Here is a 42,148-nt window from a genome sequence, read left to right on the forward strand (position 1 = left end):
GCCTGGTTGTGGCTCGCTCTGGCCCGACTTGGGACGGGGACCCGCCCGGACCGCACCACCCACGCAACGCCACTCCGCCCAACGCAACAGGCGTGCCATCAACCCACGCACGGCGGAGGACCCCCAGATCAGATTGGCAGGGGGTCTGGGGGACGGAGTCCCCCAGAGGAAGCACCCAACGCAACACGCTCAACGCAACCGGGGAACCCTACGCAACTGGCGACTGCTCCACAGACGGCAACACAACCCGAAAAACCGCCCCACCACCAGACGGCGGCTCACAACTCAATTCCCCACCATGAGCCCGAACAACCGCCCGAGCAATAGCCAACCCCAACCCAGACCCCCCAGACCGCCGATCCCGAGCGTCATCCAACCGAACCAACCGGTCGAAAATCCTCTCCCGCTCCCCCTCCGGAACCCCAGGCCCATCGTCCGACACCGTGAACCCAGTGCCATCCACAAGAATCCGCACCGCCCCACCCACCCCAGTGGCCTGCCGAGCGTTGTCCACCAAATTAGCCAAAACCTGCGCCAACCTCTGCCCGTCCCCAACCACAGTCACCGGCACCCCTTCAACAGAAATGTCGAAGTCAGGCGCCACAAACCGAGTCCGCGCAACCTCAGCCTCAGCCAACCCCAGCAAATCCACAGACTCCCGCTGCATCTCATACCCAGCATCCAACTGAGCCAACGCCAGCAGATCGTCCACCAACCGCCCAGCCCGCCGAGCCTCCCGCACCAGCAAAAACGACATCTGATCCCGATCAGGCGAATCAACCGGCGCCTGCACCAACGCCTCAGCCACCGCTTGAACCCCAGTAATAGGCGTCCTCAACTCATGAGCAGCATCCGCGACAAACCGCCGAGTCCGCTGCTCAGACCCCTCCAACGAGTCCAACATCCCGTCAAAAGCCGCAGCCGTACGCCCCAACTCGGTATCCGTCCGGGAAGGGTTCAACCTCCCACCCCGATGCCCAGCCGCAATCGCCTGCGCCAACGAAGTCATCGCGTCCAACGGCGCCAACGCCCGCCGAACCACCCAGATCATCAACACCCCGGTGATCACGATGGCCCCGAGCCCCAACATGATCAACAGCTTCCGCAACCGAACCTGAGCCTGCGAAATCGCCTCGGTGTCGGCATAAAAAGTGAACTTCGCCCCGCGAATCACCTGGTTCTTGCGCTGGAACGGCCCCTCCTCAGGCGCATCCCCGAACCGGTTCCCGTTGGCCAGCTCCACCGTCACGTGGACGTTCCGCTTGCTGAGCTGACGAACCACGTCCCGCGGCGGCACACCGCGAATCATCAACCCGGTCGCCCGCGTCTCGGCGTCGCGCAGCACCACGTCGACGTCCTTGTTGGACTGTCCCTCGAACGTCCGATCGACGGAGATCACCAACGCCACCAGCACCAGGAACAGCACCAGCAGCACCGAAACAGCAACCCGGCGCCGCAACGACACCGTGCGCAGGTTCATTCGTCAGCCCGCAACACGTACCCAAGACCACGCACGGTGTGTACCAACCGTGTGCCGTGTTCCTCGAGCTTCCGGCGCACAGCGGAAATGTGGACCTCGACCAGGTTCGGGTCGTAGTCCTCGTATCCCCACACGGCCGTCAGTATCTGCGTCTTCGACACCACCCGCCCGCGCTGAGCGGCCAGGTACACCAGCAGCCGCAGCTCGGTCGCGGTCAGTTCGATCGCCTGGTCAGCGCGCATGACGACACCGGCATCAGCGTCCACCACCAGGTCACCGACCTGCACCGTCGACGGCGTGCGGCCAAGACGGCGCAACACGGCAGAAACCCGCGCCACCAGCTCAGCCAGCACGAACGGTTTGCCCACGTAGTCGTCGGCCCCGCCGGACAGCCCGCGCAACCGGTCCGGCACGCCGTCGCGCGCGGTCAGCATGACCACGCCGGCACCAGAGGCCCGCCGAATCACCTCGAGCAGCTGAAATCCGTCGCGGCCGGGCAGCATCACGTCGAGCACGACCAGGTCGGGCCGGAAGCGCCCCAGGTCGGCCTCCAACTGGCGGCCGTCCAGCCGGTGCTGCACCTCGTACCCGGACTCGCGCAACGCGGACGACACCGCGGCGCCGATCGCCTCGGCGTCCTCGATCACCAACACCCTGGCGGACACCTCACCATTCTGCTGATCATCGGGACTTAGGGCGACTCGCCTTCAGCTCACGCTCAGATTGCACGCGCACTCTGGGCGCCATGTCGAAGAAATCAGCGTGGGCCGGCGCCATCGTCGCGGCCGTCGGGCTCACCGTCGGCGGCATCGCGGTGGCGACAGCGGCCGACAACCCCGACGGCCCGCCGAACATGGTGTTCGCGGAGCGCCACCCCGGCGGTCCTGGCAAGCCGGGACGTCCGGACAAGGCGAACCTGAAGGACAGCACGCTCGTGGTCGGCCGGGTGAAGTCGGTCGAGTCGGGCAAGCTCACGATCACCAAGGACGACGGCAGCGAGGTGTCGTTGACCACCGACGGCGCCACGAAGCTGCGTGGCGGCGACCTCGCTGGGCTCAAGGCCGACCAGCGCGTGACCGTGCGCGTGAAGGACGGCAAGGCGCTGAACGTGGCGCTGGCCAAGGCCAACGAGCGCGGCACGATCAAGGACGTCAACGGCAACAACGCCACGTTGGTGCAGGTGGACGGCCTGCAGACGCCGCTCGACCTGTCCGCGGTGACCGAGAAGCCCAAGAACGGTGACCTCGTCGCCGTGACCGGCACGGTGTCCGACGGCAAGACCGTCAAGGTCGAGAAGCTGCGTCAGCTGCCGAAGTAAACCTGGGCTCCACGCGGGCCGCCGCGTCTGCGAACATCGCAGTGTGGCGGTTCCGCGAAGCCCGGACAGATGGGTGTTCATCCTGCTGGTCGTCGGACTGGTCGGGATCGGGGTCGCGGTCGCCCTCTTGGCGCCGGCCAGGGTGCTCGGCGCCGAGGAACCTCCCAGACCCGTGGCCGCGACCGTCGTCGAGTCCGGCGCGTGCGGCCAGGGCATGGACACCGTCGAGTGGGAAGCGGGCGGCGAGAAGAAGCAGGCCAAGCTCGACGGCTGCGGTCACACCAAGGGCGAGACCGTCGAGATCGTGATGACCGGCAAGGACATGGTCTCGTCCGCCGCCTCTGTCCCCACCGGACCACCGATCACGCGCCGCCTCACCGCGCTGCTGTTGTGTCTCGCAGCGCTGGCGGGCGGCTTCTACGCGTTCCTCTTCCGCTACGCACCTCTGCACGCACCGGCCGTGCTGCCCGCACCTCGCCGTTGATTCCACGACGCCGAGAAAATCGAGCAACTGTTTCTCCATTTCGTGTTCAACTGTTCTTGGCGCCGTTCGGCCGATTTCACTCCTTATAATTCTGCAATACCGTGGTCAAGTTCGATCGATTCTGCCGTTACGCTTTTCGTCCAATTGGGGGATGTCTTGAAGCGTGCAAAGATTCGGATCTTGATCGCATTTCTCGGAGCAGCACTCACCTTGGTCGGCGCCGTCCAGCCGGCCGGTGCCGAACCGGTGGCCGCTTTGTCGGAGAACGTCGATCTGATGCAGGTGGGCGCGATGGGACCCACCAACCGTTGGCTGCAGAACCACAACAGCTGGAAATGCCTGCTGGTCCAAGGCGGGGCCGACCACAACCCCGCCGTCCAGTCCCAGTGCCTGGACTACGCCGACCAGAAGTGGGACTTCGTCGAGAAGGGCTACGGGCGTTACCAGCTGGTCAACCGGAACAGCGGCAAGTGCCTGCTCATCCGCGGTTCTGACAACGAGGCACCCGCCGTCCAGTTCCAGTGCCTGGACTACGTCGACCAGTTCTGGACCTTCCACTACTACGGAGGCGTCGAGGGCGAGTGGTTGTGGGTGAGGAACGTCAACAGCGGTAAGTGCTTGGTCGTTCGCGGAGGCAGCGACGGCACCCAGCTGGTGCAGTTCCCCTGCACGGAATACCTCGACCAGGCGTGGCGCCTGTGGCCGCAATAACCGGCTGATCTGGCCAGCCTCCCGGTACCCGCCTCAGCGAAGGCGGGTACCGGCGCGTCGCCTACTCACCGCCGGGCGGAGTCACCTTCTTGACGTAGAGCAGCCGGTCGCCCGGCTCGATCGCGTCCGCCTCTGGTGCGTCCACCCGGTAGAGCGTCTTGCCCCGCACCACGCCCAACACGATGTCGGGCAGGTGCCGCGGCGATCCGCCGATCTCGCTCTTCTCGACGTCCCGCTCGGCGATCGCGAGTCCTGCGTCGGGCGTCAGCAGGTCCTCCACCATCGCCACCACCGACGGCGTCGCCGTGGCCATGCCGAGCAGGCGACCAGCCGTTTCCGAGGACACGACCACCGAGTCGGCGCCGGACTGCTTCAGCAGGTGCTCGTTCTCCCGTTCCCGCACCGACGCGACGATCTGCGCCTTGGGCGCGAGTTCGCGGGCGGTCAACGTCACCAGCACCGCCGTGTCGTCCCGGTTCGGGGCAACGACGATCGCGCGCGCACGGGCCGCACCGGCGACCCTCAGCACGTCGTTGCGCGTACCGGAGCCATGCACGGTCACGAGCCCGATGGCGGAAGCAGCGTCGAGCGACTCCTGCACGGTGTCCACGACGACGATCGAGCCGGGCTCGACACCGTCGCCGAGCAGCGCCTGGACCGCTGACCGTCCTTTCGTGCCGTAACCGACGACCACGACGTGGTCACGCACGATCCGCCTCCACTTTTGAATGCGCAACGCCTGCCGGGAGCGCTCGGTGAGAACTTCGAGTGTTGTACCGACCAGCACGATCAGGAACAGGACCCGCAACGGCGTGATGACCAGAACGTTGATCAGCCGCGCCGACGACGACGCGGGCGTGATGTCGCCGTAGCCGGTCGTCGAGAGAGACACCGTCGCGTAGTAGAACGAGTCGAGCAGCGAAACGCCGTCCTCGTTGACGTCGCGGTAGCCGTCGCGGTCCAGGTAGACGATCAGCACCGCGAGCAGCAGCGCGGCCATCGCACCGACCACGCGTTTCATGATCGCCCGGACCGGGCTCTGCACCTGGTCCGGCATCCTGATCACGCCGACGAGCGAGTGCGACGCTTCGTCAGACAGGGTCATCGGGCCAACCTCTCGGGAAGCATCCGCCACAGGTGAGCAGCCGCCTCCGCACCCTTGAGGAGCAACGGCACCACTACGCGCTCGTTCGGCGCGTGCACGCGATCATCCGGCAAGGTCGCGCCGAGGTAGACGAGGGGCACCCCGAGGAACGCCTGCAACACCGCCGCGGGCCCCGATCCGCCGGCCCGAGCGAACCTGACGGGCTGGTCGAACGCGAGCTCCATCGCCTCCTTGACCGTGGCGTTGGCCGGGTCGTCCGGGCTGATCGCGTACGGCGGCACACCCTCACCGCGGAAGCTGACGGTCGCGGTGATGCCGCCTGGAGTGTGCTTGGCGACGAACTGTTCGAGCTGGTCCTTCACCTTCTCCGGCAGCTGGTCCGGCACCAGCCGGAAGCTGATCTTCGCCGTCGCGCTGGCGGGGATGATCGTCTTCAGGCCGGGACCGGTGTAGCCGCCGCTGATCCCGTTGATCTCGGCGGTCGGCCGGACCCAGATCCGTTCAAGCGTGGTGTAGCCGGGCTCTCCCGCCACGGCCTGCGCGCCACCTCCGTTGCGCGCCAGCCACTTCTGCTCGTCGAACGGCAGCTCGGCGTAGTCCCGACGCTCCTTTGTGGACGGTTCTAGTACCTCGTCGTAGAAGCCTTCTAGCTGAATGCGGCCGTCGTCGTCGTGCAGCGCGGCGATCAGTTTCGCAAGCGCCGTCGCCGGGTTCGGAATCGCACCGCCCGCGCGCCCGGAATGAACGTCATCGGTGCCGCCGAAGAACGTGATCTCGCCGCCGAGAACACCCCGTTGCCCGGTGTTGACGGTAGGTGCCTCGCGTTCGTGCAACGCCGTGTCGGTAAACACGACAAGATCGCAAGCGAGATCCTTTTTGTGCGCTTCGAGCAGCTTTCGCAGGTGTGGCGAACCCGATTCCTCCTCACCTTCGACGAAGAGTTTCAGCGTGACGCCCGGCGCATTCTGTCCGGTGGCCGCCAGATGTGCCTTCACCGCGAGCAGGTGCATCGCGACCTGCCCCTTGTCATCGCTGGCGCCGCGCCCCCGGATCTCATCGCCGCTGATCACAGGCTCGAACGGCGGATGCTGCCAGCGCTCGATCGGATCGACCGGCTGCACGTCGTGATGACCGTAAACAAGCACCGTCGGCGCATCCGGATCCTCGGCCGGCCAGCACGCGAAGACAGCGGGAAGCGCGGGCCCGTGATCCCAGATCCGAACCTCCGGCCACCCGTCTCTGCGGAGCTCCCCCGCCAGCCACTCGGCAGATCTCCGCACGTCAACGCGATGCGCCGGGTCGACGCCGATCGACGGAATCCTGATCCACTCGCAGAGCCCCGCCACGAAGGATTCGGTCAACGCGGCCACCGCGGCGCGTTCGGGATGAGGAGAATCACCTGCCACGCTCGTGGAGAATAGGCCAGCCCCATCTCGCCTACGCGGCGTAGGCATGCAAGGGTGACGGCATGGAACCGAACCGTTCCCGAGCGCGATCGGCGCTGGCGCTCGCCGCACTGCTGGGCCTGGCAGGAGCAACCCACTTCACCAGGCCGAAGTTCTACGACGCGATCGTCCCCCGCGCCCTGCCCGGCACCCCGAGGCAATGGACGTACGCGTCAGGCGCAGCCGAACTGGCCGTGGCCACCGCGGTAGCCGTACCCAAAACGCGCCGCTTGGGCGCCCTGGCCGCCACCGCGCTGTTCATCGCCGTCTTCCCGGCAAACGTGAAAATGGCTCTGGATTTCCGCGACAAGTCGCCGAAAGCCCGAGCCCTGGCGTATGGTCGCCTGCCACTGCAGATCCCGCTCGTAGCATGGGCCTGGAAAGTGGCCAAAGCATCCCCATGACCACCCTGGGTAATCCTTAACCAAGTATCCCGCAAACGCTGTCATTTTCTGCGCGAGGAACCCTAGGATGCGCCCTGTGCACACGCTTCTTCAGCGCGCCGCAACCGCGCTCGGCTGGGACGGAGTCGTCGTTCCCGACGTCGCCGTCCTGGGCCAGCAGGTGTCCGCGGTGGTGCGCCTGCTGCCCGAAGTGCACGAGTGGAGAACCCAGAACGGCTGGCCACCCCGCGCCGACCCCTCGTGGTTCCGCTCCTGGTTCGAACCAGAAGCCCACGACCGCCTCCCCGTAGCCGCCGTGGAGCTGATAGGCGTCCTGGTCAGCGAATCCACAACGGACCGCGCCCTGCAATCCTGCGGCACCCTGCTGACCCTGGCCCCGTGCGCGGTGATGCTCCCCCGCACCGGCGAGTCCCAGGCCTGGTCGTACATCGAACTCGACTACTACGGCATCGGCGTCGTGGTGGCCGACGACTCCACCGCCGACCTGATGGTCCCGCCGGAGGACCGCTCCCCGGAGTTCGGCCCGTCCCTGTTCGGACGATGGCTGCTCGAGGTCCTCTACGAACGGGTCCTCAAGGCCTCACACGCGCCGGCCGAAGCCTGAGCCCGCTCGCCTCGCACCTGCCCGCCGACGGCTGAGCCGCTGGCCCTCGCACCTACCCGCCGACGGCTGAGCCGCTCGCCCTCGCACCTGCCCGCGGAAGCCTGAGCCGCTGGACTGCCGCAGCCCGAGCCGGCCGTCCTGCACCTCACCGATCGCCTCGGCGCCTCCGGGCAACTCACCCTTGAGAGCCCCGGCCCCTCCACCTCTCTGAAGGTTCCGGTCGCCGTTCGAGCCTGGGCCCGCTGCTGCCCCCGCGCGCTTCCTTGTCACGCAACGAGTGAAACGCGCTTTGGGTTCCCGGCTATCCACAGGTTACCCGGCCGAAGATAACCGCAGGTCAGAGAACCGCAACCTGTGGACAACTCGAGATCTTGAACCCGCAGTGATCGGCAGCGGCGCCGCGGTGATCGACAACGCAGCCTGACCACGTCCCGCCACATCCCGCCGCGCCACGCCCGCCCCGCCGCGCCACGCCCGCCCCGCCGCGCCCGCCCCGCGCCACGCCCGCCTCGCTGCGCCCCGGCCTGTCGACTTGTGCCCGCCGACTCGTGCCCGCCGACCGCGTGCCCCTCAACGCCGCGCCACCGCGACCCAGCGCAGCCATCACTCCACGCAGCCATCACGACTCCACGGACCGGATCAGGTCCTTCAGCCCCTGCTCATCCAGCAGGTCCGCCGGCCTCTCCGTGTGGTCATGCCGCACATAGTGGAACGCAGCCCGAACCCGCTCCAACGGCTCCCCCACCAACGCCGCCCAAGCCAGCCGATAGGCCGCCAACTGCACCGACAACGCGGGCAAAGCCTCGGCGTCCGGCACGGCCCCGGTCTTCCAGTCGACCACGGTCCAGCCATCGGCATCCCGGTACACCGCGTCCATCCGCCCCCGCACCGAGATCCCGTCAAATTCCGCCTCGAACGGCACCTCGACGTCATGCGGCGTCCGGTCCGCCCACGCGCTGCCCAAGAACGACTCCTTCAACCGCTCCAGGTCAGCATCCGGCGCGGCATCGGCGTCCCCAGCGCCCGGCAGTTCGTCGATGTCCAGCAGCCGGGTCGCGCCGAACCGGTTCTCCAGCCACGTGTGGAACGCGGTGCCACGGCGAGCCAGAGGGTTCGGTGGGAACGGCAGCGGGCGGCGCAGGCGGCGGGCCAGGGCGTCCGGGTCCTTGGCCAGCTCCACCAGTTGTGAGACCGACAGGTGGTCGGGCAGGACCACCTGTTCGCGGCGGTTCTGGGCGGCGGCGCGTTCGGCCAGCAGCACGTCCACGTCGCGGGCCCAGCCGTCCGGGTCGGCGTCTTCCGGCATTTCCGGGTCGTCCGGGACCACGTCGTCGGGCAGGGGTTCGGGTTCGGGCGGGAAGTCGTCGTCCGGGGGCTCGTCGACAGGTGGTGGGTAGTCCTCGTCCACCACGGCCAAGGGCTCGTCGAAGATCAGCGGGAGGGGTTCGGGCGGGGTGTTGCGCAGGGCGTCCATGGCGGCCAGGACCATGGCGGCGCCCTCGACCACGGCGTCGCGGCGTTTGCCCAGGGGGTCGGCCGGCCACTGGGAGGTTTTGACGTCCTCGGCCAGTGGGTTCGGGGTGTCGGCCGAGGGTTCCGGCGCCCACACCGAGATGTCGCCTGGCGGGTTGTCGCGTTGCAGGACCTCGTGCATCTCCTGCAGGAACACCGAGGGACCCTTGGGCTTCTCGCCGGACTCCGACCACCAGTGGCCCGACATGAGCAGGCTGTGTTCGGCGCGTGTCACGCCGACGTAGAACAGGCGGCGTTCTTCCACCAGGCGCCGGTCTTCGAACTCCTCGGCGTGGATGGTCAGCGCCTCGTCGACCTCTTTGCGGTTGAAGCCGGCGGACAGCCGCAGCACCGGCAGGTCGGCCGAGTCGCCGCGCAGGGACGCGGGTAGTTCGGTCACGGCTTTGAGCCAGCACGAGGACTTCTTGCGGCCGGGGAACACGTCGCGCACCAGGTGCGGCAGCGCGACGATGCGCCACTCCAGGCCCTTGGCAGAGTGGACGGTCAGGATCTGCACGCGGTCTTCTGAGACCTCCACCTCGCCGGGTTCGAGGCCGTCCTCGGCGTGTTCGGCGGTGTAGAGGTAGTCGAGCAGTGACGGCAGCGTTGCGGACGGGGAGGCTGCGGCGAAGTCCGTCACGACGTCGGAGAAGGCGTCGAGGTGGGCGCGGCCGACCATGCCGGGGCGCGACATCGACTCGATGTCCAGAAGCAGGGTGCGTTCGACGTCCGCGACCAGTTCGGGCAGCGGCTGGTCGAGCCTTCGTCGCAACGCCGCCAGCTCGCCGCCGAGCCGCCGGATTCGCCGGTAACCGTCGGTGGAGTAGGCGTCCGGGTCGCCGGGGTCGTCCAACGCGTCGGCCAGGCCTGCCTGTTCCGCGTGTTCACCGGGCAAAGCGTCCGCCAGCACCAGAAGCGGATCGTCCACAACGGACTGTCGCGGGGCGACTCCCGCCAGATCGCGCGCGCGGGACCACAGCGCGGCGAGGTCCACTGCTGCGAGCCGCCAGCGCGAACCGGTCAGCAGGCGGGCGGCCGCCGTACCTGCCAACGGGTCCACCAGCACGCGAAGGGCCGAGACCAGGTCTCGCACCTCGGGTTCGTCCAGCAACCCGCCGAGGCCGACGACCTCGACCGGCAGGCCGCGTTCGCGCAGGGCCGCCGCGATGGCCGCCATGTCCGAACGCCGGCGCACCAGGACGGCCGCGGTCGGGGGCACGCCTTCCGCGTCGAGGTGCGCTTCCCACTGCGCCGCGAAGTTGTCCGCGAGCCAGTCGAGTTCCTGCCGGATGTCCTCGTGCAGAGCCAGCCGCACGTCACCCGCGCCGGCACCGGGGCGGGCGCGCAGTTCGTCGACCTCCAGACCGGCTTCGCGCAGCGGCAACGACACCGCGTTCGCCAGCTCCAGGACCTCCGGCGGGTTGCGGAAGCTGGTCAGCAGACCGAACTTCCGGGTCGGCGGGAAGTCGTCGGCGAAGCGCGGCAGGTTCGCCGCGGACGCCCCGCGCCAGCCGTAGATCGCCTGCGCCGGGTCGCCCACCGAGGTCACCGGCATCGGCTCGCCGAGCCCGAACAACGACCGCAGCAGCACGCGCTGCGCATGGCCGGTGTCCTGGTACTCGTCCAGCAAAACCGCGCCGTAGCGTTCGCGCTCGCCGGAAGACACCTCGGGGAACGCGGCGAGCTGTGCGGCCAGCGACATCTGGTCCGCGAAGTCCAGAGCGGCCTCTTTGCGCTTGCGCTGCTGGTACGCGTCCAGCAGCGGCAGCAAAGCGACCCGCAACCGTTGTGCTGCAACGACTTCACGCAGCTTCTCCGGCAACGCGTCGCGCTGCCGGGGCGCCTTCGGAGCGTTCTCGATCAACGCGCACAGCTCCGCAGCGTGCGCCTCCAGCTGCTCAGGCGTCACGAGGTGCTCGCCCAGCTCACCGGCCAGCGACAGCAGGTACCCGGTGACCGTCGCCGGCACCTTGTCCGTGTCCAGGTCGCGCGCCCACGTCGACACCACGCGGTGCGCGAGCTGCCACGACGCCGTCTGCGTCAGCAGCCGCACGCCCGGCTCCACCGGCAGCCGCAGACCGTGTTCGGTGACCAGCCGCCCGGCATACGCGTGGTACGTCAGCACCACCGGCTCGCCGGTCAGCACGGCCATCTTCGTCTCGCCGCTGGGATCCAGCTCGTCCAGCAACGACGACCCGGCCAGCCTGCGCAAACGAGCCCGCACGCGATCCGCGAGCTGGCGCGCCGCCTTGCGCGTGAACGTCAGGCCCAGCACCCGGTCCGGCAGCACGAGACCGTTCGCCACCAGCCACACCACGCGCGCGGCCATGGTTTCGGTCTTACCCGCACCCGCACCCGCGATCACCAGCGCGGGCTGCGCTGGTGCGGCGATCACCTCGGCCTGCTCGGGGGTCGGTTTGTTCAGCCCGAGCGCCTCGGCGATCTCGAAAGGACTGACCGTCATCGGGCGGCAGCGCGGTCACAGGTGCTGAGCAACGTCACACACACATCTTCCTACCCGGACCACACGCGTCCGCACCACCCGTGCCGGTGTGTTCGCCGACCGTTCGAACGGATGAAACGCGCAGGTCACAGCCACCTACTCGCTCACCTGCCGGCCGGACGGGTGGACCGGGCACGTCGTACGCGCCGGGCAACGGTCGCAGTCCGCGTTCTCCCGCGCGGTGTACTGCGGCCCCAGCACGGACTCCGCGGCTCCCTGCACCACCTCCAGCCACGCCTGGACACCCTGCTCGTCGAGCGGTGCCTGGGTGCGTTCGACCGCACCTGTCTTCTTGTCCTCCTTCGCCACGTACAGCAGGCGAGCCCCGCCGGGCTCGGTGCCCAGTCCGATGTGCGTGAAGCCGCCCAGCGACGACGCCAGCTGGTAGACGGCCAGCTGTGGATGTTCCTGGGACGCCTCACGGGACACCGGGCTCTTGCCGGTCTTGAGGTCGATCACCACAGGGCGGCCGTCCTCGTCGTGCTCGAGACGGTCGACCCGGCCGCGCACCTGCAGCCACGGGCCGCCGTCGCGCTTCGGAACCTCGACGACCATCTCCTCCTCGACCGCGACCTGCGTGAGCTGGCTGCGGCTCATGGCCAGCCAGGCGAGGAACGTGTCGAGCATCTTTTCCACGCGCAGGCGTTCCCGGCGGGAGAACCACGGCGCGCCCGCGTCCACCGCCGCCCACGCCTCGTCCAGTTTCACCCGCAGCTGAGCCGAATCCGCCCCGGACGCGGCGGCCTGGGCCAGCGCGTGCACCAGCGTTCCGGTCACCGAGGCGAGCTCGGCCGGGTCCTGACCGCCGTGCCGTTCGACCACCCACCGCAACGGGCACTTCGTGATCACCTCGATGGTCGACGGCGTCACGCTGACCTTCTGGTCCTCCGTCCACAGTGGAGCATCAATGGACACCTCCGCCAAGCCGTACCAGGACTCCGGATGCGCACCGGGCACACCGGCCTCGGCCAGCCGGGCCAGCTGCTCCGCCGCCCGCGACCGCCGCTCGGGATCCTCCGAGTCCGAGCACACCACCCGGCGCAGCTCGCCGACCAGCTCACCGAGCACCAGACCACGCTGCGGGCGGTGCAGTTTGCGTTCGTCCTCAGCGGACGACTCGATCTCGTCCAGGAACCGCGACGGCTGTTCGTCCTCACCCCGCACGGCACTGATCAACAGCTTCGAGCGCGCCCGGGAAGCCGCCACCAGCAACAGGCGACGTTCCTCCGCCAGGATCGGGGCGACCGCCGACACCAACGGTTCGAGGCCGGCCAGCACGTCCACCATGCGTTCGACGCCCAGCACCGTGCCGCGCAGCCGCAGGTCGGGCCAGCTGCCCTCCTGCACGCCCGGCACCGCCACGACCTCCCACTCGCGCCCGGCCGCCGAGTGCGCGGTGATCACCGACACCGCCTCACCGGTCGGAGCCGCGGCCGCGAGCGTGTCGCCGACGATCCGTTGCGACTCCAGGTAGTCCGCGAACCCGGCCACCCCGGAACCCGGCAGCCGGTCGACGTACTTCGCGGCCGCCTCGAACAACGCGACGATCGCGTCCAGATCGCGGTCCGCCTGCATGCCCGGCATCCCGCGCCGGGCCGACTGCGCCACCCAGCGCTCCTGCAGACCCGTCGCCGTCCACAGGTCCCACAGCACGACCTCGACCGACTTCCCGGCCTCGATCGCCTTGCGCGCCAACGCCAGCAGGTGCCCGATCCGGCGTGCGGGCAGTGACTCCGCGTCCTCCAGGGCCGCCAGCCGGTCGGCCGTCTCCACCACCTCGACGAGCAGCTCACCGCTCGGCCGGTCGCCACCCGCGGCCATCTCCAGGCGCCGCAAGCCACGCCGCAAACGTCGCAGCGCCAACGGATCCGCGCCACCGTAGGATGACGACAGCAGCATCGCCGCGGTGTCCTCGTCCAACGACCCAGGCGAAGCAGCCGCACGGACGAGAGCGAGCAACGGACGCACGGAAGGCTGCTGCGCCAACGGCAACTCATCGGACGCCACCGACACCGGCACCCCAGCGGCGAGCAACGCCCGTTGCAGCACCGGCAAGGACAACGTCGCCGACCGCACGACAACGGCCATCTGCGACCACGGCACCTCATCGGCCAGGTGCGACCGCCGCAGCTGGTCTGCCACCCACGTCGCCTCCTGCGCGGACGACGCGAGCAACCGCACCTGCACGGAACCTTCACCCTCGGCCGGCAACACCGAGCGCGAGGGAGAAGCTCCGGGCAGCCGGGCAGCCAGCCGCGCCACCGCGTCCCTGACCTCGGGCATCATCCGGTGCGACTGCCGCAACACCACCGTCTCACCCGGCACGTCCCGCAGGATCTCCGGATCGGCGCCGCGGAACGTGAAGATCGCCTGGTCCGGATCGCCGGCCAGGACGAACCGCTCCGCACCCGACCCCAGCGAGCTGATCAGCGAGTACTGCATCGGGTCGAGGTGTTGCGCGTCGTCGACCAGCAGGTACCGCACCCGGCGCCGTTCGCCGAACAGCAGGTCCTCGTCGTTCACGAACGCGGCATAGGCCGACGACACGAGCTCGGCAGCGTCGTAGGCGGGGGCGTACGCCGTCGCGGAGTCCATGCCGGACAACAGGTTCACCGCCTCGTACTGCGCGCCGAACCGGCCGGCCGCCACCCACTCGTCCCGTCCCTGCTCCTCACCGAGCTCGATCAGGTCCTCCGGCCCGAGCCCGCGCTCCGCCGCCCGCAGCAGCAGATCCCGCAGCTCGTGCGCGAACCCCGGCAGCTCCAGCGCGGGCCGCAACCGCTCCGGCCACTGCAACGCACCCAGATCGACGTCACCGGCCAGCAGTTCGCGCACCATCGCGTCCTGATCCGGCCCGGACAGCAACCGGGGTGGCGGCTCGCCGAGCAGCACGGCCTGGTTGCGCAGCACCGCGAACGCGTACGAGTGCACGGTCCGCACCAACGGCTCGCGGATCGCCGACAACCGCCCGGTCAGCAGCTGCGTGATGCGAGCGCGCAACGCCACGGACGCACGCCGGTTCGCGGTCAGGACCAGCACGTTCTCCGGATCGGCTCCCAGTTCCAGCACGACGTGCGCGGCCAGCTCGGCCAGCAACGTCGTCTTGCCGGTGCCGGGACCACCCAGGACCCGCAGAAAACCCTCGTGCGCGAAGACCCGCTGGGCAGCGGAGTCCCACCGGGGACGCGGGCGCGTCTCCGGCTTCCGGCGGACCAGCTGGGGTGGAAGTGCCACGACTCGATTTCACCACGCTGCACCGACAAGATCAGCGACGCCCGCCGATCGGGGCAGCACCCGGTTTTCGACTACCTTCTTGACAGATAGTGGTGGTCTAGTCCATTTTTGAATGCGTTGTGAGCCCCCTCACTGCCAGCTCCGCCGCCCTGGACCGAGCAGTCTTGGAGGACTGATGAAGCGGTTCCTCGTCGGCGCAATCGCTGCCACGTGCGCGGCGATCATGCTGCCCACGACCGCACAGGCGGCCGTCAACCCCGTGCTCGCGGCCCCCTACCTCTACCAGTGGGGCGGTCAACCCAACCCCGCCACGGTGATGCAGCAAACGGGTATCAAGTCGTTCACCCTCGCGTTCATCCTCAGCGACGGCGGCTGCAACCCGAAGTGGGACGGCAACCGCGACCTGAACGGCTCCGACAAGACCCTGATCAACAACATCCGCGCGGCCGGTGGCGACGCGGTGCCGTCGATCGGCGGCTGGTCCGGCAACAAGCTCGGGCAAAAGTGCTCCAGCGCCACCGCACTCGCCGGCGCCTACCAGAAGGTGATCAACGCCTACGCGCTCAAGGCGATCGACATCGACATCGAGGCGCAGGAGTTCGAGAACAACGCGGTGCAGGACCGCGTGCTCGGCGCGTTGAAGATCATCAAGCAGAACAACCCCGGTGTGAAGACCGTGATCACCATGCCGACCGACCGCACCGGCCCGAACTCGTGGGGCAAGCGCCTGGTCACCCGCGCCAAGGAGCTCGGTGCGCCGATCGACACCTGGGCCGTCATGCCGTTCGACTGGGGCAGCGGCGGTGACATGTTCGCCTACACCAAGAGCGCGGTCGACGGCCTGAAGAACCACGTCAAGTCCACGTTCGGCCTCACGGACGACGCGGCGTACCGGCGCAGCGGCCTGTCGTCGATGAACGGCAAGACCGACACCGGCGAGACCGTCACCCCGCAGAACTTCCGCGACATCGTGACGTGGGCGAACTCCAAGCACCTGTCCCGCGTCTCGTTCTGGGCGGTCAACCGGGACAAGGGCAACTGCGGAGCGATGAGCTCCTCGTGCAGCGGCATCAACCAGCAAACCTACGAATTCACCAAGGCGCTGGCGAAGTTCACTGGTTAGCAGACTCCTCCGGTGGCCGGACGTGACCCCGACCCCGTCCGGTCACCGGGGTTCCAACCTCTTCAGGAAGTCGCTCGCCGTCCCGGCGGCACCGAAGTGCTCGCCGGTGGCGAAGTCCGCACCCACCGCACGCCACCACTGGGCCTGCTCCGCACTGCGAATCCCGTCGACCGCGACCGTCACGCCCGCCCCGCGCACCAGCGGCATCAACGCCGTCACATAAGGGGATCGACGCTCGACCAGGCTGCGCGCGACCCGCACCGACTTCACCGGCAGATCTCCCACGGCCGCGGGATCGAGCGGCCCGAGCCCGAAGTCGTCGAGACCCACGTGCACGCCCAGCCCCGCGAGCACCGCGAGGTTGTCGGCCGCGTCGGTCAGCGGCAGCACCTCGGCCGGCATGCTGACCGCCAGGTCGCCGACCGTCAGCCCGGTCTCCTCCAGCACCCGCACCACGCGTGAGACGAGGTCCGCGTCGGTCGACTGGTGCGCGGTCAGCCGCACGATCAGCGCCCGGTCGAACTGCCCGCGCTGCCGCCACCACGCCGACTGCCCGCCCGCGATCCGCAGCAGCCACTCGCCGAGCGGCAGGATCAGGCCGGTCTCCTCCGCCAGGCCCGCGCACCGGTCGTGGTCCATCGCCTCGAGACCCGGCCGATCCCAGTGCAGCACGGCTTCGACGCCGCTGACCTCACCGTCGGCCAGCCGCACGATCGGCCGGTACCGCACGGTGATCTCGCCGTTCTCCCACGCGCCCGGCATCGTGACGGCCAGCGCGTGGTCACGGCGGACCTCGGCGTCCTGGCCCGCGTGGAACACCTCCCACTGACCGCGCCTGCGCACCTTGGCCCGGCGCAGCGCCGTGTCCGCCGCCCGCAGCAGGTCGACCGGTTCGGTGTCCGCCGGCGGCCGGTGCACCACGCCCGCGCTCACCGACACCGCCAGCCCGTGGCCGTCCACGTAGATCGGTTCGAGCAGGTCGTCGTTGACGCTCTTCATGATCGCGCCGACACTCGGCGTGGTCGCCGTGTTCTCCACCAGCACACCGAACTCGTCGCCGTCGAACCTGGCGATCATGGCCTTCTCGCTCGCCATCACCACCCTCAGCCGCTGCGCGACGTGCTGCAGCAGCCGCTCGGCGACCCGGCCGCCGAAGCTGTTGCACACCATGCCGAACGCGTCCAGGTCCAGGTGGAAGACGGTGATGCCGTGCTCGAGATCGGCCTTGCGCAGCGCGATCTCCAGCTGGGTGGTGAAGTACTGGCGGTTCGGCAACCCGGTCAGCACGTCGTGCAACGCCTGCCGCTTCAGCTCGCCCTGCAGCAGCGCCAGTTCGGTGCCGTCCTCGACCACCACGACGAAGTGGTTGGGCGCGTTGTCAGCGCCGCGCAGCAACGACACGGTCAGCGTCAGCCGCGCCGTCTCACCGTCCTCGCGCAGCATCCGCTGCGACTGCCTGATCCGCTCGGCTCCGCCACCAACCAGCTCGTCCATCGCCTCCCGCAGCATCTCGCGGAAGCCCGGCGCGATGAGATCGAGCAGCGGAACGCCGGTGAGCTCGCCCGAGGTGCGCCCGAGGATGTCGCCGACGGCCGCGTTCACCCGGAGCAGCCGCCCGTCGAGATCGACGATCAGCACGCCATTGGACGACGACTTGACCACCTCGTTGTAGCGGGCCTCGCTCTCCTTGAGGTTCCAGTTCGCGTCGCGCACCGCCTTGAGCAACGACTTCTGCATGCTCTCCTGCTGCGAGAGCACGGACTCGGCGTTGGCCGCCGTGAACCCGGTCCCGAGCGCACCCAGCGCGAGTGCGATCCGTTCCGCGTGCCGCTGCTCGACGGGCTGGAACTCCGGCAGCGCCGGCAGCCCCTTGCCGAGCACCTCCACGGTGCAGCGCAGCCCGTGCGGCCCCAGGTGACCGAGCTTCGCCAGATCCGCGCCGATCTGCTCGACCGGAGCGGCGGTGAACGGTTCTTCGTGCAATGCCGAACACAACGCGTCGAGCCGAATTCCCAGTTCCGCGTCGAGATCTTCCCTGCCCAGTGGAATCGCGACTGCGGCGAGCAGGCGATACGACCACTTCCGGGCAAGGATCAGCCGCGCCCGGACATTGTCCTGAGGCGAGGGCGTGACGCCGGGTATTCGACTCGGGTTGGGCATTCGAGGCTGCCTCGCAAAATGGCTCTGAGGTCAGGCAGTTTACCCACGCACAGTCAGTCTCACCTCAACCGGCGGCGTGAATCAACATCACTCTATCGGTATTTCCTATGCCTTTCGACCGACCCCTGCGTAAGCGACCCTGTTCACCGCGGGATCATCGGAGACGTCACCAGGTCCGGAAGGTCGCCATTCGGCGTACTTGACCAGTCCGGGCTCGACCAGTTCGAAATCTCCGAAAAACGCCGCGATCTCGTCGTGACTGCGCTCGACGACCACGTCCCCGCCCGCCTGGTTCATCCTGTCGGCCGCGGCGAAGGCCTCCTCGTTGGCGTGGTCGTTCGCCATGTGCGAGATCGCGAGGTAGCTCCCGCTGGGCAGCGCCTCGCGGTAGTGCTTCAGCAGGCCCCACGGATCCGCCTCGGTCGGCACCCAGTGCACCGCGAACAACATCAGCAGGCCGATCGGCTGGTCGAAGTCGAGCAGCCGGTTCGCCTCACCGCTGGTCAGGATGCTGTCCGGATCACGCATGTCGGCCTGGAGCACGCTGACGCGGTCGTTGCCCGCGACGATCAGTTCACCGTGCGCGACGGCCACGGGATCGCGGTCCACGTAGACGATCCGGCACTCGGGAGCCTCTTCCTGCGCGACCTCGTGCACGTTGGCCACGGTCGGGATGCCCGAGCCGATGTCCAGGAACTGCCGCACCCCCTGATCGACCATGAAGCGCACCGTGCGGCGCAGGAGAGCCCGGTTGACCCGCGCGGCGCTGCGGGCGTGCGGCATCATCTTCTCGACCTTCTCGCCCATCATGCGGTCGACCGCGAAGTTGTGCGCGCCACCGAGCAAGTAGTCGTACACGCGCGCCGCGCTCGGCACGGAGACGTCCACGCTCTGTGGAATCCAGTTCTGCTCGCTGGACACGACGACCACCTCTTCAGGTTGCGGACGCACCAGCTTAGTCAGGCACAAAGCGCACACGACTAGACCAGTGGTGTGAACGCACGCCACCCGATCGGGCACTGTCACTCTCCACCGAACGACTCATATGGTTGTCCCCCCCTTTCCATGTGGCGAGGAGCGATGATGTCCGTCCCGGTGGCACCCGGCAGGCTGCCATTTCTCGGGCACTCCCTGCCGATGCTGCGCAAAAAATTCGAGTTCACCGCGAATTTACGAGGTCAGGGCAATCTCGTCGAAGTTCGTCTCGGGCCGATGCGGACCTTTTTCGTCACCAGCCCCGAGTTGATGCACCAGGTGCTGGTAACCGATGCGCCGAAGTTCCACAAAGGCCGGATGTTCGACAAATTCCGGCCTTTCGTGGGCAACGGGCTCGCGCTGTCGAACGGAACCTTCCACCTGCGCCAGCGCCGGATGATGCAGCCGGCCTTCCACCGCGACCGGATCGCCGGCTACGCGAACACCATGGCCCGCGCGGCGCGCGACCTGGTGGAGAGCTGGCGGCCGGGCGAGGTGCGGCGCATCGAGGAGGACACGCAGGGCTTGGCGGTCACGATCGTCGGTGAGGCGTTGTTCTCCACCGAGATCGGCCAGCGCGCGATCGACGAGGCCCGCCGGTCCGTCTTCGTGATCATCAAGAACGGGATCGCGCGCGCACTCTCGCCGGGATTCGTCGAGAAGCTGCCCATCCCGGCCAACCGCGAGTTCGACGCGGCCATCGCCCGGATGCGCGCGATCGTGCACGAGGTCATCGAGAGCAGGCGGGACGACGACGCCGACCACGGTGACCTGTTGTCGACGCTGTTGCTGGCCAGGGACCCCGAGACCGGCGAACCGATGACCGGCGACCAGGTCTTCGACGAGGTCGTCACGCTGCTGACCGCGGGCATCGAGACCACCGCGCTGGCGCTGTCCTGGATCTTCCACGAGCTCGCCGCCAACCCCGACGTCGAGAAGCGGGTGCTGGCGGAGGTCGACGAGGTGCTGGCCGGGCGTCAGGTGACGATCGACGACGTGCCGAAGCTGACCTACCTCGGCCAGGTGGCGAACGAGGTCCTGCGGAAGTACCCGCTCTGGCTCCTCATGCGCCGCACCGCCGAGGAGGTCGAACTCGGCGGCGTCCTGCTGGCACCGGGCACCGAGGTCATCCTCAGCCCGCACGCGATGCACCACGACCCCGCGAACTTCCCCGACCCCGAGCGCTTCGACCCTGACCGCTGGACCCCCGAACGCGCGCGGCAGCTGCCGAAGGGCGCGTACGTCCCGTTCGGCGGCGGTATCCACCAGTGCATCGGAAACCACTTCGCACTGACCGAGATCGTCATCGTCGCGGCGACGGTCTGCTCTCACCACCGGCTGGTCCCCGACCGGCCCGTGCGCGTCAAGTTCACGAACGCGGCCTACCCCAACGACCTGATGATGACGGTCGTCCCCCGCTAGCTGGAGGTTGTACCCCGATGCGTTTCCGTCGGCTCTGTGCCGCCGTGCTGCTCGCTGCCTTCATACCGGTGCCCGCGCCGGCGAGCGCTGCCCAGGCCACCTGTGAGGACGTGAACACGCCGGTTCAGTTCGGGCTCATCAGGCAGGTGATGTACGGCAAGCTGTGCGTCCCGCAGGGAGCCAGGACCGTCCAGGTGCTCGTTCCCGGTGGCACGTACACCGGCGGGTACTGGGACATCCCGGTGGAGGGCGAGACCCGGTCGGTCACGCGCGCGATGAACAGCGCGGGCATCGCCACCATGGTGGTGGACCGGATCGGCACGGGCAGGAGCACCAAACCACTCAGCATCCTGGTCGACGTGCCGAACCAGGCCGAGGCGGTGCACCAGGTGATCCAGAACCTGCGCCCGCGGTTCGCCAGGGTGCTGATCGGCGGGCACTCGATCGGCTCTGCCATCGCGATGGCGGAGGCGGGCAGGTACCGGGACGTCGACGGCGTTCTGGTCACCGGCATGACGCACCAGTGGGACTACGTCAGGGCGGTGCCGGCCCTGACCAACCTGATCCCCGCCGTGATCGACCCGAAGCTGAGCCTGCGCGGCCTGGACGTCGGCTATCTGACGACGGCGCCGGGCACCCGGTACACCATGTTCCACGCGCCGGGCCCGAACATCTCCGCGGTGATCGACCTCGACGAGTCCACAAAGGACGTCGTGTCGGCAGGAGAGTTCGTCACCACCGCGCTGATGTCCAACCTCGTGCTACCCGCGAGCGCGGCCATCAACGTGCCGGTCATGACCGTGCAGACCTCGGCCGACTACTTCTGCGGCACCCCGCCGCTCGGCGCCGACTGCTCGTCTGCCGAGGCGCTGGTCAGGTCCGAGAAGCCGTTCTACCCCCTGGCGCCGCGCCTGGACGCCTTCGTGGTCAACGGTTATGGACACGTGTTCAACTTCGACGCCAAGAGCGCAAACGGCTACCACGCGTCAGTTACCGCGTGGCAGCGCAGCATCTAGTCGCGCAGGTTCTTCAGGAACTCTCCCGCATCCCGCGGTGAGCCGAAGTGGGCGCCGATCGCGAGGTCGGCGCCCGCTTCCGTCCACCACTCGGCTTCCTCGGCGGTCTCGACGCCGTCCACGCAGATTCGCACACCCAGCTCGTGCACGGCCGGGATCAGCGCGGTGGACCGGGGATCCTTGCGCCGCACCAGATCCTTGCGCACCAGCACGGACGCCACCGGCAGCTCCGAGAGCCAGGCCAGATCGCTCGGCCCTAGGCCGAAGTCGTCGAGCGCGATCTGGATGCCCATGTCCGCCAGCGTGCTCAGGTTCTCCGCCGCGCCGGCCACGCCCAGCACGCCGATCGGCATGCTCAGCGTCATCCGTTCGTGCGGCATCGCGGTCTCCTCGACCACCTTCGCGACGCGGGACACCAGGTCCGCGTCGGTGGCCTGGTGCCGGGTGAGCCGGACGCCGAACTGCTGGTCGAGTTCGCCGCGCTGACGCCACCACTGCGCCTGGCCGGCCGCGACCCTGATCAGCCACTCGCCCATCGGCAGGATCAGGCCGGTCGAGTCGGCGAGCGCGGCGCACCGGTCGGAGAGGTCCCAGTGCAGGACGGCCTCGACGCCCGCCAGCTCGCCGGTCGCGAGCACGCGAACGGGCTGGTAGGTCACGCCGATGTCGCCCTGTTCCCACGCTCCCGGCATCACCACGGCCAGCGCGGCGTCGCGCCGGTCCGCGGTGTCCTGGTTGCCGTGGAACAACTCCCACTGCCCGCGCTGGTCGTTCTTGGCCTGCCGCAACGCCAGGTCGGCCATCCGCAGCAGTTCTGTGGGCTCGACGTCGGGCGAGGGCCGGTGGACCACACCGGCGCTCACCGAGACCGCGAGCCCGTGTTCGTCCACGAAGACCGGTTCGGCCAGGTCGGCGTTGATGGTGGCCATCATCGTCGCGATGTTCGGTGTGGTGAAGGAGTTCTCCACGACGATGCCGAACTCGTCGCCGTCGAACCGCGCGACCATGGCGCGTTCACGGGACGTCAACGCCCGCAGTCTGCGTGCCACGTGCTGCAGCAACTTCTCGCCGACGCGACCGCCGAGGCTGTTGCACACCAGGCCGAACGCGTCGAGATCGAGGTGGAACACGGTCACGCCGAACTCGGGGTCGGCGCGGCGCAGCACGGTTTCCAGGTGTGTGGTGAAGAACTGCCGGTTGGGCAGCCCGGTCAGCACGTCGTGCAGCGACTGCCTGCGCAATTCTCCTTGCAACAAAGCAAGTTCCGTGTCGTCGTCGGCGACCACGAGCACATGGCTCGGCTTGTCGTCGCCGTCGCGCAGCAGTGACGCCGTCAGCGTGACCTTGGCCAGGTCGTCCTCGCCGCGCAGCAACTGCATCGGTTCCCGCTCGAACTCATCGCGCTCGGCGAGCACCTTCTCCATCATCTCGCGGAACACCACGACGGAGCTCGGCGCGATGAGCTCCATGAGCCGGACGCCCGGTTCCGGCGCGCGACCGATGATCTCGCCGATGGCGTCGTTGGCCCACACCACCTTCCCGTCGAGGCCAACGATCAGGATGCCGTTCGTCGACGAGATGGCGATGCCGGCGAACTTGGCCTCGCTCTGCCGCTGGTCCCACTTCGCGTCACGGGCGGCCTTCAGCAACGACCGCTGCATGCTCTCCTGCTGGTCCAGGATGGAACGCGCACGAGCGACGGTGAAGCCACACGTCAGCGCACCGATTCCACCGACGACGCGCACCGTGTGCTGATCGCTCGCGCGAAACTCCTCCAGTGCCAGCAAGCCTTTGCCCAGCACGTCGACAGTGCGCTTGAGCCCAGGCTCGTTCACGTAGCCGAGAGCGACGAGTCGCTCGCCCACCTCCTCGAACGGGGCAGGGTCGAACGGCTCGTTGTGCAGCGCCGCGCACAATGCGTCGAGCTGGCCGCCCAGTTCGGCGTCCAGCTCGTCTCTGCTCAACGCGACGACAACGACGCTGCTGAGCAGGTAGCTCCACTTGCGCGCCAAGGCTTCACGCGCGCGGACGGCGGCGGTGTCCGCAGGTGGAGCGGCATCGGGTCTTCGGCTTGGATTCGTCATTCCCGTTGCCCTGTATGGGGTAGAAGAGTGTCCGGGAGTTTACCTACCGGCAGTCGGTGCTCATTGCGCCAACAGTGTGATCCTCCGACACTACAGGGTGATTTCAGCCCTTACGACCCACCCCGGCGTACAAAAACATGTTCATGGACGCCTCGTCCGCGAAATCACCGGGACCGTCCGGCCGCCACTCCCCGCAGCCGACCAAACCCGGTTCCACCAGCTCGAACCCGTCGAACAGCGCGGCGACCTGCCCGTGCGTGCGCATGTGCATCTGGTCCGCGCTCTTGCTGCGATTGACCAGGTCAGCGGCCTTGTCGACGCTTTCGTCGATCTGGTCCTTGGCGACGTGCGTCATCACGATGAAGCTGCCGGCGGGCAAAGCGTCCCGATAGCGGGCGACGAGCTTCTCCGGGCTGTCCTCGTCCGGCACCCAATGCAGCATGAGCAGCATCAACAGGCCGACCGGCTCGTCGAATCGCAACAACCGCCGAACTTCCGGACTCGACAACACCGACTCCGGGTCGCGCATGTCGGCGTGCACAATTGCAGCATTTTCGTTGTCGGACAGCATCAATTCACTGTGCGCGACGGCGACCGGGTCCTTGTCGACGTAGACAATTCGCGCAGCAGGGTCGCGTTCCTGCGCCACCTCGTGCACGTTCGCGACGGTCGGGATGCCGGAACCGATGTCGAGGAACTGGCGAATGCCCTGGTCCATGAGGAAGTTCACCGCGCGGCCGAGGAACCGCCGGTTCAGCCGGGCGACGCTGGGCAGCCCTGGCACGAGCTTCTCGATCTGGGAACCGACCTGCCGGTCGGCGGCGAAGTTGTGGGCGCCGCCGAGGATGTAGTCGTAGACGCGGGCCATGCTCGGCACGCTGGTGTCGATGCCGAGCGGCACCCAGTCCTGGGTCTGAGCCACGGTGAACACCTCTTCGGTTCGTGGCGGTTCGGGGGGATGACGCACGAGCTTAGTCACCCGAGCGGCGGGTGCGCTGAACCATCAGAGTGACCCGGAACCACCCGTTCAGGCACTGTCGTCCTCCTCCAAACGGCTCCTAAGGTGGTCCGTCCCCATCCGGCCCAACTCCCAGGAGTCTGGATGCCCGTCCCGGTGGCTCCCCACCGCTGGCCGTTACTCGGGCACACCCCGGCGATGCTCACCCAGCGCGCCAAGTTCACCGACGCGCTGCACGAGCACGGTGATGTGGTGCGTCTCGACCTCGGTCCTCTGCACGCGTATTTCGTCTCAGATCCTTCGCTGACTTACGAAGTTCTGGTCACGCAGGGATCGAAGTTCCGCAAGGGCGCGATGTTCGACAAGTTCCAGCCGTACCTGGGCACCGGGTTGCTGCTGTCGAACGGCGAGTACCACCTGCGACAGCGCCGGATGATGCAGCCGGCCTTCCACCGGGAACGGATTGAAGCGTATGCCTCGACGATGGCTCGTGCTGCTTCTTCGCTGGCTGCGCGCTGGCAACCCGGCGAGATCCGCGTCGTCGAGGACGACATGCAGGAGCTCGCGGTCACCATCGTCGGCGAGGCGCTCTTCTCGACGGAGATCGGCAACCGCGCGGTCGAGGAGGTCCGCCGGTCCATCTTCACGGTCATCCAGCAGGGCATGATCCGCGCGCTGTCCCCCGCTTTCGTCGAAAAACTCCCGATTCCAGGCAACAAAGAATTCGACGCCGCCATCGCCAGGATGAAAGCCGTTGTGCTGCAAGTGATCGAGAGCTGGCGCGCCGACGGCACCGACCACGGCGACATGCTCTCGATGTTGTTACTGGCCCAGGAAGACGGCGTCGGCATGACCGACCAGCAGACCTACGACGAAGTGCTCACCCTGCTCACCGCGGGCATCGAGACCACCGCGATCGCACTGGCCTGGGCGCTCTACGAGGTGGGCAGCAACCCCGAGATCGAACGCCGCCTGCACGCCGAGATCGACTCGGTCGTCGGCGACCGCCCGGTGACGTTCGCCGACGTGGGCTCGTTGGTCTACACAGGACAGATAGTCCAGGAAACCCTGCGGCAGTATCCGATCTGGTTCGTGATGCGCCGAACCCTCACCGAAGTGCAGCTGGGCGAGGTCACCCTGCCCGCGGGCGCCGAGGTGATCGTCAGCCCGCACGCCCTGCACCACGACGAGCGCTACTTCCCAGAACCCCGCCGCTTCGACCCGGACCGCTGGACACCGTCCTTCACCGCCGGTCTCCCGCGCGGCGCGTTCATCCCGTTCGGCGGCGGCAACCGCCAGTGCCTCGGCAACACCTTCGCCCAGACCGAAATCATCGTCACCCTCGCGACCGTCGCTGCTCGCTGGCGACTGGTCCCCACCCGTCCGGCGCGCGTGAAGTTCACGTCCGCCCCGTACCCCAACGGCCTGCTGATGAAGGCAGTCCCCCGCAACTAGTTGGAGGTAGTACCCCCATGCGTTTCCGCCGGCTGTGCGCCGCGGCCCTACTAGCCACCACAACGCTGCTGGTCCCGCTCCCCGCTTCCGCGGCGGTCACCTGCCAGGAAGTCAGCTACCCCGTCAGGGTCGGCCTCACCCCGTTGGTGACCTCGCTGGAAACCATGGCCGGCAGGCTGTGCGCCCCTGACGGCGCCAAGACGGTGCAGGTCCTGATCCCCGGCGGCACCTACGACAGGTCCTACTGGGACGTGGGCTACGAGCCGTCGACCCACTCGTTCACCCGCTCCCAGAACAACGCGGGCTTCGCCACCCTGGCCCTGGACCGCCTGGGCACCGGCAAGAGCTCCAAACCCCTCAGCGTCCTGCTCACCGCCTCCACCCAGGCAAGCGCTGCGCACCAGGTCATCCAGACCCTGAAACCGCGCTTCACCAAGGTGATCGTCGCGGGCCACTCCATCGGCTCCGCGATGGCCCTGATCGAAGCCGGCACCTGGCACGACGTCGACGGCGTCCTGGTCACCGGCTTCACGCACAAGATGAACTACATCACCGTCGTCCCAGTACTGGCCAACATGGTCCCGGCAGGCCTCGACCTCGGCTACCTGACCACGATGCCTAACACCCGCTACAACTCGTTCCACAAACCAGGCCCGCTGATCTCCGGCGCCATCTCGTTCGACGAGTCCACGAAGGACGTCTTCGCGGCCACCGAAGCCGTGGACACCATCCTCCTGAACACCGTCATCAACCCGATCAGCCGCAACATCACCGTCCCAGTGCTGATCGTCGTGGGCGACGACACCCACTTCTGCAGCTCGGGCCTCCCGCTGATGGGCAGCGACTGCTCCTCCCCCGCCGCCCTGAAGGCCGACGAGGGCCAGTTCTACCCAGCGGTCCCCCGCCTGGACACCTACATCCTCAACGGCTACGGCCACTCCATCAACTACGCGCCGAACGCCTCGGACTACCACGCAGTTGTCTCCCAGTGGGCCAAGGGCATCTAGCTAGACTCGGGGGATGGACGAAGAGATCCACGAGCGCATCCGCGACTGCATCAAGGCCATCCCCCGCGGACGCGTCGCCACCTACGGCGACATCGCTGATCTCGCCAAGGCGCCGTCGCCACGGCTGGTCGGCCGCATCCTCAACGAGGACGGCCACGACCTGCCGTGGCAACGCGTGCTGAAGGCCGACGGCACCTGCGCGCCGCACATCCGCGAGACGCAGCTCCAACTCCTCCACGAGGAGGGCGTGCCGAACCTGGACGGCAAGGTGAACCTGCGCGAGTACCGCTGGGAGGACGCGCGCAAGGAAGAAGCCGAAGGCCTCTGGTAGCCGCCACCGCCAGCCCTGATGCCGCGCCGGGTACGCCCACGTGCCATGCCCCACTGGGTACACCGCATGGCGATGCGAAGCGAGCCGTACAGACCCGTGCCGCGCTGGGTAGCGGCCCCAAGTTGACCACCGCGCGACCACCTACGCAAGGTGACGTGACGCTCGGCAAGGTAACCGCCCCGCACGCTCGGTCCCCACCGAACCTCAATCCCTGTCAAACCACCCGGTGGAACAGTTCCATTGAGGCCGGATCCACTCCGCCCTCATGCTGATTGCAGCAACACCGCCCGAGCCTCGTAGTACTTGCGCAACAACACATCGACCACAAGAGGATGCGCCCCGATCGGTGCGGACACGACGTCCGCGCCACACTCGGCGAGCGACCCGTGGAATGTCCCTGGTGCCAGGAGCCACGAGGCAACGGCCACGCGGCGCCCCCGCAGCCCGGCAACGACGTCGGGCACGCGGGGCGTCGCGGTCGCCACGTAACCGACGGCTTCCGCGCCCAGCAACGAAGCCGCGCGCCGCACCGTGGCGAGTGCTCGCGCGTCCGACGATCCCGCCGCGGCGAGCACTACTGCATCGCCGCGGCGGACACCTGCTTCCCGCAACCGGTCTCGCACCGCGGGCACCGCACCCAGGCCCAAAGGCGAGGTCAGCACCACGTCGGGCCGCGAGCCGATCTGTTCGGGAATGTCGACTCGAACGTGGTATCCGGCAGCCAGGAACGCCGGCACCACCACACATGGTCCGTCCACAACGGACCGGACGTCCGGCTGCCGCACATCGGCATAGGCAACCTCGACGGGCACGTCCACCGAGTCCTGGACCAACGAAGCGATCTCGTCGCACACGAGAGCTCCGCGCGGATCCCGAGTGCCGTGAAACGCCAACACCAGTTTCATGCGGGCTCCATAGCTAGGCGGTAACCACGTTTGACGACCGTGCACACCATCTGCGGCGAACCCAGCGCGGTCCGCAGCCGCCCGATGGCCGTCTCGACGGCGTGTTCCTCACCACCGGAAGGCAAGGCCGCCAACAGGTCCTGCCGGGAGACGACTCGTCCGCGAGCCTCCACCAACGTCCGCAGCACGGCCATCGGTGCCGGCGCGACAGGCCGGAGCTCCCCGTCGATCACCACGGCCTGAGCCCGCATCTCCATGTCCCGGGACGCGATCCGCAACCGGGTGGCCCGAGAAGGCAGTTCCAGCGCCAGTTCCCGAGCCATCGACCCGATCCGGGCCCGAGCCGGCTGGACGACCGGGATCCCGGCGGCCACCAGCGGGCCAGCGGTGATCGCGCCGACGCCGACCACCAGGACGTTGCGCCGCAACGCCTCCACGAACTCGCCGTACCGCTCGCCCGCGGCGCGCAGGACCGACGTGGCGGCCGGGGCGCTGGTGAACGTCATGGCGTCCACCTGACCGGCCAGCACGGCGTCCAGCAGACGCTGCAACGGTCCGGTGTCCGCGGGCGGCATCCAGCGATAGACCGGAATCTCCACGACCTCGGCACCGGCGGCGCTCAGCGTGTTCACGAAGTCCGGCAGCGGCTCACCATGCAGCTGAATGGCGACCCGCTTGCCCGCAACGCCCATCCGCAACAGGTACTGCAGCAGCTCGGCGTTCGACTCAGACGACGGCGACCAAGTCTCGACGAGTCCGGCCGCCCGCACCGCACCCTTCGCCTTCGGTCCGCGCGGCAACACCACCGCACCCTCGAGAGCACGGTGCAGCCGGCTGGCCAGTCCCCACCCCTCAGCGGCCTCGAACCACCCGCGAAAGCCGATCGCCGTCGTGGCAACGACGACGTCGATCGGCATCGACACGAGTTGCTGCGTCGCCGCGTGCAGTTCGGCGTCGTCGGGCAGCGGGACGATCCTGATGGCGGGGCCGTGGATGACCGTGGCGCCCTTGCGTTCGAGCAGGGCACCGAACTCGTCGGCGCGACGGGCCGCCGTGACACCGATGGTGAAGCCCGCCAGCGGACCCGTCATGTCAGCTCCACCACGCCATCACGCACCCGAACCGGATGCACCGCAACCGAAACGGACGGCTCTTCCAGGCACTTGCCGGTGGCCAGCTCGAACGCCTGCTTGTACACCGGCGACACCACAACAGGAACGCCACCGCGATCGCCCACGATGCCGCGCGACAACACCGCGGCACCGCTGAACGGGTCGATGTTGTCCAACGCGTGCAAGGAACCGTCGGCGGTCAGGAACACCGCCACCTGAGAGCCGTCGGGCAGCAGCGCCGCCACACCCTGCTCGGGACGCAACACGTCGAAGTCACAGACCACCGTCACCTGACGACCTCCGGAATTCCGAGCTGGACAGGGACGCGCTGACCACGCTCAGCGCGGAACGAGATCGTCGGGTCGGGAACACCGGGCGCGTTCACGAAGCTGGTGAACCGCGCGAGCTTCTCCGGGTCCTCGAGCACTCCACGCCACTCGTCGGCGTAGTCGGACACGTGGGACACCATCGCGGCTTCCAGCTCGGCGCAGATGCCGAGCTTGTCCTCGACGACGACCTCACGCAGGTGGTCGAGCCCGCCGTCGAGCCCTTCCAGCCACACCGAGGTGCGCTGCAGCCGATCGGCCGTGCGGATGTAGAACATCAGGAACCGGTCGATGATCCGGATCAGCTCCTCGGTGTCCACATCGGACACCAGCAGGTCGGCGTGGCGAGGCGTGAAGCCGCCGTTGCCGCCCACGTAGAGGTTCCAGCCGTTCTCGGTCGCGATCACGCCGAAGTCCTTGCTGCGCGCCTCGGCACACTCGCGAGCACATCCCGAGACGGCCGACTTGAGCTTGTGCGGCGAGCGCAGGCCCCGGTAACGCAGCTCCAGCTCGATGGCCAGCCCAACCGAATCCTGCACGCCGTAACGGCACCACGTCGTGCCGACGCAGGACTTCACCGTCCGCAACGCCTTGCCGTATGCGTGACCGGACTCGAAGCCGGCATCGACCAGACGACGCCAGATCTCCGGCAGCTGGTCCACGGTCGCACCGAACATGTCGATCCGCTGACCACCGGTGATCTTCGTGTACAGCCCGAAGTCGCGCGCCACCTCACCGATGACGATCAGCTTCTCCGGCGTGATCTCACCGCCGGGGATCCGCGGCACGACCGAGTACGTACCGTTGCGCTGCAGGTTCGCCAGGAACTTGTCGTTGGTGTCCTGCAACGAGACCTGCGTCTCGCCCAGGATGTGCCCGTTGTTCAGCGAGGCCAGAATCGACGCCACGGCCGGTTTGCAGATGTCGCACCCGCGCCCGCTGCCGTGCTTCTCCACCAACGCGGAGAACGTGGTGATCCGAGTCGCGCGGACGATCTCGAACAGCTCCGCCCGCGAGTGCGTGAAGTGCTCGCACAACGCCTTGGACTGCTCGACACCGCAGTCGGTCAGCAGCTTCTTCAGCATCGGCACGCACGAACCACACCCCGTGCCCGCCTTGGTGCACGCCTTCAGCTCAGCCACATCGCAGGACACGCCGGACTGAATCGCGTCGGTGATCGTCTGCTTGGTCACCGCGTGACAGGAGCAGACCTGCGCATCCGCAGGCATCTCCACGTCCACGGCCCCGCCAGGCTGCAACAGCGCCGCCGGAACTTCCTTGCCCACCAACGGCCGCAGCGACGGGTAGGAGGAAGCGTCACCGACCAGCACACCACCGAGCAAGATGCGGGCGTCGTCCGACACCACGAGCTTGCTGTAGGTGCCCGCGACCGCGTTGTTCACGACGACTTCCAGCGCACCCTCGGTCTGCGCGTGCGCGTCACCGAACGACGCCACGTCGACACCGAGCAGCTTCAGCTTCGTCGACATGTCCGCACCGGGGAACACCTTGGTGCCACCGTTGAGCTGATCCGCGACGACCTCTGCCATCGCGTAACCGGGAGCCACGAGCCCGTACGCCACGCCTTCGACGGAAGCACACTCACCGATCGCGAACACGTGCGGATCCGAGGTCCGGCAGGCGGAATCGACCAGGTACCCGCCGCGAGGCCCGAGTTCCAGCCCCAGGTCCAGATCGGTGCGCGGCCGGATGCCCGCGCTGAACACCACGACGTCGAGGTCGAGCTCTACCCCGTTGGCCAGCTTGGCGATCAACCGCGACCCGTCGCGTTCGATCGAGGACGCCGAGGTGCCGGTGTGCACGGTCAGGTCGAGCTTCTCGACCAGCCGCTTCAACAGCCCGGCACCACCGTCGTCGACCTGGATCGGCATCAGCCGCGGTGCCAGCTCCACGACGTGCGGCGAGACTCCCATGCCGCGCAACGCGTTGGCCGCCTCCAGCCCGAGCAGGCCGCCGCCGAGCACCATGCCGGAGTGTCGGCCTGGCCGGTCAGCGGCCTGCACGGTCGCCCGGATGTCGTCCAGGTCGTCGAGCGTCCGGTAGACGTGACAGCCGGGCAGATCGCGACCGGGCACCGGTGGCACGAACGGCACCGAGCCCGTCGCCAGCACCAACGCGTCGTACGACACCTCGATGCCGGAAGCACCGACCACGACACGCCGTTCGCGGTCGACCGAGACGGCCTTCTCGCCCAGCCGGATCTCCGCGCCGGACAACGGTGCCAGCTCCAGGTCCGCGGAGCTCCAGGTGTCCACATAGGACGACAGCGCCACCCGGTCGTAGGCGGGGCGGGTCTCCTCGCCGAACACCACGATCCGCCAGGAGGATCCGTTCAGAGCATCGACGAGCCGGTGGCCGACCATTCCGTTGCCGATCACAACCAGGGTTCGCGTCATGTCCGCATCACTCCCTCCGCCCGGTATGCTCACCGCGCGGCGTGTCATCCCGAGGTCCGCGATATTTCGCGGGTGTTAAAGGAAACTCTCTTCGCAGGTAGCAGCGGTGTGCGTCACACGCCCGCGTAGGCGAGGCTCGGCCGCTGCACGAACACCTTGCGCCGCAGGTAGAACCACCACGTGGTGCCGAGGCAGAGCCCGTAGAAGACGAGAATCGCGGTCAGCGCCGGCGTCAGGGTCTTCGAGCCCTCCAGCGAGAACTTGAAGACGAGGTTCACCAGCACACCGCCGGCCGCGCCGATCGCACCCGCGATGCCGACCACCGCGGCGGCCTGTCGCTTGGCCGACTTGTCGTCGTCGGACTGGGTGCGGAAGATCGCCGGGATCATCCGGTACGTCGAGCCGTTGCCGACGCCCGCCAGCACGAACAGCAGGATGAACGAGCTGAAGAACAGCGGGAAGCTCTGCATGTCGACGCTGGTCATCACGCCGATCGTGCCGACGGCGAGCCCGAGGAACGTCGCGAGCGTCACCTTCGCCCCGCCGATCCGGTCCGCGAGCCACCCGCCGGCCGGACGCGCCACCGAGCCGATCAGCGCACCGAGGAACGCGAGCGCCACCCAGCCCTTGTAGTCGACGAAGCTGATCTTGATCAGCGACGGGAACGCGAACGAGTAGCCGATGAACGACCCGAATGTGCCGATGTAGAGGAACGACATCACCCAGGTGTGCTTGTTCGACAGCGCCAGCTTGTACGACTGACCGTCCGGCTTCGCCTGCGTGAGGCTGTCCATGAAGAACCACGCACAGGCCGTCGCGATGACGATGAACGGCATCCAGATCAGCGCCGCGTACGCGAGGTGGATCCCGGTGCCGATGGTGATGACGACCGGCACGATCAGCTGGGTGATCGCCACGCCGAGGTTGCCGCCGGCGGCGTTCATGCCGAGCGCCAGGCCCTTCTTGCCCTCCGGGTAGAAGAACGAGATGTTCGCCATCGACGACGAGAAGTTGCCGCCGCCCAGGCCCATCGCGGCCGACGTGAGCAGGAAGAACCAGTACGGGGTGCCCGGCGTGGAAACCGCGTAGACGAGCATCGCGCACGGGATCAGCAGCAGCCCGGCGCTGATGGTCGTCCACAGCCGCCCGCCGAACTTCGGCACCGCGAACGTGTAGGGCACCCGCAGGATCGCGCCGATCAGGTTCGGCACGATCAGCAGCCAGAACTGCTGGCCCACGCTGAAGTTGAAGCCGACGGAACTGAGGCTCACGACCACGATGCTCATGAGGACCCACACGCTGAAGCCGAGGTTCTCCGCGAAGATGGAGAACGCCAGGTTCTTCCGGGCGATTCGTTTGCCGGTGGATTCCCAGAACTCGGGCTTCTCCGGCTCCCAGTGGTCGATCCAGCTCATGAAGTCCTCCGTGGGGTCGGCGATTGCCGTAGAACGTAAGAACCGCGCATTACCAGGGAGTTCTGACCGATGACGGTGAAGGCAACTCCACCGCACATCACGCCGACGCCGGCTGTGAGGCGCCGAGCCAGTCGAGCAACCCGCACACAGCGTCCTTGCACCCACCACAGCCCGTAGTGGCCCGCGTCGCCTCGGCCAGCTGCGGAACGGTTTCCGCTCCCGCCCGCCAGGCCGACACGATCTGTCCCTTGGAAACGGTGTTGCACCGGCAGATCACCGCGCTGGACGGCAGGTCGGCCGGGCTCGCGGCCTCGGCCGGCAGCGCTCGTCCCAGCAGCAACGCCAACCGGTCCGTCGGAGCGGGGATGCCGCGGTCGTAGAGCTGGGTGATCGTGGCGGCGGCGTCCGGTGCGCCGATGACGATCGCGCCGGTCACCCTGTCGTCGCGCAGGACGAGCTTGGCGTACCGGCCGCGCGAGGGTTCCTGGAAACACAGGACTTCCGAGTCCGGGCAGTCGACAGCGGTGTGCACCTCGCCCAACGCGGCCAGGTCGACGTCACGGGCTTTCAACCGGGTGACAACGGAAGTACCGCGATACCGAGCGGCCGGATCGGCGCCGGTCAGCCGATCTGCCAGCACCGTGGCCTGGTCCCACGCCGGCTGCACCAGACCGGACACCGTGCCGGGGTGCTGCGCGCAGTCACCGATCGCGTGGATGCGCGGGTCGCTGGTGCGCAGCGCGTCGTCGATGAGAACGCCCCGGTCGACCTTCAGACCAGCCTTGACGGCCAGTGACGTCTCGGCGCGGACGCCGGCGGAGACCACGACGAGTTCGGCGGGGACGTGGGTGCCGTCGTCGAGGATCAGGCCGTCACCGGGGAGGTACTTGGCGGCGAACGAGTTGAGCCGGAACTCGATGCCCAGCTGGCCGAGGGTGCGGGCGAGCACACCACCGGCACCGGGGTCGAGCTGACGTTCCATCAGGTGTCCGACGGGGTGCACGACGGTGACCAGGCAACCGCGTCCGGCCAGGCCACGGGCGGCTTCGATGCCGAGGAGGCCGCCGCCCAGGACGGCCACGGGTGCGCCCTTGTGGGCCTTGGCCTCGATCTCGGCGCAGTCGTCGAGGGTGCGGAAGGCGACGACACCGGGGGCGAGCTTGCCGTCCTCGAGCAGGCCTTCGGCGGGCGGGACCCACGGGGTGCTGCCGGTGGCGAGGACCAGCGCGTCGTACGGGATCGGTTCTTCCTGGCCGCCGAGAACGACGCTCCGTCCGGCCCGGTCGATCTCCAGCACCTCCTGACCCAGCCGCAGGTCCACGCGGTGCTCGGCCGCCCACGTCGTGTCGTGCAGCCGCGTCGACTCCGGCGTCATCGCCCCCGCGACCACCGTCGAAAGCAGTACGCGGTTGTACGCGGCGTGCGGCTCGGCACCGATGACCGTGATGGAGATGTCCGGATCGCGACGTCGTAACTCGTCCGCCAGCCGCGCGCCCGCCATGCCGTATCCGACGATCACTACTCGCCTCATGCCCGCTCCAATCGCACCGCGCACACCTTGAATTCGGGCATCCGGCTCGTGGGATCGAGCGCGGGGTTGGTCAGCAGGTTCGCCCGGCCGTCACCGGGGAAGTGGAACGGCAGGAACACCACGTCGCCGCGCATGCTCGGCACGCACCGCACGACCGCCGTCACCGTTCCCCGCCTGGACACGACGTGTGCCGGCTCGCCGGAAGCGAGTCCCGCCCGCATGGCCGTGTCCGGGTGCATTTCCACGTACATCTCGGGAACTGCCTTCATGAGCTCGCCGATCCGCCGCGTCTGCGCGCCCGACTGGTAGTGCTGCAACACCCGTCCGGTGGTGGCCTGCAACGGGAACTCGTCGTCCGGCGGCTCGGCGGGACCGCGGTGGTCGACCGGGACGAACCGCGCCAGGCCGTCGGCGTGCGCGAACCGGTCGAGGAAGAGCCTTGGCGTGCCGGGGTGTTCGACGGACGGCACCGGCCAGTGCAGCTGCTCGGACTCCAGCCGCTCGTAGGTGATGCCGGAGTAGTCGGAGAGACCGCCCGCGGACGCCCTGCGCAGCTCTTCGAAAGCCTCCTGGGGCACCACGGGAAAGCCCCCGACGCCGAGCCGCGAGGCCAGGCCGTTGATCAGCTCCAGATCGCTGCGCACGCCGGCGGGTGGGTCGAGTGCCTTGCGGCGCCTGATGATCCGGCCCTCGAGGTTGGTCATCGTGCCGTCTTCCTCGGCCCACTGCGTCACCGGGAACACGACGTCGGCCATCGCCGCCGTCTCGGACATCACGAAGTCCGCGACCACCAACAGGTCCAGAGCCTTCAACCGATCGGCGACACCGGACGCGCGCGGCGCCGACACCACCGGGTTGCTGCCGAACACCAGCATCGCCTTGAGGTCGTCGGCGTTGAGCAGCTCGTACGCGCTGCGTCCCACTCCCGGCAACCAGTCGACGCCCCAGACGTCCATGATGTGCTTGCGCGCCACAGGATCGTCGAGCTTGCGGTACCCGGGCAGCTGATCGGCCTTCTGCCCGTGCTCACGACCGCCCTGACCGTTGCCCTGCCCCGTCAGGCAGCCGTAACCGGAGCCGGCGCGGCCCGGCAGACCCAACGCCAGAGACAGGTTGATCCACGCCGACACGTTGTCGGTGCCGGACGCGTGCTGTTCGGTACCGCGGCCGGTCAGCACATAAGACCGTCCGGCCAGCATGTTCACCGCAGCGCGTTGATCAGCGGCCGAGACCCCCGTGACGCGTTCGGTGCGCTCTGGCCACCACTGCGCGGCGATCCGCCAGGCCTCGTCGAAACCGGAGGTCCGGGAGGAGATGTACTCCTTGTCGATCGCGCCCTCGATCACGGCCGTGTGCAGCAAACCCAGTGCCAGCGCCAGATCCGTGCCCGGCGCGGGCTGCAGGTGCAACGTCGCGCGCTCGGCGGTCGGGGTGCGGCGCGGGTCGATGACGATCAACCGGGCACCTTCGAGGTGCCGGAGGAACGGCGGCATCGTCTCGGCCGGGTTCGAGCCCGCCAGCAACACGGTGTCGGCGCCACGGAGATCGGTGAGCGGGAACGGCAGACCCCGGTCCAGCCCGAACGCCTTGTTGCCCGCCGCGGCGGCCGACGACATGCAGAACCGGCCGTTGTAGTCGATCTGCGAGGTCTTCAGGGCGACGCGCGCGAACTTCCCGAGCAGGTACGCCTTCTCGTTGGTCAGCCCGCCGCCGCCGAACACGGCGACCTCGTCGGGCTCGTAGGACCGGACCTTCGCGACGACGTAGTCCATCGCCTCGTCCCACGAGACGGGCTCGCCGTGCAGAAGAGGCGTCGTCAACCTGCCTGGATGGCGCAGCAGGTCGCCAGCCGTCCAGCCCTTCTGGCACAGCCCACCGGGACCAGGGGCCACCTGGCCGTCGATGACGCTCATGGAGCACTGCAGCGCGCAGTAAGGGCAATGGGTCACGCTGCTGACGCTAAGAAGCCCGCGTTAACCCGGTGGTCCGCAATGTTTCGTCGGTGGAAAATGGCCCGCTCAGAGCAGTGCTGTCACCTGGTGAGCAGCACGTTCCAAACCCGCAAACGACTGTGACGTTGACAACGGGTGCAGCGCGTGCACGGCAAGACGGAACAACGTCGCGCGCAGCAGCACCTGCTCCCACTCGGCCAGGTGACTCCACCGGTGCAGCAGGCCGGAGTCCGCGCCACCCCACGCGACGGCGTCCACGGCGACCACGGCGGCAGCCCACTCGGACGGACGCCAGTACGCGGTGAAGTCGATGACGGCGGGCTGCGCGTCGCCCGCGAACAGCACGTTGCCGAACAGATCCCCGTGCACGACCTGCGGCTTGAGGTGGACCGGCTTCTGCACTTCCTTCAACAGGTCGAACAGCCTGCCGCCGAGGTCAGCGTCGAGCGGCACGTCCTCCTCGCCCCACGCCGCGCGGTCGGCGACGGCGAACACGTCGGTGCGCGTGTCGAGAAACCGGGGTTTGGGCAGTTCAGCCGTGGCCTGGTGCAGGCGCTGCGCGACGGCGATGACCTCGTCGTGGCGCGCCTCTGCCCGTCCGGCGAGGAACTTGGTGGCCGACCAGCCGCCGACGACGTACCTGCCGTCGGTGGATCTCAACGGTCTGCCGATGCGCAGGTTCGGCACGTCGAGACCGTCGAGGGTCTTGGCGATCCAGGTGGCTTCCGCCGGCTTGGGCGCGGGCCGGATCGTGGCATCGCCGCACCGCCACGCAGGACCACCGTCGATGAGCTCTGGCTCGGCGTCACGTGCCCCGAACGCCGCACGCACGTGCGCTGGGGGCGATTCGGGGGACCGGGTCACGGTCGGGCACGCTACCTGCTTAGACCGTCCGGGTGGTGGACCACGACACGCCGTGATTCAACCCACCACCCGGACGGCCCAGCTGTTGGAGCGTCTGCAAGTACCACCGACTAGGCCGTTGGTAGTACTTGCAGACGCCCTCAAGCCATCAGTAGGTCGGCAGCGACGGGTCGACCTCGCGGGCCCACGCCAGCACACCGCCGCCGACGTGCACGGCGTCCTTGAAGCCCGCCTTGTGCAGCGCCGCGAGCGCCTCCGCCGAGCGAGCACCGGACTTGCAGTGCAGCACCAGCGGCTTGTCCTGCGGCAGCTCAGAGAACGCCTCGCCGGACAGGATCTTGTCCTTCGGGATCAGCACCGATCCGGGGATCCGGACGATCTCGAACTCGTGCGGCTCGCGCACGTCCACCAGCAGGAAGTCCTCACCGGACTCTTGCTTGTGCTTGAGCTCGAGCGGCGTGATCGTGTTGCCCGCGGCCGCCTGCTGGGCGTCCGTGGACACGACACCGCAGAACGCCTCGTAGTCGATCAGCTCGGTGATCTTCGGCGACTCCGGGTCCTTGCGGATCTTGATGGTCCGGTAGCTCATCTCCAGCGCGTCGTAGACCATCAGGCGGCCCAGCAGCGGGTCGCCGATGCCCGTGAGCAGCTTGATCGCCTCGGTCACCATGATCGAGCCGATCGACGCGCACAGCACGCCCAGCACGCCACCCTCGGCGCACGACGGGACCATGCCGGGAGGCGGCGGCTCCGGGTAGAGGTCGCGGTAGTTCAGGCCTTGGCCGTCCGGTGCGTCCTCCCAGAAGACGCTGACCTGGCCTTCGAACCGGAAGATCGAACCCCAGACGTACGGCTTGCCCAGCAGCACCGCGGCGTCGTTCACCAGGTACCGCGTGGCGAAGTTGTCCGTGCCGTCGAGGATCAGGTCGTAGTCGCGGAAGATCTCCAGCGCGTTCTCGGAGTTGAGATGCGTCTGGTGCAGGATCACCTTGACGAACGGGTTGATCTCGGCGACCGAGTCGCGTGCGGACTCCGCCTTCGGGCGGCCGACGTCGGACTGGCCGTGAATGACCTGACGCTGCAGGTTCGACTCGTCCACGACGTCGAAGTCGACGACGCCGAGCGTGCCGACCCCGGCCGCGGCCAGGTACAGCAGTGCCGGGCTACCAAGGCCGCCCGCGCCGACGACGAGCACCTTCGCGTTCTTCAGCCGCTTCTGCCCGTCCACCCCGACGTCCGGGATGATCAGGTGCCGGCTGTAGCGCGCGACTTCTTCCTTGGTCAGCTCCGCGGCTGGCTCAACGAGCGGCGGAAGCGCCATGCTGGTCCTCCTCGACGAATGTCTCCGTGTCCGAGACAACGTCTACCCTGCCTCGACTCTTCCCCGTTGGAAAGCCGTCTCAGCCTGCGGGAAACGCGTTCGGCGTGCACACCTTGCCATCGGCCGGCACGACGTCCTGGCCCGCGTTGAGCTGCGACACGAAGTCGTTCGAGACCCCGAACGTCTGCTGCATCATCACGGGGGCCGGCGCGCCTGCCTCGGGACAGGCCGCGTGGCCGCTGCCCAGGGCGTGCCCGACCTCGTGGTTGATCACGTAGTTGCGATATCCGGCCAGGTCACGGCCGTAGACCATGGCTCCGCGCACCCAGCGGGCGACGTTGATGATCACGCGCTTGCTGTCCGGGTTCCAGCAGGAGGTCTCGAACGGGATCTCCTTGCCGCACAGCGTGTGCGTCGTCTTCGTACTGGTCAGCGTGACGATGAAGTCCGGCTTCTGGTCCGCCTCGACCCGCTGCAGCGCGACCGTCTTGGTGCCGATCCAGCTGCGCGGGTCCGACAGGAACCCGTCGACCGTGCGCCCGAACGCGGCCGCGTCGTCGTTGTAGTCGGCGGGCTTCACGCCGTCCTCGATGGCGATCGCGTACTTGCGGAACTTCTGCGCGTTCGCCTCGCCGACCCGGGGCCCGTTGCCGGGGACCGCCTTGAACGTGCCGACGCCGTCCTGCGAGAAGTCCGGACCTGGCGGCAGCTCGGCGGTGGGGATGTTCAGCACCGGCTTCTTGCCGGGCAACTCGGACGGGGGCGCCTCCGGCGTGCCGGCAGGCGTCTGGGCGGCGCCGGTCGTGTTGTCACCGGCCGCGGGCGCCTTCGGCTGGACGGTGTCGAGCACCACCAGCGCGGTCAGCACGAGCAGGACCGGGATCGCGTAGATGCGCCACCCGTAGTTGGAGACGAGCTTCTTCACCCCGCGCTTGCGGGGTCTCCTGGTCTGCGCGGTGCCGTCGGGTTCCCAGGCGGCCGCGAGCGGTTCGGCGCTGGTCCGGCGCGCGCCACGACGGTAGCGGTCAGCGGGCGGATCAGTTCGTCCTCGCTCGGGGGCGCGATTCACGTTCCCCAGGATCCCACATCCCCCGTATGGCCGTCGTTGCTCACCATGTGTGGCGATCGACCGCCTCCCACATGCCCAGCACAGCCCTGGCCACCGTGGCGGGCCGCTCCATCTGGGCCACGTGCCCGGTGCGCGGCAGCACCAGCAGTCGCCCCTTCTGCAGGAGCCTCACCGTCTTCGGCCCCTTCCGCACGCTGACCAGCCGGTCGTTCTCCCCCCACAACACCAGCGTCGGCGCCTTGACCAGCGGAAGGATGCGCCAGAGCGACTTCGGCCCCGGCGTGAGCCAGCTCTGCATCAACCCGAACGTGCTGCGGTTGAGCGCCAGCCCAGCCCACTTCTGCCGGGCGCGTTCCTCGTTCTCCTTGATCGACTCCTCGATCCGATGATCCGGCACCACGCTCGGGTCGGCGAAGCACAACCCCAGCATCTGCTTCGTGCGCTCGTGCGCCGTGAGCTTGGCGAGCTCGCGCCGCACCTTCGACCCGACGATCGGCAGCACGGCCAGCGCCATCCGCGGGTCCGACATCCGGTCCAGCCGCGGCCTCAGATCAGGCACCGCAGGCGATACCAGCGTGAGCGTCTTGACCAGATCCGGCCTGGTGGCGGCGGCGATGAGCGAGATCGCCCCACCCATCGAGTTCCCGAACAGGTGCACCGGCTGACCCAGCGTCTCGATGTACTTGATCACCGTGCGCGCATGCGTCGGCAGGCTGAAGTCGTACCCCGGGATCGGCTCCGACCGCCCGAACCCCGGCAGGTCCACCGAGTACCCGCTGACATGCCCCTGCAACTGGGCCGCGAGATCTGTCCAGTTCGTCGCGGACCCGCCAAGCCCGTGCACGTACACGGCCGGCGGCCCGTCGCCAGGCGTGACCCTGACGTGGACCTCATGGTCGTCGACCTGGTGAAACTCACCCGGCCATGGCGTCTGCGACTTGTCCAGCGGCGGCAGGGCGACCGTGGACAGCGGGGCGGGAATCAGCGTGCTCACCAGACCAGGATGCGGGAAAAGCAGCCCAGATGGTTCCCGGATGTGGGCTACCAGCGAGTAAGGTTGCGCTACGCCTCGGACAGGCAACCCCTCTCCGACGGCCGATCACTCGTGCTGGAGGCACCATGACGGAGACGGCGCAGAGCGCACCCGCAGGCAGGGGCGTTCGACTGCCGCGCACCGCCCGCCGCGCGCAACTGCTGGCAGCGGCGCAGGACGTGTTCGTCGCCAACGGCTACCACGCCGCGGCGATGGACGAGATCGCGGAGCGCGCAGGCGTGTCCAAGCCGGTGCTGTACCAACACTTCCCGGGCAAACTAGAGCTCTACATGGCCCTGCTCGAGTCCCATGTGGACGAACTGGTGGGCCGAGTCCGCACCGCGATCGCCTCCTCATCGGACAACAAACTCCGCGTGCGCGCCGCCGTGGCCGCCTTCTACGACTTCGTGGACGGCGAAGGCCAAGCCTTCCGCATGGTCTTCGAGTCCGACCTGCGCTCCGAACCTTCCGTCCAGGAAGCCGTAGAGCGCGCCACCACGGACTCCGTGGACGCCATCACCGACACCATCACCGCCGACGCGGGCCTGGACCCAGAACGCGCCCGCCTCCTGGCCGTAGGCCTGGTCGGCCTGTCCCAGGTAACGGCCCGCTCCTGGCTGGCAGACAACCGCCGCGTGCCAAAGGAAGACGCCGTAGCGCTGATCTCGAACCTGGCCTGGCGAGGCATCGGCGGCGGCTTCCCACTCCAGCACTGACAGGCCGATGGCGGAGCCGAGGCGCTAGAGGCGACGGCGAAGCCGAGCTGCTTGAAACGCAAGGTTCCGGTGGGTGGTCCCGTCACGAGTCGTGCCCAGCACTTGCTGCAACCAGGCAGGGGTGTCAACTCGACACGCTTTTCGTCGAGTTGACAC

33 protein-coding genes are annotated in these 42,148 nt (G+C 68.3%); 12 read left to right on the forward strand and 21 right to left on the reverse strand.

All coding sequences use genetic code 11. The features are described from left to right. Positions 1-208: 208 nt before the first annotated feature. Together ACWGE0_RS42210 and ACWGE0_RS42215 are read right to left on the reverse strand one after the other, a co-directional pair. On the reverse strand, positions 209-1,480 hold the full coding sequence (locus tag ACWGE0_RS42210) for a sensor histidine kinase (RefSeq protein ID WP_452266498.1): 1,272 nt from the start codon (positions 1,478-1,480) through the stop codon (positions 209-211). Further along, complete coding sequence (locus ACWGE0_RS42215; RefSeq protein WP_452266499.1) at positions 1,477-2,145, reverse strand: response regulator transcription factor; 669 nt, start codon at positions 2,143-2,145, stop codon at positions 1,477-1,479. The genes ACWGE0_RS42210 and ACWGE0_RS42215 overlap by 4 nt, the downstream gene beginning before the upstream one ends. Positions 2,146-2,225: 80 nt before the next feature. Between ACWGE0_RS42215 and ACWGE0_RS42220 the strand changes: the two genes are divergently transcribed. The 3 genes from ACWGE0_RS42220 to ACWGE0_RS42230 all read left to right on the forward strand — a co-directional run bounded on the left by ACWGE0_RS42220 (position 2,226) and on the right by ACWGE0_RS42230 (position 3,993). Further along, positions 2,226-2,798, forward strand: coding sequence for a hypothetical protein (locus ACWGE0_RS42220; RefSeq protein ID WP_452266500.1), 573 nt, complete (start codon positions 2,226-2,228; stop codon positions 2,796-2,798). A 43-nt stretch (positions 2,799-2,841) separates the two neighbouring features. After that, positions 2,842-3,282 (forward strand): hypothetical protein, encoded by a 441-nt coding sequence (locus ACWGE0_RS42225; RefSeq protein ID WP_452266501.1) that lies wholly within the window; start codon positions 2,842-2,844, stop codon positions 3,280-3,282. 180 nt (positions 3,283-3,462) lie between these two features. Then, a complete protein-coding gene (locus ACWGE0_RS42230; protein WP_452266502.1) occupies positions 3,463-3,993 on the forward strand; it encodes an RICIN domain-containing protein in 531 nt (176 codons plus the stop codon). Between the two features lie 61 nt (positions 3,994-4,054). On the opposite strand, the gene ACWGE0_RS42235 is transcribed toward ACWGE0_RS42230, so the two are convergent. Together ACWGE0_RS42235 and ACWGE0_RS42240 are read right to left on the reverse strand one after the other, a co-directional pair. Then, entirely contained in the window at positions 4,055-5,098 is a 1,044-nt protein-coding gene (locus tag ACWGE0_RS42235; RefSeq protein WP_452266503.1) for a potassium channel family protein, read from the reverse strand. Then, positions 5,095-6,504, reverse strand: coding sequence for a M20/M25/M40 family metallo-hydrolase (locus ACWGE0_RS42240; protein WP_452266504.1), 1,410 nt, complete (start codon positions 6,502-6,504; stop codon positions 5,095-5,097). The genes ACWGE0_RS42235 and ACWGE0_RS42240 overlap by 4 nt, the downstream gene beginning before the upstream one ends. A 62-nt stretch (positions 6,505-6,566) precedes the next feature. Here ACWGE0_RS42240 and ACWGE0_RS42245 point away from each other — a divergent pair, with 62 nt between their 5' ends. Both ACWGE0_RS42245 and ACWGE0_RS42250 read left to right on the forward strand, forming a co-directional pair. After that, positions 6,567-6,947 (forward strand): DoxX family protein, encoded by a 381-nt coding sequence (locus tag ACWGE0_RS42245; protein ID WP_452266505.1) that lies wholly within the window; start codon positions 6,567-6,569, stop codon positions 6,945-6,947. A 76-nt stretch (positions 6,948-7,023) separates the two neighbouring features. Next, a complete protein-coding gene (locus ACWGE0_RS42250; RefSeq protein ID WP_452266506.1) occupies positions 7,024-7,551 on the forward strand; it encodes a hypothetical protein in 528 nt (175 codons plus the stop codon). Positions 7,552-8,170: 619 nt separating this feature from the next. Here the strand turns inward: ACWGE0_RS42250 and ACWGE0_RS42255 are convergent. Beyond that, positions 8,171-11,527, reverse strand: a complete 3,357-nt coding sequence (locus ACWGE0_RS42255) for an ATP-dependent helicase (protein ID WP_452266507.1) — start codon at positions 11,525-11,527, stop codon at positions 8,171-8,173. Between the two features lie 135 nt (positions 11,528-11,662). Beyond that, positions 11,663-14,800 carry an ATP-dependent helicase gene (locus ACWGE0_RS42260; RefSeq protein ID WP_452266508.1) on the reverse strand — a complete coding sequence of 1,046 codons (3,138 nt, stop codon included), beginning with the start codon at positions 14,798-14,800 and terminating at the stop codon, positions 11,663-11,665. A gap of 175 nt (positions 14,801-14,975) precedes the next feature. Here ACWGE0_RS42260 and ACWGE0_RS42265 point away from each other — a divergent pair, with 175 nt between their 5' ends. Beyond that, a complete protein-coding gene (locus ACWGE0_RS42265) occupies positions 14,976-15,923 on the forward strand; it encodes a chitinase (RefSeq protein ID WP_452266509.1) in 948 nt (315 codons plus the stop codon). A 42-nt stretch (positions 15,924-15,965) separates the two neighbouring features. Here ACWGE0_RS42265 and ACWGE0_RS42270 read toward each other — a convergent pair whose 3' ends face one another. Both ACWGE0_RS42270 and ACWGE0_RS42275 read right to left on the reverse strand, forming a co-directional pair. Continuing rightward, on the reverse strand, positions 15,966-18,083 hold the full coding sequence (locus ACWGE0_RS42270) for a putative bifunctional diguanylate cyclase/phosphodiesterase (RefSeq protein ID WP_452266510.1): 2,118 nt from the start codon (positions 18,081-18,083) through the stop codon (positions 15,966-15,968). Positions 18,084-18,188: 105 nt separating this feature from the next. Beyond that, positions 18,189-19,004, reverse strand: a complete 816-nt coding sequence (locus ACWGE0_RS42275; protein WP_452266511.1) for an SAM-dependent methyltransferase — start codon at positions 19,002-19,004, stop codon at positions 18,189-18,191. Between the two features lie 162 nt (positions 19,005-19,166). On the opposite strand from ACWGE0_RS42275, the gene ACWGE0_RS42280 reads away from it, so the two are divergent. Continuing rightward, positions 19,167-20,480 (forward strand): cytochrome P450, encoded by a 1,314-nt coding sequence (locus ACWGE0_RS42280; protein ID WP_452266512.1) that lies wholly within the window; start codon positions 19,167-19,169, stop codon positions 20,478-20,480. A 17-nt stretch (positions 20,481-20,497) separates the two neighbouring features. Next, positions 20,498-21,496, forward strand: a complete 999-nt coding sequence (locus ACWGE0_RS42285; RefSeq protein WP_452266513.1) for an alpha/beta hydrolase — start codon at positions 20,498-20,500, stop codon at positions 21,494-21,496. Here ACWGE0_RS42285 and ACWGE0_RS42290 read toward each other — a convergent pair. Together ACWGE0_RS42290 and ACWGE0_RS42295 are read right to left on the reverse strand one after the other, a co-directional pair. Further along, positions 21,493-23,580 (reverse strand): putative bifunctional diguanylate cyclase/phosphodiesterase, encoded by a 2,088-nt coding sequence (locus ACWGE0_RS42290; RefSeq protein ID WP_452266514.1) that lies wholly within the window; start codon positions 23,578-23,580, stop codon positions 21,493-21,495. The genes ACWGE0_RS42285 and ACWGE0_RS42290 overlap by 4 nt on opposite strands. 103 nt (positions 23,581-23,683) lie before the next feature. Beyond that, positions 23,684-24,502: an SAM-dependent methyltransferase gene (locus ACWGE0_RS42295; protein ID WP_452266515.1), complete on the reverse strand. Its 819-nt coding sequence runs from the start codon at positions 24,500-24,502 to the stop codon at positions 23,684-23,686. Between the two features lie 180 nt (positions 24,503-24,682). Between ACWGE0_RS42295 and ACWGE0_RS42300 the strand changes: the two genes are divergently transcribed. Genes ACWGE0_RS42300 through ACWGE0_RS42310 form a run of 3 tightly spaced genes read left to right on the forward strand, consistent with a single transcriptional unit; the run spans position 24,683 to position 27,331 of the window. Beyond that, a complete protein-coding gene (locus ACWGE0_RS42300; RefSeq protein ID WP_452266516.1) occupies positions 24,683-25,993 on the forward strand; it encodes a cytochrome P450 in 1,311 nt (436 codons plus the stop codon). Positions 25,994-26,010: 17 nt separating this feature from the next. Continuing rightward, entirely contained in the window at positions 26,011-27,000 is a 990-nt protein-coding gene (locus ACWGE0_RS42305) for an alpha/beta hydrolase (protein ID WP_452266517.1), read from the forward strand. A gap of 13 nt (positions 27,001-27,013) precedes the next feature. Next, positions 27,014-27,331 (forward strand): MGMT family protein, encoded by a 318-nt coding sequence (locus tag ACWGE0_RS42310; protein ID WP_452266518.1) that lies wholly within the window; start codon positions 27,014-27,016, stop codon positions 27,329-27,331. 263 nt (positions 27,332-27,594) lie between these two features. On the opposite strand, the gene ACWGE0_RS42315 is transcribed toward ACWGE0_RS42310, so the two are convergent. The 11 genes from ACWGE0_RS42315 to ACWGE0_RS42365 form a co-directional block, all read right to left on the reverse strand. Further along, positions 27,595-28,236: a sirohydrochlorin chelatase gene (locus tag ACWGE0_RS42315; protein WP_452266519.1), complete on the reverse strand. Its 642-nt coding sequence runs from the start codon at positions 28,234-28,236 to the stop codon at positions 27,595-27,597. Then, entirely contained in the window at positions 28,233-29,327 is a 1,095-nt protein-coding gene (locus ACWGE0_RS42320; RefSeq protein ID WP_452266520.1) for a uroporphyrinogen-III synthase, read from the reverse strand. Before ACWGE0_RS42320 ends, ACWGE0_RS42315 begins: the two co-directional genes overlap by 4 nt. Next, positions 29,324-29,638 (reverse strand): nitrite reductase small subunit NirD, encoded by a 315-nt coding sequence (gene nirD, locus ACWGE0_RS42325; RefSeq protein WP_319971278.1) that lies wholly within the window; start codon positions 29,636-29,638, stop codon positions 29,324-29,326. Before nirD ends, ACWGE0_RS42320 begins: the two co-directional genes overlap by 4 nt. Continuing rightward, complete coding sequence (nirB, locus tag ACWGE0_RS42330; RefSeq protein WP_452266521.1) at positions 29,635-32,091, reverse strand: nitrite reductase large subunit NirB; 2,457 nt, start codon at positions 32,089-32,091, stop codon at positions 29,635-29,637. Before nirB ends, nirD begins: the two co-directional genes overlap by 4 nt. A gap of 113 nt (positions 32,092-32,204) precedes the next feature. Further along, entirely contained in the window at positions 32,205-33,506 is a 1,302-nt protein-coding gene (locus ACWGE0_RS42335; RefSeq protein WP_452266522.1) for an MFS transporter, read from the reverse strand. A gap of 97 nt (positions 33,507-33,603) precedes the next feature. Beyond that, the gene (locus ACWGE0_RS42340; RefSeq protein WP_452266523.1) at positions 33,604-35,037 is read right to left on the reverse strand and encodes an FAD-dependent oxidoreductase; all 1,434 of its coding nucleotides are present in this window, start codon (positions 35,035-35,037) and stop codon (positions 33,604-33,606) included. Then, the gene (locus tag ACWGE0_RS42345) at positions 35,034-36,950 is read right to left on the reverse strand and encodes a molybdopterin oxidoreductase family protein (protein ID WP_452266528.1); all 1,917 of its coding nucleotides are present in this window, start codon (positions 36,948-36,950) and stop codon (positions 35,034-35,036) included. The genes ACWGE0_RS42340 and ACWGE0_RS42345 overlap by 4 nt, the downstream gene beginning before the upstream one ends. 105 nt (positions 36,951-37,055) lie before the next feature. Then, complete coding sequence (locus tag ACWGE0_RS42350) at positions 37,056-37,853, reverse strand: TIGR02569 family protein (protein ID WP_452266524.1); 798 nt, start codon at positions 37,851-37,853, stop codon at positions 37,056-37,058. A 148-nt stretch (positions 37,854-38,001) separates the two neighbouring features. Further along, a complete protein-coding gene (gene moeZ / locus ACWGE0_RS42355) occupies positions 38,002-39,174 on the reverse strand; it encodes an adenylyltransferase/sulfurtransferase MoeZ (protein ID WP_093602300.1) in 1,173 nt (390 codons plus the stop codon). Between the two features lie 79 nt (positions 39,175-39,253). After that, complete coding sequence (locus tag ACWGE0_RS42360; protein ID WP_452266525.1) at positions 39,254-40,243, reverse strand: DUF3152 domain-containing protein; 990 nt, start codon at positions 40,241-40,243, stop codon at positions 39,254-39,256. Between the two features lie 40 nt (positions 40,244-40,283). After that, complete coding sequence (locus ACWGE0_RS42365) at positions 40,284-41,237, reverse strand: alpha/beta fold hydrolase (protein WP_452266526.1); 954 nt, start codon at positions 41,235-41,237, stop codon at positions 40,284-40,286. 125 nt (positions 41,238-41,362) lie between these two features. Between ACWGE0_RS42365 and ACWGE0_RS42370 the strand changes: the two genes are divergently transcribed. Next, entirely contained in the window at positions 41,363-41,992 is a 630-nt protein-coding gene (locus ACWGE0_RS42370) for a TetR/AcrR family transcriptional regulator (protein ID WP_452266527.1), read from the forward strand. Positions 41,993-42,148: the final 156 nt, after the last annotated feature.

The organism is Lentzea sp. NPDC054927 (assembly GCF_053610285.1).

Bases quoted from the DNA above. Each gene is read 5' to 3' on its own strand.
- ACWGE0_RS42310 (WP_452266518.1), top strand. From the start codon at position 27,014: ATGGACGAAGAGATCCACGAGCGCATCCGCGACTGCATCAAGGCCATC.
- ACWGE0_RS42370 (WP_452266527.1), top strand. From the start codon at position 41,363: ATGACGGAGACGGCGCAGAGCGCACCCGCAGGCAGGGGCGTTCGACTG.
- ACWGE0_RS42290 (WP_452266514.1), bottom strand. From the start codon at position 23,580: ATGACGAATCCAAGCCGAAGACCCGATGCCGCTCCACCTGCGGACACC.
- ACWGE0_RS42210 (WP_452266498.1), bottom strand. From the start codon at position 1,480: ATGAACCTGCGCACGGTGTCGTTGCGGCGCCGGGTTGCTGTTTCGGTG.
- ACWGE0_RS42235 (WP_452266503.1), bottom strand. From the start codon at position 5,098: ATGACCCTGTCTGACGAAGCGTCGCACTCGCTCGTCGGCGTGATCAGG.
- ACWGE0_RS42220 (WP_452266500.1), top strand. From the start codon at position 2,226: ATGTCGAAGAAATCAGCGTGGGCCGGCGCCATCGTCGCGGCCGTCGGG.
- ACWGE0_RS42245 (WP_452266505.1), top strand. From the start codon at position 6,567: ATGGAACCGAACCGTTCCCGAGCGCGATCGGCGCTGGCGCTCGCCGCA.
- moeZ (WP_093602300.1), bottom strand. From the start codon at position 39,174: ATGGCGCTTCCGCCGCTCGTTGAGCCAGCCGCGGAGCTGACCAAGGAA.
- ACWGE0_RS42335 (WP_452266522.1), bottom strand. From the start codon at position 33,506: ATGAGCTGGATCGACCACTGGGAGCCGGAGAAGCCCGAGTTCTGGGAA.
- ACWGE0_RS42285 (WP_452266513.1), top strand. From the start codon at position 20,498: ATGCGTTTCCGTCGGCTCTGTGCCGCCGTGCTGCTCGCTGCCTTCATA.
- ACWGE0_RS42315 (WP_452266519.1), bottom strand. From the start codon at position 28,236: ATGAAACTGGTGTTGGCGTTTCACGGCACTCGGGATCCGCGCGGAGCT.
- ACWGE0_RS42340 (WP_452266523.1), bottom strand. From the start codon at position 35,037: ATGAGGCGAGTAGTGATCGTCGGATACGGCATGGCGGGCGCGCGGCTG.
- ACWGE0_RS42270 (WP_452266510.1), bottom strand. From the start codon at position 18,083: ATGCCCAACCCGAGTCGAATACCCGGCGTCACGCCCTCGCCTCAGGAC.
- ACWGE0_RS42265 (WP_452266509.1), top strand. From the start codon at position 14,976: ATGAAGCGGTTCCTCGTCGGCGCAATCGCTGCCACGTGCGCGGCGATC.
- nirB (WP_452266521.1), bottom strand. From the start codon at position 32,091: ATGACGCGAACCCTGGTTGTGATCGGCAACGGAATGGTCGGCCACCGG.
- ACWGE0_RS42280 (WP_452266512.1), top strand. From the start codon at position 19,167: ATGTCCGTCCCGGTGGCACCCGGCAGGCTGCCATTTCTCGGGCACTCC.
- ACWGE0_RS42300 (WP_452266516.1), top strand. From the start codon at position 24,683: ATGCCCGTCCCGGTGGCTCCCCACCGCTGGCCGTTACTCGGGCACACC.
- ACWGE0_RS42305 (WP_452266517.1), top strand. From the start codon at position 26,011: ATGCGTTTCCGCCGGCTGTGCGCCGCGGCCCTACTAGCCACCACAACG.
- ACWGE0_RS42320 (WP_452266520.1), bottom strand. From the start codon at position 29,327: ATGACGGGTCCGCTGGCGGGCTTCACCATCGGTGTCACGGCGGCCCGT.
- ACWGE0_RS42255 (WP_452266507.1), bottom strand. From the start codon at position 11,527: ATGACGGTCAGTCCTTTCGAGATCGCCGAGGCGCTCGGGCTGAACAAA.
- ACWGE0_RS42345 (WP_452266528.1), bottom strand. From the start codon at position 36,950: ATGAGCGTCATCGACGGCCAGGTGGCCCCTGGTCCCGGTGGGCTGTGC.